At 50.3% G+C, this 55,116-nt stretch carries 58 protein-coding genes, 9 tRNA genes, 1 pseudogene, 1 riboswitch and 1 other annotated feature (1 of these 70 only partly in view); of the genes and pseudogenes, 42 read left to right on the top strand and 26 right to left on the bottom strand.

What is annotated here, in order from left to right:
• Positions 1-65 precede the first annotated feature (65 nt).
• The 9 genes from DSM465_RS0102355 (at position 66) to DSM465_RS0102395 (ending at position 906) form a co-directional block, all read left to right on the top strand.
• Positions 66-141 (top strand) — tRNA-Phe (locus DSM465_RS0102355).
• A gap of 37 nt (positions 142-178) precedes the next feature.
• Positions 179-254 (top strand) — tRNA-Thr (locus DSM465_RS0102360).
• Positions 255-260: 6 nt separating this feature from the next.
• Positions 261-345: transfer RNA gene (locus DSM465_RS0102365), tRNA-Tyr, on the top strand.
• Positions 346-351: 6 nt separating this feature from the next.
• Positions 352-425 (top strand) — tRNA-Trp (locus tag DSM465_RS0102370).
• A 17-nt stretch (positions 426-442) separates the two neighbouring features.
• A tRNA-His gene (locus DSM465_RS0102375) sits at positions 443-515 on the top strand.
• A gap of 16 nt (positions 516-531) precedes the next feature.
• Positions 532-606 (top strand) — tRNA-Gln (locus tag DSM465_RS0102380).
• Positions 607-611: 5 nt separating this feature from the next.
• Positions 612-683: transfer RNA gene (locus DSM465_RS0102385), tRNA-Gly, on the top strand.
• A gap of 9 nt (positions 684-692) precedes the next feature.
• Positions 693-766, top strand: a tRNA-Cys gene (locus DSM465_RS0102390).
• A 56-nt stretch (positions 767-822) separates the two neighbouring features.
• Positions 823-906 (top strand) — tRNA-Leu (locus tag DSM465_RS0102395).
• A 182-nt stretch (positions 907-1,088) separates the two neighbouring features.
• Here DSM465_RS0102395 and DSM465_RS0102400 read toward each other — a convergent pair.
• The 3 genes from DSM465_RS0102400 to DSM465_RS0102410 all read right to left on the bottom strand — a co-directional run bounded on the left by DSM465_RS0102400 (position 1,089) and on the right by DSM465_RS0102410 (position 2,900).
• Complete coding sequence (locus DSM465_RS0102400; RefSeq protein WP_008881006.1) at positions 1,089-1,508, bottom strand: GNAT family N-acetyltransferase; 420 nt, start codon at positions 1,506-1,508, stop codon at positions 1,089-1,091.
• 308 nt (positions 1,509-1,816) lie between these two features.
• Positions 1,817-2,239 (bottom strand): metallothiol transferase FosB, encoded by a 423-nt coding sequence (fosB, locus tag DSM465_RS0102405; RefSeq protein ID WP_008881005.1) that lies wholly within the window; start codon positions 2,237-2,239, stop codon positions 1,817-1,819.
• 157 nt (positions 2,240-2,396) lie between these two features.
• Entirely contained in the window at positions 2,397-2,900 is a 504-nt protein-coding gene (locus tag DSM465_RS0102410; protein ID WP_029760538.1) for a DinB family protein, read from the bottom strand.
• Between the two features lie 192 nt (positions 2,901-3,092).
• Here DSM465_RS0102410 and DSM465_RS18115 point away from each other — a divergent pair.
• Both DSM465_RS18115 and tsaA read left to right on the top strand, forming a co-directional pair.
• Positions 3,093-3,547 (top strand): annotated as a pseudogene (locus DSM465_RS18115) (carboxymuconolactone decarboxylase family protein).
• A gap of 91 nt (positions 3,548-3,638) precedes the next feature.
• Positions 3,639-4,109, top strand: a complete 471-nt coding sequence (gene tsaA, locus DSM465_RS0102420; protein ID WP_008881002.1) for a tRNA (N6-threonylcarbamoyladenosine(37)-N6)-methyltransferase TrmO — start codon at positions 3,639-3,641, stop codon at positions 4,107-4,109.
• A gap of 131 nt (positions 4,110-4,240) precedes the next feature.
• Here the strand turns inward: tsaA and DSM465_RS0102425 are convergent, their stop codons facing one another.
• From DSM465_RS0102425 to DSM465_RS0102435, 3 genes are all read right to left on the bottom strand, one after another.
• Positions 4,241-4,603 carry a hypothetical protein gene (locus DSM465_RS0102425; protein WP_008881001.1) on the bottom strand — a complete coding sequence of 121 codons (363 nt, stop codon included), beginning with the start codon at positions 4,601-4,603 and terminating at the stop codon, positions 4,241-4,243.
• 100 nt (positions 4,604-4,703) lie between these two features.
• A complete protein-coding gene (locus DSM465_RS0102430; RefSeq protein ID WP_029760539.1) occupies positions 4,704-4,976 on the bottom strand; it encodes a DUF3986 family protein in 273 nt (90 codons plus the stop codon).
• Positions 4,977-5,217: 241 nt separating this feature from the next.
• Positions 5,218-5,688, bottom strand: a complete 471-nt coding sequence (locus DSM465_RS0102435) for a GNAT family N-acetyltransferase (RefSeq protein WP_008880998.1) — start codon at positions 5,686-5,688, stop codon at positions 5,218-5,220.
• 1,413 nt (positions 5,689-7,101) lie between these two features.
• Between DSM465_RS0102435 and DSM465_RS0102450 the strand changes: the two genes are divergently transcribed.
• Both DSM465_RS0102450 and DSM465_RS0102455 read left to right on the top strand, forming a co-directional pair.
• Entirely contained in the window at positions 7,102-7,380 is a 279-nt protein-coding gene (locus tag DSM465_RS0102450; RefSeq protein ID WP_008880996.1) for a SunI/YnzG family protein, read from the top strand.
• 275 nt (positions 7,381-7,655) lie between these two features.
• Positions 7,656-8,183 carry a GNAT family N-acetyltransferase gene (locus DSM465_RS0102455; protein WP_051358511.1) on the top strand — a complete coding sequence of 176 codons (528 nt, stop codon included), beginning with the start codon at positions 7,656-7,658 and terminating at the stop codon, positions 8,181-8,183.
• A 243-nt stretch (positions 8,184-8,426) separates the two neighbouring features.
• Here DSM465_RS0102455 and DSM465_RS0102460 read toward each other — a convergent pair whose 3' ends face one another.
• Positions 8,427-9,329, bottom strand: a complete 903-nt coding sequence (locus tag DSM465_RS0102460) for a class I SAM-dependent methyltransferase (RefSeq protein WP_029760542.1) — start codon at positions 9,327-9,329, stop codon at positions 8,427-8,429.
• Positions 9,326-9,952 (bottom strand): TetR/AcrR family transcriptional regulator, encoded by a 627-nt coding sequence (locus DSM465_RS0102465; protein WP_029760543.1) that lies wholly within the window; start codon positions 9,950-9,952, stop codon positions 9,326-9,328. Before DSM465_RS0102465 ends, DSM465_RS0102460 begins: the two co-directional genes overlap by 4 nt.
• Positions 9,953-10,279: 327 nt before the next feature.
• Between DSM465_RS0102465 and DSM465_RS0102470 the strand changes: the two genes are divergently transcribed.
• The gene (locus tag DSM465_RS0102470; RefSeq protein ID WP_008880991.1) at positions 10,280-10,834 is read left to right on the top strand and encodes a GNAT family N-acetyltransferase; all 555 of its coding nucleotides are present in this window, start codon (positions 10,280-10,282) and stop codon (positions 10,832-10,834) included.
• A gap of 392 nt (positions 10,835-11,226) precedes the next feature.
• Positions 11,227-11,856, top strand: a complete 630-nt coding sequence (locus DSM465_RS0102475; protein WP_029760545.1) for a LysE family translocator — start codon at positions 11,227-11,229, stop codon at positions 11,854-11,856.
• Positions 11,857-11,898: 42 nt separating this feature from the next.
• On the opposite strand, the gene DSM465_RS0102480 is transcribed toward DSM465_RS0102475, so the two are convergent.
• A complete protein-coding gene (locus DSM465_RS0102480) occupies positions 11,899-12,525 on the bottom strand; it encodes a LysE family translocator (RefSeq protein WP_029760546.1) in 627 nt (208 codons plus the stop codon).
• Positions 12,526-12,697: 172 nt separating this feature from the next.
• Between DSM465_RS0102480 and DSM465_RS0102485 the strand changes: the two genes are divergently transcribed.
• Complete coding sequence (locus DSM465_RS0102485; RefSeq protein WP_008880987.1) at positions 12,698-13,345, top strand: LytTR family DNA-binding domain-containing protein; 648 nt, start codon at positions 12,698-12,700, stop codon at positions 13,343-13,345.
• 315 nt (positions 13,346-13,660) lie between these two features.
• Positions 13,661-15,181, top strand: a complete 1,521-nt coding sequence (locus DSM465_RS0102495) for an acetyl-CoA hydrolase/transferase family protein (protein WP_008880986.1) — start codon at positions 13,661-13,663, stop codon at positions 15,179-15,181.
• A 226-nt stretch (positions 15,182-15,407) separates the two neighbouring features.
• Here the strand turns inward: DSM465_RS0102495 and DSM465_RS0102500 are convergent, their stop codons facing one another.
• Positions 15,408-16,361 (bottom strand): cation diffusion facilitator family transporter, encoded by a 954-nt coding sequence (locus tag DSM465_RS0102500; RefSeq protein ID WP_011888030.1) that lies wholly within the window; start codon positions 16,359-16,361, stop codon positions 15,408-15,410.
• 168 nt (positions 16,362-16,529) lie between these two features.
• On the opposite strand from DSM465_RS0102500, the gene glgB reads away from it, so the two are divergent.
• Genes glgB through DSM465_RS0102525 form a run of 5 tightly spaced genes read left to right on the top strand, consistent with a single transcriptional unit; the run spans position 16,530 to position 24,485 of the window.
• Positions 16,530-18,530 carry a 1,4-alpha-glucan branching enzyme gene (gene glgB / locus DSM465_RS0102505; protein WP_029760547.1) on the top strand — a complete coding sequence of 667 codons (2,001 nt, stop codon included), beginning with the start codon at positions 16,530-16,532 and terminating at the stop codon, positions 18,528-18,530.
• A complete protein-coding gene (locus DSM465_RS0102510) occupies positions 18,451-19,614 on the top strand; it encodes a glucose-1-phosphate adenylyltransferase (protein ID WP_029760548.1) in 1,164 nt (387 codons plus the stop codon). Before glgB ends, DSM465_RS0102510 begins: the two co-directional genes overlap by 80 nt.
• The gene (locus DSM465_RS0102515) at positions 19,614-20,645 is read left to right on the top strand and encodes a GlgC family sugar phosphate nucleotidyltransferase (RefSeq protein WP_008880982.1); all 1,032 of its coding nucleotides are present in this window, start codon (positions 19,614-19,616) and stop codon (positions 20,643-20,645) included. The genes DSM465_RS0102510 and DSM465_RS0102515 overlap by 1 nt, the downstream gene beginning before the upstream one ends.
• Positions 20,642-22,099 (top strand): glycogen synthase GlgA, encoded by a 1,458-nt coding sequence (gene glgA / locus DSM465_RS0102520; protein ID WP_029760549.1) that lies wholly within the window; start codon positions 20,642-20,644, stop codon positions 22,097-22,099. Before DSM465_RS0102515 ends, glgA begins: the two co-directional genes overlap by 4 nt.
• A complete protein-coding gene (locus DSM465_RS0102525; protein ID WP_008880980.1) occupies positions 22,086-24,485 on the top strand; it encodes a glycogen/starch/alpha-glucan phosphorylase in 2,400 nt (799 codons plus the stop codon). Before glgA ends, DSM465_RS0102525 begins: the two co-directional genes overlap by 14 nt.
• Positions 24,486-24,619: 134 nt before the next feature.
• Here DSM465_RS0102525 and DSM465_RS0102530 read toward each other — a convergent pair whose 3' ends face one another.
• From DSM465_RS0102530 to DSM465_RS0102540, 3 genes are all read right to left on the bottom strand, one after another.
• Positions 24,620-25,414 (bottom strand): TIGR00266 family protein, encoded by a 795-nt coding sequence (locus DSM465_RS0102530; protein ID WP_029760550.1) that lies wholly within the window; start codon positions 25,412-25,414, stop codon positions 24,620-24,622.
• A 145-nt stretch (positions 25,415-25,559) separates the two neighbouring features.
• On the bottom strand, positions 25,560-26,324 hold the full coding sequence (locus DSM465_RS0102535; RefSeq protein WP_029760551.1) for a yteA family sporulation protein: 765 nt from the start codon (positions 26,322-26,324) through the stop codon (positions 25,560-25,562).
• 85 nt (positions 26,325-26,409) lie between these two features.
• Positions 26,410-27,339: a 1,4-dihydroxy-2-naphthoate polyprenyltransferase gene (locus DSM465_RS0102540; protein ID WP_011888025.1), complete on the bottom strand. Its 930-nt coding sequence runs from the start codon at positions 27,337-27,339 to the stop codon at positions 26,410-26,412.
• 170 nt (positions 27,340-27,509) lie between these two features.
• Between DSM465_RS0102540 and DSM465_RS0102545 the strand changes: the two genes are divergently transcribed.
• The 5 genes from DSM465_RS0102545 (at position 27,510) to DSM465_RS0102565 (ending at position 33,931) form a co-directional block, all read left to right on the top strand.
• Positions 27,510-28,886, top strand: a complete 1,377-nt coding sequence (locus DSM465_RS0102545) for an isochorismate synthase (RefSeq protein WP_029760552.1) — start codon at positions 27,510-27,512, stop codon at positions 28,884-28,886.
• Positions 28,879-30,639 (top strand): 2-succinyl-5-enolpyruvyl-6-hydroxy-3-cyclohexene-1-carboxylic-acid synthase, encoded by a 1,761-nt coding sequence (gene menD, locus DSM465_RS0102550; RefSeq protein WP_029760554.1) that lies wholly within the window; start codon positions 28,879-28,881, stop codon positions 30,637-30,639. Before DSM465_RS0102545 ends, menD begins: the two co-directional genes overlap by 8 nt.
• Positions 30,630-31,430 (top strand): 2-succinyl-6-hydroxy-2,4-cyclohexadiene-1-carboxylate synthase, encoded by an 801-nt coding sequence (menH, locus tag DSM465_RS0102555; protein ID WP_029760555.1) that lies wholly within the window; start codon positions 30,630-30,632, stop codon positions 31,428-31,430. The genes menD and menH overlap by 10 nt, the downstream gene beginning before the upstream one ends.
• Positions 31,431-31,435: 5 nt before the next feature.
• Entirely contained in the window at positions 31,436-32,254 is an 819-nt protein-coding gene (gene menB, locus DSM465_RS0102560; protein ID WP_008880973.1) for a 1,4-dihydroxy-2-naphthoyl-CoA synthase, read from the top strand.
• A gap of 195 nt (positions 32,255-32,449) precedes the next feature.
• Positions 32,450-33,931 carry an o-succinylbenzoate--CoA ligase gene (locus DSM465_RS0102565; protein WP_029760556.1) on the top strand — a complete coding sequence of 494 codons (1,482 nt, stop codon included), beginning with the start codon at positions 32,450-32,452 and terminating at the stop codon, positions 33,929-33,931.
• Between the two features lie 31 nt (positions 33,932-33,962).
• Here the strand turns inward: DSM465_RS0102565 and DSM465_RS0102570 are convergent, their stop codons facing one another.
• On the bottom strand, positions 33,963-34,163 hold the full coding sequence (locus tag DSM465_RS0102570; RefSeq protein ID WP_008880971.1) for a hypothetical protein: 201 nt from the start codon (positions 34,161-34,163) through the stop codon (positions 33,963-33,965).
• Positions 34,164-34,229: 66 nt separating this feature from the next.
• A complete protein-coding gene (locus DSM465_RS18710; RefSeq protein ID WP_008880970.1) occupies positions 34,230-34,391 on the bottom strand; it encodes a DUF1540 domain-containing protein in 162 nt (53 codons plus the stop codon).
• Positions 34,392-34,607: 216 nt separating this feature from the next.
• Here DSM465_RS18710 and DSM465_RS0102580 point away from each other — a divergent pair, with 216 nt between their 5' ends.
• Positions 34,608-34,898: a DUF2325 domain-containing protein gene (locus tag DSM465_RS0102580; RefSeq protein WP_008880969.1), complete on the top strand. Its 291-nt coding sequence runs from the start codon at positions 34,608-34,610 to the stop codon at positions 34,896-34,898.
• 18 nt (positions 34,899-34,916) lie between these two features.
• Positions 34,917-35,420, top strand: a complete 504-nt coding sequence (locus DSM465_RS0102585) for a hypothetical protein (protein WP_029760557.1) — start codon at positions 34,917-34,919, stop codon at positions 35,418-35,420.
• A gap of 146 nt (positions 35,421-35,566) precedes the next feature.
• On the opposite strand, the gene DSM465_RS0102590 is transcribed toward DSM465_RS0102585, so the two are convergent.
• The 3 genes from DSM465_RS0102590 to yidD all read right to left on the bottom strand — a co-directional run bounded on the left by DSM465_RS0102590 (position 35,567) and on the right by yidD (position 38,384).
• A complete protein-coding gene (locus DSM465_RS0102590; protein ID WP_230459200.1) occupies positions 35,567-36,922 on the bottom strand; it encodes a trypsin-like peptidase domain-containing protein in 1,356 nt (451 codons plus the stop codon).
• A 137-nt stretch (positions 36,923-37,059) separates the two neighbouring features.
• Positions 37,060-38,034, bottom strand: a complete 975-nt coding sequence (locus DSM465_RS0102595; RefSeq protein WP_011888020.1) for a metal ABC transporter substrate-binding protein — start codon at positions 38,032-38,034, stop codon at positions 37,060-37,062.
• A gap of 110 nt (positions 38,035-38,144) precedes the next feature.
• Entirely contained in the window at positions 38,145-38,384 is a 240-nt protein-coding gene (yidD, locus tag DSM465_RS0102600; RefSeq protein ID WP_029760559.1) for a membrane protein insertion efficiency factor YidD, read from the bottom strand.
• Positions 38,385-38,578: 194 nt separating this feature from the next.
• Here yidD and DSM465_RS0102605 point away from each other — a divergent pair, with 194 nt between their 5' ends.
• On the top strand, positions 38,579-39,055 hold the full coding sequence (locus DSM465_RS0102605) for an S-ribosylhomocysteine lyase (RefSeq protein ID WP_008880964.1): 477 nt from the start codon (positions 38,579-38,581) through the stop codon (positions 39,053-39,055).
• A gap of 24 nt (positions 39,056-39,079) precedes the next feature.
• Here DSM465_RS0102605 and ytzI read toward each other — a convergent pair whose 3' ends face one another.
• Positions 39,080-39,238 (bottom strand): YtzI protein, encoded by a 159-nt coding sequence (gene ytzI, locus DSM465_RS0102610; protein ID WP_223812898.1) that lies wholly within the window; start codon positions 39,236-39,238, stop codon positions 39,080-39,082.
• 151 nt (positions 39,239-39,389) lie between these two features.
• On the opposite strand from ytzI, the gene DSM465_RS0102615 reads away from it, so the two are divergent.
• The 4 genes from DSM465_RS0102615 (at position 39,390) to ytkD (ending at position 41,486) form a co-directional block, all read left to right on the top strand.
• On the top strand, positions 39,390-39,830 hold the full coding sequence (locus DSM465_RS0102615) for a Dps family protein (protein WP_008880962.1): 441 nt from the start codon (positions 39,390-39,392) through the stop codon (positions 39,828-39,830).
• Between the two features lie 142 nt (positions 39,831-39,972).
• Entirely contained in the window at positions 39,973-40,368 is a 396-nt protein-coding gene (locus tag DSM465_RS0102620; RefSeq protein WP_008880961.1) for a phage holin family protein, read from the top strand.
• 253 nt (positions 40,369-40,621) lie between these two features.
• Complete coding sequence (locus tag DSM465_RS0102625; RefSeq protein ID WP_008880960.1) at positions 40,622-40,960, top strand: hypothetical protein; 339 nt, start codon at positions 40,622-40,624, stop codon at positions 40,958-40,960.
• A 58-nt stretch (positions 40,961-41,018) separates the two neighbouring features.
• The gene (ytkD, locus tag DSM465_RS0102630; RefSeq protein WP_029760561.1) at positions 41,019-41,486 is read left to right on the top strand and encodes an RNA deprotection pyrophosphohydrolase; all 468 of its coding nucleotides are present in this window, start codon (positions 41,019-41,021) and stop codon (positions 41,484-41,486) included.
• Between the two features lie 52 nt (positions 41,487-41,538).
• Here ytkD and DSM465_RS0102635 read toward each other — a convergent pair whose 3' ends face one another.
• The 3 genes from DSM465_RS0102635 to DSM465_RS0102645 are packed head-to-tail and all read right to left on the bottom strand — an operon-like array spanning position 41,539 to position 44,176.
• Positions 41,539-42,348: an ABC transporter permease gene (locus DSM465_RS0102635; protein WP_008880958.1), complete on the bottom strand. Its 810-nt coding sequence runs from the start codon at positions 42,346-42,348 to the stop codon at positions 41,539-41,541.
• Positions 42,335-43,153, bottom strand: coding sequence for an ABC transporter ATP-binding protein (locus tag DSM465_RS0102640; protein ID WP_029760562.1), 819 nt, complete (start codon positions 43,151-43,153; stop codon positions 42,335-42,337). Before DSM465_RS0102640 ends, DSM465_RS0102635 begins: the two co-directional genes overlap by 14 nt.
• Before the next feature lie 18 nt (positions 43,154-43,171).
• Complete coding sequence (locus DSM465_RS0102645) at positions 43,172-44,176, bottom strand: ABC transporter substrate-binding protein (protein ID WP_029760563.1); 1,005 nt, start codon at positions 44,174-44,176, stop codon at positions 43,172-43,174.
• Positions 44,177-44,394: 218 nt separating this feature from the next.
• Here DSM465_RS0102645 and DSM465_RS0102650 point away from each other — a divergent pair, with 218 nt between their 5' ends.
• Positions 44,395-45,183, top strand: a complete 789-nt coding sequence (locus tag DSM465_RS0102650) for an alpha/beta hydrolase family protein (RefSeq protein ID WP_029760565.1) — start codon at positions 44,395-44,397, stop codon at positions 45,181-45,183.
• Between the two features lie 148 nt (positions 45,184-45,331).
• The gene (locus DSM465_RS0102655) at positions 45,332-45,574 is read left to right on the top strand and encodes a DUF2584 domain-containing protein (protein WP_008880954.1); all 243 of its coding nucleotides are present in this window, start codon (positions 45,332-45,334) and stop codon (positions 45,572-45,574) included.
• A gap of 198 nt (positions 45,575-45,772) precedes the next feature.
• Here DSM465_RS0102655 and pckA read toward each other — a convergent pair whose 3' ends face one another.
• Complete coding sequence (pckA, locus tag DSM465_RS0102660; RefSeq protein ID WP_029760566.1) at positions 45,773-47,359, bottom strand: phosphoenolpyruvate carboxykinase (ATP); 1,587 nt, start codon at positions 47,357-47,359, stop codon at positions 45,773-45,775.
• A gap of 186 nt (positions 47,360-47,545) precedes the next feature.
• A riboswitch (SAM riboswitch) is annotated at positions 47,546-47,661 on the top strand.
• Positions 47,662-47,779: 118 nt separating this feature from the next.
• Between pckA and metK the strand changes: the two genes are divergently transcribed.
• Complete coding sequence (gene metK / locus DSM465_RS0102665) at positions 47,780-48,994, top strand: methionine adenosyltransferase (protein ID WP_029760567.1); 1,215 nt, start codon at positions 47,780-47,782, stop codon at positions 48,992-48,994.
• Between the two features lie 120 nt (positions 48,995-49,114).
• Here metK and DSM465_RS0102670 read toward each other — a convergent pair whose 3' ends face one another.
• A complete protein-coding gene (locus DSM465_RS0102670) occupies positions 49,115-49,636 on the bottom strand; it encodes a gamma carbonic anhydrase (RefSeq protein WP_008880951.1) in 522 nt (173 codons plus the stop codon).
• Positions 49,637-49,808: 172 nt separating this feature from the next.
• Here DSM465_RS0102670 and DSM465_RS0102675 point away from each other — a divergent pair, with 172 nt between their 5' ends.
• Entirely contained in the window at positions 49,809-50,891 is a 1,083-nt protein-coding gene (locus DSM465_RS0102675; protein ID WP_029760568.1) for a tetraprenyl-beta-curcumene synthase family protein, read from the top strand.
• Between the two features lie 52 nt (positions 50,892-50,943).
• Here the strand turns inward: DSM465_RS0102675 and DSM465_RS0102680 are convergent, their stop codons facing one another.
• On the bottom strand, positions 50,944-51,516 hold the full coding sequence (locus tag DSM465_RS0102680; protein ID WP_029760569.1) for a tRNA (mnm(5)s(2)U34)-methyltransferase: 573 nt from the start codon (positions 51,514-51,516) through the stop codon (positions 50,944-50,946).
• Positions 51,513-52,472 carry a TIGR01212 family radical SAM protein gene (locus tag DSM465_RS0102685; protein WP_029760571.1) on the bottom strand — a complete coding sequence of 320 codons (960 nt, stop codon included), beginning with the start codon at positions 52,470-52,472 and terminating at the stop codon, positions 51,513-51,515. The genes DSM465_RS0102680 and DSM465_RS0102685 overlap by 4 nt, the downstream gene beginning before the upstream one ends.
• A gap of 158 nt (positions 52,473-52,630) precedes the next feature.
• Here DSM465_RS0102685 and DSM465_RS0102690 point away from each other — a divergent pair, with 158 nt between their 5' ends.
• The 4 genes from DSM465_RS0102690 to leuS all read left to right on the top strand — a co-directional run.
• Positions 52,631-52,894 carry a YtzC family protein gene (locus DSM465_RS0102690; protein ID WP_011888007.1) on the top strand — a complete coding sequence of 88 codons (264 nt, stop codon included), beginning with the start codon at positions 52,631-52,633 and terminating at the stop codon, positions 52,892-52,894.
• A 129-nt stretch (positions 52,895-53,023) separates the two neighbouring features.
• The gene (locus DSM465_RS0102700) at positions 53,024-53,188 is read left to right on the top strand and encodes a hypothetical protein (protein ID WP_029760575.1); all 165 of its coding nucleotides are present in this window, start codon (positions 53,024-53,026) and stop codon (positions 53,186-53,188) included.
• Between the two features lie 115 nt (positions 53,189-53,303).
• The gene (locus DSM465_RS0102705) at positions 53,304-54,503 is read left to right on the top strand and encodes an MDR family MFS transporter (protein WP_029760577.1); all 1,200 of its coding nucleotides are present in this window, start codon (positions 53,304-53,306) and stop codon (positions 54,501-54,503) included.
• A 79-nt stretch (positions 54,504-54,582) separates the two neighbouring features.
• Positions 54,583-54,807: a binding site (T-box leader), on the top strand.
• 74 nt (positions 54,808-54,881) lie between these two features.
• Positions 54,882-55,116 carry the beginning of a leucine--tRNA ligase gene (gene leuS / locus DSM465_RS0102710; RefSeq protein WP_008880943.1) on the top strand. Its footprint extends 2,183 nt past the window's final position, so the window shows 235 of its 2,418 coding nt (coding positions 1-235); its start codon is at positions 54,882-54,884; its stop codon lies off the right edge, out of view.

A 55,116-nucleotide genomic window follows, 5' to 3' on the forward strand; every position in this document is an offset into this window, starting at 1 on the left:
TCGCGGGTTCGAGTCCCGTCGGGACCGCCATCATTTCAAAGCTATGAAATAAAAAAATTACATAGGGCTCGGTAGCTCAGTCGGTAGAGCAAAGGACTGAAAATCCTTGTGTCGGCGGTTCGATTCCGTCCCGAGCCACCACTAAATAAATAGAATATAATCATCTTATGATTTATATGCCGACTTAGCTCAATTGGTAGAGCAACTGAATCGTAATCAGTAGGTTGCGGGTTCAAGTCCTGCAGTCGGCACCATTCCGTGGAGGGGTAGCGAAGTGGCTAAACGCGGCGGACTGTAAATCCGCTCCCTTTGGGTTCGGCGGTTCGAATCCGTCCCCCTCCACCATAATGAAGGGGCATAGTTTAATGGTAGAACAGAGGTCTCCAAAACCTCCGGTGTGGGTTCGATTCCTACTGCCCCTGCCATTCTGACGATCATTATGGCGGCTATGGCGAAGTGGTTAACGCACCAGATTGTGGCTCTGGCATGCGTGGGTTCGATTCCCACTAGTCGCCCTTTTGCCTTCAGTGTTGGGGTATAGCCAAGCGGTAAGGCAACGGACTTTGACTCCGTGATGCGTTGGTTCGAATCCAGCTACCCCAGCCAATCATGCGGAAGTAGTTCAGTGGTAGAACACCACCTTGCCAAGGTGGGGGTCGCGGGTTCGAGTCCCGTCTTCCGCTCTCGATCGAGGCGGCATAGCCAAGTGGTAAGGCAGAGGTCTGCAAAACCTTTACCCCCGGTTCGAATCCGGGTGCCGCCTCCACTTAATAAAAAAGTGTTGACAAGCTAATAATGATATGATATAATGTTAAATGTCGCGCCGATGTGGCGGAACTGGCAGACGCGCACGACTCAAAATCGTGTGGGATTTCTCCCGTGTGGGTTCGACTCCCACCATCGGCATCGAAAAAACAAGGACAAGGGATTTCACTTTTGTGAAATCCCTTGTTTTTTATTTACCGAATACGATTTGAGAAAAGAACATCGTGTTCGGTGAGGTGAAATGGCAGAAAAAGAGCAAGAGAGGGAAAAGAGGAGAGCGAATTCATGACGAGTGATTGCTATGATAACACAGAAATGATTTCTTACTCTAAATACTCGTCACTTAGCTCGGGATTTAAATATCTTGCCATTCCTGTTTTCACCCGTTTTAATCCAAGTTTTCGATAAAATTCTTCATTTCCAGTGGTTGAGATTAAATGTACACAAGAAACATGACTGAGCTGATCCAATAAAAACTCCATGATTTTTTTTGCTATCCCTTGCTTTTGAAAATCTCGATGGACCACAACATCATAGATTGCTGCATTAAAAACCCCATCTGAAATCGCTCTTCCAAATCCAATAATCCGACCATTGATAGTAGCCAATGCGATCACATTACTTGCTTCAAAAACTTGCTTAATGATCTTGGTTGTATGCTTTGTCCAACCGACAGAACTATACACTTCTCTCATTTCATTAAGATTGGCATGAGAAAAATCACTATGTATTTTGATGTCCATCCTATCCTCCTACTGAGTCGTTACATTAGTAAACTACTTTTATCTATTCTGCAAGTGATTCAACCATCCTTTTTTGAACATTCCCGTCTGTTCATCAAACGAGAAAATCAACAGCATCTCAGCTTCAATGATACAATCATTTTGTTTCTCTACGGCTGCGTGGTTTCATTATCGAGGGGCATCCCTATATATGGGTTTGACTCTCACGATCGACATCGAAAGTAGAGGAAAGCCTTGATGATGAACGCATTGTCGATTTTTTCTAGGAATTCATTTCATAAAAATAAAGACGTAATTTCAATGTTCTTTTAATCAAAAAATTGCATATGGTGCATTTCACTTTTGTAATAAGATAATCGGTCATTTAGCGTGCCTGTATGAAATTCGAATTTATGTCCATCCGGATCTGTAAAATAAACGGAACGTTTGTCTCTTTCATCCCTTTCTCTACCTGGAAGAATATTGACGCCCAACTCTTTCAATTTTTCCACGACATGATCAAAGTCTTCTTCCTTTACAGAGAAAGCGATATGGGTGTATGAATGCTGGATGTCGTTGCGTGGAATATCTTGTTGAACATTTAAAGCTAACCAGATTCCGTTTAAGTCAAAGTAAGCCAAATTTCTCCCTTTGACTAATAGCTTTGCTCCGAACACGTTTTGATAAAAATGAATGGATTTCTCTAGATCAGATACAGAGAACGTCAAATGATTAATCCCTCCGATTCGCAATCGTCCTACCTCCCGTCTTAATAGTTTTTCTTCGTACTTTTTATGATTACGCTAAACGATGGAACATTTTCCTGCCTGTGGGAACGATAAAATGAAGGGAAACCCAATCAGGGTTTCCCTTTTCTTTTCAACGAATGCACCCGTTAGACCATGATGATTAAAGCGGTGGATTGTCCACACCGAAATGAACCCAATCTTCTTTGGATGGACCATAAACTCCAAAAGGTTTGAGTCCCGCTTGACGCATAAGAACAGTCACTTGGCCACGATGATGAATGATGTGCTTGATTAGCCCCATTAAGATTTGAGCATTGGTTTCTTGCCTTCCGAATGCATTTTGCACTTCCTTCAACGATTCGTCTGTCCATTGTTGTTCAATGACTTTGGCCGCATAGGAACTTACCTTTTGAAAGGTTTCTGCTATTTCTTTGGCTGAAGTTGGAACGTTTTCTGCATTTTCTACTTTATCGATCTTCAACCCGAAATGGGCTAAATATTCCGGGATGTTTGTTGTAAAATGCCACACAATCCTTCCTAACGTACGACCTTCTGGGTAAACTTTTTGGTTTAACGCTTCATCGGTCAAACCATCCAAAACCTTTTGAGTTAGGCTTGCTTCCCAATTCCATTCCCTAATGAAATCTGCGACTGTGACATACATATACAATACCTCCAAACCATGGATCATGTATTTCCTCATAGCAATACTTGTTTTTTATCTGTATGGGAGCGGTTGTCGATTGACTTGAACGAGTCACAAAACACTTTACTTTTGTAGCCTTATTGGGTATTTGTTTTATAATGGATTGTAACAAATTTACTCTTCATTAATACTACAAGAAGGGATGAGCAAATGGCAAGAATTCATGCATCCACTTTCGGGAATACACCGTTTCAGAAGCGTTTAGGACATAACAAAGAAGTGATGGAGGGGTGGGCACATTTAGGAGAAGTATGGGAAAAAGACGGGCTGCTATCAGCCGAATGAAAAGAACATTAGCGCAAGGGAATGGTTGTGAATATTGCAAAGCCAAAGGAAAAACCTGAACCTCATTCATTTAATGAAAAAATCGCTGTTGCCGTAGGATTTGTGGAGGTCTTTTTAAAACAGATATCCCGGATTCTGCTTTTGACCTATTGAGGGAATCCTTTTCCGAAGGAGAAATCAGTGAGCTTTGCGCGTTTATTATCTTTACGACGGCTCAACAGTATTTTGGTGCCATAATGAAGTTAGAAGCGCCGGAAACAGGGAATGAAATCGCACTTTCTATCCAACGATCTGGAAAATCAATCTTTTTCATATCTTGACCTTTACGTGGGAGAGAGAGCCTGCGGACGCTCACTCTGCGATTTATGGTTGGCTACAAGCAGGTGAATAGTGAAACGAGGAGGGGAAATGATGCAATATACCATTACGCCAATCGCATTTGTGAGAAACAACCGCAAAGATGTCGAAGATGATTATTGGGGGAATGTGATTTCAATCATTGAATTAGTAGATGAAATCGATGATTCCGCTTTACAAGGGATCAGTGAGTTTTCGCATTTAGATATTATTTTTTATTTTGACCGAGTGACAGATGACACCATTCACTATGGAGCAAGGCATCCAAGAAATCGTAAAGAATATCCGAAGGTCGGAATTTTTGCTCAAAGGGGCAAACATCGACCGAATAAATTAGGGTTAACAACGGTTGAATTGTTAGAACATCAAGGGCGGACATTGAAAGTAAGAGGATTAGATGCCATAGATGGTACGCCGATTATTGATATTAAACCGGTTATGAAGGAGTTCTTACCTAAAGGCGAAGTAAGGCAGCCTGCTTGGTCGGTCTCATTAATGGAACGATACTGGGATTCCTGTGATTGAATGAACGACGTACTTGATTTCAGTTGATTATGGCGTAAACATAACGGGATGCTATCATAAATAAGCTTTCCTTCCATCTTGTTTATGTCACACACCCAATTCGGGAACAATAAAAAAATTGAAAAACCGTCTTATGTAAGACGGTTCTCCAAAGATTCGATGGCCAGTTTTAACGCCATTAAGCGACGCTCATTTAATGTTTTTTGCGAACTTCCTTCCTTTGCTTTGGCTATTTGTGTTTCGATCGGCGGAATGAGACCTTGTAGAACATCTTTAGAAGTCAATATGATTTCTTCGTCATAGCAAAACTCTTCCCCATACCAAGTATTTTTTAGGCTTTCTAAACCAATTTTGACTGCGTTTCGTCTTTTTTCCACAAGAGCGGTGTTTGCACCTTTTTCTGTCATGCTTTGAAAAGCATTGGAAAGCTTATGAAAAGTGGACTCTAAGGATTGAATGGACAATTCTTGGATTTCTTGGCTAACCGTCTTCATGTACAGACCTCACTTTTCGTTTTGAATCATGCAACAGTGATATTGAGTCATACAGTTCGAATTTGGTCCAATCACCATTCAACCAAATGGCAACATGATCTTATATGATATTATTTGCTTTTAACCATTCTTCCAGCAGCTTACTTCCGACGTCATAAGATAACTCATCTGTTTCGACTGTGAAAATTTTGTAACCATATTTTTCATGGAGATCATACTGATCTAATATTCTTTTCACGACTGTAGTATCCTGTTCATGATCGAGAAAAACTACCCATTGATTTGTATGCTCAAGTTTATAGGCAACTGCTTCTACATCAACATTGTTCTCATAATATCCTAAATGAAGATGCTGATTGGGATCAAATTTCACGTTGATTCACTCCTTAGTATTGATGACCATATGAAGCCATGTTTTTTATGTTAGGAGCTACTTGAGCATGTCTATAGAGGCAATTGGATGCGGCTTTTACCAAGCATTGGAGCGACTGCTGGCGCCCGAAACAACGCCGCTTCCGCGTTCATGTAGGGGGAAGCGGTGTTCGGTCTTTCCACACCTTGGTGTGACGAGCACAAGCTCGCTTCCGGCAGTCGTCTATAATGTTTGGTTACATTCAAATGAATAATTCCATTTCACTGTTTTTAAAGGTAAATCCCATTTTTGTATATAACGGCTTCCCATCTTCCGTGGCATGCAGCCAAATTCGTTTGACTCCGATTGTTTTACATTCCTCAATGCAACGTTCCAACAGCGTTCTGGCCAATCCTTTTCTCCGATACGGAGGGATCGTATACACGTTCAGTATATACGCTTCGAGTCCTTTTAGATTTTGCAAAGAAGGGGGCCGTTTGAATAAGACGATGCCACTGACACTGACTATGCGATGATTGGATAAAGCGACAAAGGAAATAAATTCATGGTTTGAAAGGGCTTCTTCTAAATATTGTTTTGTTGCGGTTGTGACAAGCGTTTCCTCTTGTTCCGACTGTATTTTTCCTAACTCCTTAAGAAATTCCAAGCGCAATCGAGTCAGATCTTCGATGTCTTGAATGGTGGCTTGGCGAATTTCAAACGGCACATTCACGTCGAGCACTCCTTTCGTTTTGCGCCAGATGGTCAAAGACTTGTGTTGACGCCAGCGTTTCTGTTTCTTTCGTTCAATAGGAAAGATGATAGAAACCTAGGTGTGGCACGAATCTGGGACCCGAGCTTGCATGGAAAGACTCTCATTCAATCAATTCCTTCTCTTTTCGACAGCAGCCTTTTGAATCCCTGCCTTGGAGGGACATTGCATCATCCTTTGAGGAGGCTAGTGACAATCGCTGCTTCTTGGTACGATTGATTTTGGAGAAGTTCAACCATTAAGGTTTATCTATTAGAAGAATGCTTTTTCAATCATCACCCTTTAGGGGAAAGATGAGATCAAGGAGGAGTTACATGAAGTTTTTTCACGATATGAATGAGGACAACGAGTATTCGGCAAGCCTTGTTTGCTACACCATATTCAACATCATCACTTTGGGAAAGATAAGGTTTTTGCGCACGAAAGTAGCGGAACAGAAAAGAAAGTTACAAGAAGCCAAAAGACTTCGTTAAAATTTTAAGATGTATGATTCGGGACCGGATCTTTTCATCATCAACGGTGATGCAGACACCGTTGATCATAGCCTGTCAGGAGCATTTGGGGAAACCGGTCCTTCTTTCCGCTCAATTGATTCCATGGTGCAGGAGCTTTGTCAGTACGTGATAAGGCCATCCACGTTGGCGGGAGGGGTAGAAGAAACGGAAAAATCGAGACAAATGCAGGCTGTTGGTGCAGCCAAACAGTGCGGTTGAAACGTTCGGCTAACAGGTGATTAGGAAACTTTTACAAAAGTATATGTTACATCCTGTTGAAATAAGTTGAAAACGAACAAATAGTAAGAAAAAAATGAAACCATATGATGGATAAAACGTATATAATAATGAAGGAATGGTTTCTAAAATATTCAAATAGGAGTGTTGACATTGAATCATAAAACTGCGGGTTTGGTTTTCGTGACAGTTGGTTTCATTTTCTTGATGCTATCATTAACTCTTACGTTGCCTACCCCTATATGGAGTGTATTGCTTGGTATAAGTATTATCTCAAACATGACAGGAACGGCAATTTTGGTGCGTTTTATAAAACAATCTCAGCGTGTATGAATCTTATTCGCTACCTTGTTTTTTAACTGCAAATCGGGATTTATTTGACAAGCACGTAGGCAGTTCTGTGGGAATTGTTTTGTGAGATTTAGAGGAACGAAAATAGATGAATGATCACTTTGTACATAAAGAAGGAGACGTTTTCAACGCTTAGTGAGAGGCATTATCAACTTCTTTATGTAAGAAAGAGGGTTCATTGGATCATGTGGTGGAAATAAATTAATCATTGTACTGAAACAAAAGCTTATTCCACCCATGAGGGATTCGCTCAATAAATAGATAACAGTAACAGAAGACAGGGAGAAATGTGATGTCAGGGATAAAAGTAGAAAAATTAAATGATAAGTTAGTGATTAGTTGGTTGCTATCAAAAATAGAAGTACCCATTTCTGATATTGTAAAAGTAACATTTGACGATACTTATGGCGGGGAGGAGAAAACAGCTATTCGAATTGGCACACCATATGGAGCAACGGATAGACTGGTCATTTTAACACATTCCAACACCTATATTTTATTTACGACAGATGCCATCTCCATTAAAAATAAAATCTTCTCATTTATAAACGAACAACTCCAACAGAAATAAAACTCCATTTCATGATAAGGGGGAGGGATTGAGTTTTAAGAAATCGTTGAAAACGATGAGATAAATGAAACAATTAAATGCATGTAGATCGTGCAAAAATGCCCTAGGGTTATTTAAATGATTCAAGTAGCGGAAGCATTACTTCAAGAAGCAGGGAGTAATGCTTTTTTTTTGTTGAAGTAGAAAGCGGTTTAGTGGGAAAACTCCCCTATATTTTTGCAAGAAAGCCGCTATTTATCATGTGCCAATATGGAAACGGAAAAGGGGCGGCCAACATGGAGCTAGAACCAGTGCGAACACCTGATGGAAAAGAAGAGGTTGTCATTCGTCTAGCTGATCCAGATGAGGCTCATCTCATCCATCAGATCACGATGGCTGCGTTCGCCGAATATGAACATGATCGTGTTCCCTCTGCAGCTTTGAACGAAACCGTCGAGTTCATTAGAGAGCGATTAGAGGACGGGGATGAACAGGCTCTTCTTTGTATTCAGAGCGGCCGGCCGATTGGAACGGTGCGGTTTCAAATGGATGAACATTCGCTTTCGTTTTTCCGTCTTGCCGCCTGTCCCAAGGAGCAGGGGAAAGGGAGAGCCAAAGCCATGTTAGCCTTTCTTGAAAGGTATGCAAAAGAAAACGGGAAGAAGGAAATATGGTGCAACGTCCGGCGGTCGGTCGCACGCAATATCCGGCTGTATCAATCGGTAGGGTATGCCCTCGTTCAAGAACAAACGGTTATCAGCGCTAATGGAGTGCCGATAAAGGTCGTGATGATGAAAAAAGAGATAACGGGCGTGGAAGCATGAGAGGAAGAGATGTGTTCCGTTGAGGCGGGAATTGGGGGGACAACGGTTGTTCATCGGTCGAACCGTCTTCTAAAGCGAAAGAAAGGGCGGGGATGCATTCGTTGTTCGCCCATATCGTTCCACATCGAAAAATAGCGAAAGTGAATGGAATGGACGGTGCAGGAGATGGCGACCGAAGCCTCCGTTATTTGAATGGATGAGGCCGGGAAGGCGTCTAGCGCTTCCCGGCCGATGAAGGAGCGGTTATTTGCGCACGGCGTGGAGGTAATGAGTATGTTCAAACGCCGTTAGGTCATCATTGCGATTGGAGAAAAATTGTGTTTGGATTTGTTGTGGCGATACGTGTTCGAAAATCAGGAGATGGTCGTACTGCAGCTGTTGTTCCAATTCCTTGATTGAATACGCCGCTTTCATCGGCTCACCGCTTTGTTGGGCAAGAGCAAGCGTGTTTTGCACCCGCTTGACGGGGGAGGTAAACAGCTGCTCATCCGCAAAATCAAACACGATGGAGCTGCCTTCTGTCATCAATGGAGCGAGTTGGTGCAAAAGGCGATAGAAGTGCTCTTTTTCCAGATAATACGAGACGCCAAGCAGACTGAATACGGTTTTTTCACTTGGGCGAAAGCCGGCTGCGAGCAATCGGGGGGCTACGTCATCTTTGGTAAAATCAGCGGCGACCAGTTGCAAGCAGTTCGGCATCTTCCAGTTGGCCATGTGGATGCGTTCGCGCTTGAATTGCTGCGTGTTGGGGTGGTCGACTTCGAATATCGTCAGGCCGCTGTTTGGATGGCGGAAGGCGAACGTATCCAGCCCTGCTCCTAAAATGACATATTGCGTCGCGCCAAGTCGCTTTTCGTGGTGGATGATCCGTTCGATATAGGCAGCGCGAGCGATTGGAGTCGGAGCGAGCTGCGTTTGGACGATCCATTTCACTTTCTCTTCGTCCGATGAGAACGCATCAAGCCGCTCGGGGGCAAAAAATCCCAAGCCGTTGGCGAGAAAGGTTTGGATTTGTTTGTATTCTTCGTCTGTGATCAGCTGTCTGGCCATATCGTCACGAAAAATGACAGGCGTGTCGTGTTCCGTATGATAGGCGCGGACGAAACAGGACATCAATGCGGTCATGCTCGGTTCATTTGGTTTCATCGCAATGGCTCCTTTGCGAGACTATTGAAAATCATCTTCTGGCCGTAGGCGAAAAACTGCTCTTTCGTCTTGCTGAGTGTCGGCAGCAAAAACGCTCCTTTTGTTTCGACAAGGTCAAACAGCGCATGTAGTTGTGCAGAAAACACGTACACGGTCATCATGACGTCCGCCGTTTCGCGGACAACGCCTTCTGCGATGCCTTGCTCAATCCAGCGGGCGAGGGCGTCATTGATGGCCGTTCCTAAAGAGAAAATGGTTTCCATGGTTGGCGTTACTGTCTCAAGCGCTTTCGGTTGAAACTGATGGACGGCGCGCGCCGAAACGGGACAATGTTCGTAGTAAGCGCGCATCGCTTTACAAATGTGTTCGTACTTAGCCAAAAACGGCTGCTCGGCTTGCACGATGTCGGTTAGGCGATCACGCAACTGTTCGAGACCATTCGCGACGATGTAGTACAAAATCTCCTCCTTTGTGTCAAAGTAGCGGTACACCGTGCGGCGGCTGTATCCCGACGCTGCGCAAATGTCGCTGATTGACGTGCCGTCAAACCCGCGTTCGAGAAACAACCGCTCAGCGGCTTGGGCAATCGTTTGTTTGTGCACAGCAGCAATATGTTCTTTCATAGTGGATACCCCTAGTATCAAAAGTATACTATGAGTATACTTTTTGTTTTTCTGTTCGTCAAGTGGTTGCTTTATTGACAAACGGGCCATCCAAACAATGGCGGATGATGAAAGGATTAGGGTGGTGGTTCGTAGAGCATACCGAAAATGGATGTTTCGACTTTCATCCGGCGAATCACTAAGAATATATCGGGGCTTTTGGTGAAGGTACAAGGGTTTGACGGCAATACACGAACCATGAGAAAGAAGAGATTTTCTTTTGCGTGCAGGATATGGCCCTCGTGCTTACGAATCTATACGGATGAACATCAAGCAAGGAGGATAGCCATGGGGAGCATTCAACCAAGGCGGTTGATGACGGCAAGCGGCCGGCCGATTGTCGTACGGACGGCATCACCTGAGGATGCCGAGCGTGTCGTTGCGTTTGTGAAGGCGGTGGCGGCGGAAGCGCCGTATTTGCTGACGACGGAGGCAGAAGTGGTGACTACGAGCGAGCGGCAAAAACAATGGCTGCAACAAATTATGGATGATCCGGGAAAGTTGGCGATTGTCGCCGAGCATGACGGGGAAATAATCGGGCTTTTAGATTTTCATAACGGCCATAAGCAGCGAACCAGACACCAAGGGTCCTTCGGCATGAGCGTGAAAAGCGATTTTCGGGGCCAAGGGGTCGGCAAGGCGCTACTTGCGGCGCTTCTTGATTGGGCAACGGAACATCCGTTCATTGAGAAAGTGTGCCTCGAGGTTGTGGCTGACAATACGAATGCGCTTCGCTTGTATCAAACGTTTGGGTTTGTCGAAGAAGGGGTGAAGAAAAACGCCGTCAAAATCGATGACAACACGTACTGGGATTTGATCGTGATGGCCCGCTTTGTCAAATAGGTTTGGCGGGGAGTGTGTTGAAGTGGATGGGTGTCCACTTCATTTTTTTCTATTTCGAAAATATCGCTTTTTTTGATTGACGATGAAAGGCAGATCTTTTACTGTAATTTTGAAAGGACAGTGAAAGAAAGCTGTTTTTGTTGAGCGAGCGGTCATGGCAGGAAAAAAAGATTTTCGCTTTGGGAAGGAATGCTGTCCAACCGGGCGCTCTCCATCACCGGCTTTTTCGAAGGCCGGTGGAAATCGGGGGATCTTGGAATCATGGGTTTTGGAAAACAACCCGCTTTTGTCACTGTATCGGTGGTGAAGCTACCAACCTTTTGTGACATTGCACGAAAACGGTGCTGCGGTCCGTGGACGACCGTTTGCTAGCTTGGTCAGGGGGGAGACGTGTGTTAGGCATTACAAGCTATGGGATGTATTTGCTGGCGTCGATTTTGATGCATGCCACTCCGGGAGTGGATACGATGTATATTATGGGGCGCAGTGTGGCGCAAGGGAGAAAAGCGGGCGTGTATTCGGTGTTGGGCATTTCGACAGGAGTGTTCGTTCATACGCTGCTTGCTGCGTTTGGCTTAGCCGTGATTTTGCAGCAGTCGGTTGTCTTATTTACGGCTGTGAAAATCGCTGGTGCGGCGTATTTGGTGTATCTTGGCATCAAAATGATGCGGCAGCCGGCGCCGCCAGCGCTGGAGTCTGAGGAATTGGCGCCGACGAAGCTGAAAAAGATTTATTGGCAAGGCGTGACGACCAATGTGATGAATCCGAAAGTGGCGTTGTTTTTCCTTTCCTTTTTGCCGCAATTCATTCAAACGGATCAGCCATACGGCCCGCTTCCGTTTTTGTTGCTTGGTTTGTCGTTCGTTGTGACGAGCACGATGTGGGGGCTTGGCGTCGTCTATGTTGCTGCGCTAGCAACGAAACGGGTGCGCCAAAACGCCAAAATGGCGCTTCTCATCAATCGATTGACGGGGATTGTGTTTGTTGGGCTTGGTGTGAAGCTGTTGCAGACGAAAGCATGATGAGCGGGCTTGCCAAAACAGCCCGCTCGCTTTGTTTGCCCCCTACGACCGCTCGCTGAAGGCGATTTGGATGCCGATGACGGCAAAGAGGACGCCTTTTAGCCAATGGATCCGCCGAGCGATTCGTTCGTTCGACAACAGCCAATGGCGCAGTTTTTCCGCACCGATGCTCACTAAGGTGAAGACAACGAGCGCTTGAGCGAGAAAGATGACGCCTAACACCAGCATTTGCCGCGGGATTTGGCCCGCTGACGGATGGACGAATTGTGGCAATAGCGCCAAAAAGAAGAGGGACACTTTCGGATTGAGCACGTTCATAAAAATGCCTTTTTTGTACAGTGACATCAAGGCTAGCCGCTCTTGACGCTCGAGCGCCAAGCCGGCGTCTTTTTCGTTGAACGCTTGCCATGCCAAGTAAAGCAAATAAGCGGCGCCTGCGTATTTGACGATGGCAAACGCCAAGGCCGATTGGTAAATGACGGCCGAGACGCCGAGCACCGCCGCACTAATATGGACGACAAGCCCTGTACAAAGCCCGAGCGCGGTGGCGATACCCGCGTTTTTGCCTTGAGATAGGCTTTGGGCGATGACGAATAAAATATCTGGGCCTGGGGCGAGCGTCAGCACAACAGCGACACTTAAAAACGATAAAGCTGTATCCATTTCCATCGAACACACCTCTTTGGTTGTTGATCATGACGATGATTCCTAAGGTTCGCCATGCTCCCGTTGAATTCCTTTTTTCTCGCTAAAAATGGATTCATTTCCCTTCCTGTTTGACAAACACACTAGGCTCGCTTGAAAATAAAGGTGTGGCCATGGTTTGCGAGAGGTGAGGCGTATGGATTCGCGGCTTGTTTCAGCCATCAGCCAAGTGGTGAACGAATTGTTTCCCGTTGAAGCATCGCTTGCCATTTCGGATGACCGGCGGTACATTTACTACCAGCCGAGCAGACAAATTGATTTGAAAATCCGTCCAGGGGATGAAATTAAGCCGGATTCGGTGACATACAAAGCGTTGGTAATCCGCCGGAAGATTGAGGAACAAAAGGATAGCCGGGTGTTTGGCGTTCCGTATTTCGGCGTGTCGGTTCCGATTTTAGAAGACGGCGTGCCAAAAGGGTGTGTGACCGCTGTCTGGCCGAAAAGGCCGCTTCTAGCGACATCGTATTTGACTGTACGGACGATGGATCGGTGGATTCCGATTCCGTTTGAAGCGGTTGTGTATTTGGAGGCGCAAAACCGAAAGACATTTGTGAAAGCGATGCATGCCGAAGGGTATCATAAATACAATTTGACCGAATTGGAGTTTTCGCTTCCCGGCCATCGGTTTGTCCGCTGTCATCGGTCGTATATTGTCAATGTCGATTCTATCGCGGAAATTCACCCGGATTCACACTCCACGTTTTTGCTTGTGATGAAAGATGGCTCCAAAGTGCCTGTCAGCCAAACGTATGCGAGCCATTTTCGAAGATTGCTCGGCTTTTGATGAAACCGCCGATACGGGCGGCTATTTTTTTGGTAACGAGACAGGTTGTCAAAGATCGCTGCGTCGTGGCCATGTTGATTCTCGAAACCTTCAAACATCCTCATGTCTAGATGAGAGAAAGGTTTTTTGTCATTAAACCGCCATCGTTTTAGGCGCAAATTGAGCAAGGCGCTCGTCACCATAGAATGAATTTTTCTGTGTTATGTAGGAAAAATGCTGCTTGAATGCAAAAGAAAGCCCTTTTACTCCCATTCGAATGATTTTCCCCTTGCCGGTCGCTATAATGAGAGAAAAAAGAAAAAGGGGGAAGTCGCTGTGGAGCAACGCATTTTCGAACGGATCGGCCATCGAGCGTTGAGGGAGAGGATTGTGACAGCGGAAACAGCGGCCTCGTGGATTCATGACGGCATGACGCTTGGATTAAGCGGTTTTACCCGTGCAGGTGATGCCAAAGCGGTGCCGATGGCACTCATAGAGAAAGCGAAGCAGCAGCCGCTGAAAGTTGACGTCTATACAGGGGCTTCGCTCGGTTCGGATATTGATAAGCTGATGGCGGAAGCGGGGATTATTCAGAAACGGTTACCGTTTCAAGCTGACGCGACGATGCGCCGGAAAATCAATGAAAGGGAGCTGCTGTTTGTTGACCAGCATTTGTCGCATACGGCGGAGCTGGTCCGTTCGGATGTATTGAAACCAATTGATTACGCGATTGTGGAGGCGGTTTCGATCACCGAAGACGGAATGATCATCCCAACGACTTCTGTCGGCAATTCGTCCGTTTTTGTTAACAAAGCAAGAAGAGTGATCATTGAATTAAACATGGCTCAGCCGAAAGCGCTGTATGGGTTTCATGACATTTATGAAGTTGGCAAGCAAGGAGAGCGCGCCCCGATTCCGCTGACCAAAGTGGATGAACGGATTGGAACGATTGGCATTCCGGTAGACATCGCCAAAATCGCCGGCATTGTCATTACGAGCCAAACGGATTCGCCATCAACCATTGTACCGCCTGATCAGGAAACGGCGGCGATCGCCAATCATTTAATCGATTTTCTTCGCGCCGAAGTGGCAGCGGGACGGTTGTCGGAGCGGTTGGCACCGATTCAAGCGGGAATCGGTTCGGTCGCGAATGCGGTTCTTTACGGCTTATTAGATTCTGAATTTTATGACTTGGAAGTGTATTCCGAAGTATTGCAGGACGCCATGTTCGATTTGATTGATGCAGGGAAGGTACGGTTCGCTTCCGGTTGTTCGATGACGTTGTCAGAAAGCAAGATGGAACAAGTGTATACAAATTTGGAAGCGTATCAAGGAAAACTCGTTTTGCGACCGCAAGAGATTTCAAACCACCCGGAAATCATCCGTCGTCTCGGTCTCATTTCGATCAATACGGCACTTGAAGCCGACATTTACGGAAATGTCAACTCGACGCACGTCCGCGGCACCCAGATGATGAACGGGATCGGCGGCTCGGGTGACTTTGCGCGCCATGCGCGTCTGACGATTTTTGTTACGAAATCAAGTGCTAAGCAAGGGGCGATTTCGAGCATCGTTCCGTTCGTATCGCATGTGGACCATACCGAGCATGATGTCGACGTAATTATCACCGAGTACGGATACGCCGACTTGCGCGGGCTGGCTCCTGTGGAACGCGCTCCGTTGATCATTGAACGTTGCGCCCATCCGGACTACCGCCAGCCGCTGCGCGATTACTTCAACGAAGCGCTTAAGCGCGGCGGCCATACGCCGCACGTCTTGGAAAAAGCGCTCTCGTGGCATATTCGTTATGAGCAATACGGAACGATGCGGGAAGAACAATATGAGCTGCAACGGTAAAACCGTACAAGGTAAACGAAGGAGGGCTTTTTCATCTGCTTTGCCTTGTGTGAGATCGAAAGAGCAACGGCTGATCCAAAGGAGGATCCTGAGCTTCAAGAGCAAGAAGAGATTATCTAATGGAAATGTTGTACTTGTGTATAAATGATGAAAAGGATGCCCCATTTCCTTTGAGACACCCTCCTTACGTTTTTGACCGCCCGTGCCAGTTTGATATGGGCGGTCTTTATGGTTGTGACGCCTTTCTTTTCTCTAAAAACGCTTTGCCATAGCTGCCGTGGTCATGAAGTATGGCGTGTTCCACTTGAATGGTGGCGTGCTCGATGCCGTATTTTTCCTTCAGCATTTCATTCACCGCCAAAATGACACAAAGCGGCTGGATGTGCTCATTGACAAACACATGGGCCGACAGCGAATAATGGTCGGTCGAGATGGCCCATAAATGCATGTCATGCACGTCTTCGACCCCTTCGATGTTCCGTATATCGGCGCGGATTTGTTCGAGGTCGAATTCATCCGGCACGGCTTCCATCAGAATGAGATACGATTCGCGCATAATTTTCGCCCCGCCGGTGAAAATGATGGCGGCGATCACGAGACTGATGATCGGGTCGAAAATCGTCCAACCGGTGAAATAAATGAGCAGCGCTGAGATGATGACGCCGATGGAGCTGATTAAGTCGCCGATAAAGTGCCAAAGGGCGCTTTGGACGTTTAAATTATCTTCTTCTTTTGTGCTCCGGCTTAAGACGATGGTCAACGTTAAGTTGACGATAAGACCGATCGCGGCAATGCCGAGCATGAGGCGAAACTGGATCGGTTCTGGATGAAGAAACCGCTCAATGCCTTCCCATAAAATCCACACCGCAATGACTGCCAACGTCAATCCATTTAAAAACGATGCAATGATTTCAAACCGCAAAAACCCGAACGTAAAGCGGCGGTTTGGCGGGCGTGTCGCCATGTAAAGGGCGACCATGCTCAGGCCGAGCGCTAAGACATCGGAAGCCATATGGGCCGAATCGGACAACAAAGCGAGCGAGTTCGAGAGCACCCCACCGATGATTTCAACAACCGTGAAAAAGACGGTGAGCACGAGTGTAATCCAAAGCGCCTTTTTCGACTGGGTTTGTGTTTTCACGTGTGGAAGATGATGAAAATCGTATGCTCCAGGAGACATAATACACCTCTTTTTTATAATAATTATTAATTTATATCTATTATAATATAAAAAGTGCTAGGTGTGCAAAAAAATTATCGACAAATCCCACAATTTTTGATGGATTTTGTCAAAAAATATAGATAATTTTTTCGAGGAATGCAGCGGTGAAGTGGCGAATAAGGAATAATGTGTGGCCATCATCTTGCTTTGGAAAGGATGCGATACGGTTTGATTGCGGCGAATCCGACGGATTTGGAAGTGTATTTGTTTCATGAAGGCAGCTTGTATAAAAGTTACGAGCTGTTTGGCGCCCATGTGATTAATGAGGGCGGGAAGGTCGGCACCCGTTTTTGTGTTTGGGCGCCGCACGCGCGCGAGGTGCGTCTTGTCGGCAGTTTCAACGATTGGGACGGGACGGATTTTCGCCTTGAGAAAGTGAATGATGAAGGGGTATGGACGATTGTTGTCGCCGAAAACTTGGAAGGGCATTTATATAAGTATGAGATTGTTACGCCGGACGGACAGGTGCTGTTCAAAGCCGACCCGTACGCTTTTTACTCCGAATTGCGTCCTCATACCGCCTCGATTGTCTACGATCTGAAAGGATACCAGTGGAACGATCAATCTTGGAAGCGGAAGAAGCGACGAAAACGGATTTATGATCAGCCCATGGTGATTTATGAACTCCATTTCGGTTCGTGGAAGAAAAAAGATGGGCGTTTTTATACGTACCGTGAGATGGCCGATGAACTGATCCCGTATGTGCTCGATCATGGGTTTACGCACATTGAGCTGCTTCCTCTTGTCGAGCATCCGCTCGACCGCTCGTGGGGCTATCAAGGAACAGGGTATTATGCGGTAACGAGTCGCTATGGTACGCCACACGACTTCATGTACTTCGTCGACCGTTGCCATCAGGCGGGAATCGGGGTCATTATGGACTGGGTGCCGGGGCATTTTTGCAAGGACGCCCATGGGTTATATATGTTTGATGGCGCCCCGACGTATGAATACGCGAATGAAAAAGACCGAGAAAATTACGTTTGGGGGACGGCCAATTTTGATTTAGGCAAGCCGGAAGTGCGCAGTTTTCTCATCTCGAACGCATTGTTTTGGCTCGAGTATTACCATATCGACGGGTTCCGGGTCGATGCGGTTGCCAATATGCTTTATTGGCCGAACAATGACAGGCTGTACGAGAACCCGTATGCGGTCGAGTTTTTGCGCAAGTTAAACGAAGCGGTGTTTGCCTATGATCCGAATGTGCTGATGATTGCGGAAGATTCGACTGACTGGCCGAAGGTGACCGCGCCGACGTATGAAGGCGGACTCGGCTTTAATTATAAATGGAACATGGGCTGGATGAACGACATGCTGAAGTACATGGAAACACCGCCGTATGAGCGGAGGCATGTGCATAACCAAGTAACGTTCTCCCTCCTTTATGCGTATTCGGAAAATTTCATTTTGCCGTTTTCCCACGATGAAGTCGTGCATGGCAAAAAATCGCTGCTCAATAAAATGCCAGGGTCGTATGAAGAGAAGTTCACCCAGCTGCGCCTCTTGTACGGCTACATGATGGCTCATCCGGGGAAAAAGCTGTTGTTTATGGGCAATGAATTTGCTCAGTTTGATGAATGGAAGTTTGAGGATGAACTCGATTGGGTGCTGTTTGATTTTGAGCTGCACCGGAAGATGAACGATTACATGAAAGAGTTAATCGCCTGCTATAAACGGTATAAGCCGTTTTACGAATTGGATCATGACCCGCAAGGATTTGAATGGATTGACGTTCACAACGCTGAACAAAGCATTTTCTCATTCATCCGCCGCGGGAAAAAAGAAGATGATGTGCTTGTTATTGTTTGCAATTTCACAAATCAGGCGTATGACGACTACAAAGTTGGAGTGCCGTTGCTCGTACCGTATCGGGAAGTGCTGAATAGCGATGCGGTCACGTTTGGTGGATCGGGGCATGTCAATGGGAAACGGCTTTCCGCCTTCAATGAGCCGTTTCATGGTAAACCATACCACGTGCGCATGACGATTCCGCCATTTGGCATTTCCATTTTACGGCCAGTGCAAAAACGAGGGGAGAGAAAGCGAAATGAAAAAGAAATGCATCGCCATGTTATTGGCCGGCGGGCAAGGAAGTCGGCTTCGCTCGCTGACGACAAACATCGCTAAACCGGCCGTGCCATTCGGCGGGAAGTACCGGATCATTGATTTTACATTAAGCAATTGCACGAATTCCGGCATTGATACGGTCGGAGTGCTGACTCAATATCAGCCACTCCTCCTTCACTCGTACATCGGCATTGGAAGCGCGTGGGATTTGGACCGGCGAAATGGTGGTGTCACCGTTCTTCCGCCGTATTCCGTCTCTTCCGGTGTGAAATGGTATGAAGGCACCGCAAACGCGGTTTATCAAAATATCAATTACATCGAACAATATAATCCGGATTACGTGCTCGTATTGTCTGGCGACCATATTTACAAGATGGATTATCAGCACATGCTCGACTATCATATCGCCAAACAGGCGGATGTGACGATTTCGGTCATTGAGGTGCCATGGGAAGAAGCGAGCCGGTTTGGGATTATGAATACGAACGAAGAGATGGAAATTGTTGAGTTTGCCGAAAAACCGGCTGAACCGAAAAGCAATTTGGCATCGATGGGCATTTATATTTTCAACTGGCCGCTGTTGAAGCAATATTTGCAAATCGACAACGTAAATCCGCATTCTTCACACGATTTTGGCAAGGATGTCATCCCGATGTTGCTTCGGGAGAAAAAGCGGCTGTTTGCGTATCCGTTTGAAGGATACTGGAAAGATGTCGGTACGGTGAAAAGTTTATGGGAAGCGAACATGGACTTGCTTGATGAGAACAATGAGCTCGACTTGTTCGACCGTTCATGGCGCATTTATTCCGTCAATCCGAATCAGCCGCCGCAATATATTTCTCCGGAAGCGGAAGTGAGTGACTCACTCGTCAATGAAGGATGCGTCGTCGAAGGAACGGTGGAGCGTTCAGTACTGTTCCAAGGCGTTCGTATCGGTAAAGGGGCGGTCGTGAAAGAGTCGGTCATTATGCCCGGAGCGGCAGTCAGCGAAGGAGCGTATGTCGAACGGGCGATTGTTACTCCTGATTCGATCATCCCGCCGCATTCGTCGGTTTGCCCGGAAGATGCTGACGATGTCGTGTTGGTGACCGCCGAATGGCTTAAGCAATCGAATGAGGAAACAGCTAGGAAGGATGAAGCATAATGAACAACAAGATGTTAGGCGTCATTGACGCGACAACGTATATTGAGGCGTTGGAGCCGCTCATCGAGCAGCGTTCGATCGCCGCAGTACCATTTGCCGGGCGGTACCGGCTCATTGACTTCGTGCTCTCAAGCATGGTCAATTCCGGCATTGAAAGTGTCGCTATTTTTCCGAAATATCAGTATCGCTCTCTCATGGACCATTTAGGGTCAGGGAAGAACTGGGATTTAAACCGAAAACGGGACGGGCTGTTTTTCTTCCCGTCGCCGGATTTGCTGTTTTCTGGCGAGCGCCGGGTCGGAGCGTTTGCTCATTTTGAGCAGCATATTGACTATTTTTTGCGGAGCCGGCAAAAATATGCGGTCATTGCGAACGGCTATACGGTATGTAACATCGATTTTGACGCCGTCTTGAAGCGTCATATCGAAAATGGCTGCGATGTGACCGAAATCCGCCATCGAGGTCGGTCGCTGGAAATGTATTTGCTTGAAACGTCGCTGTTGCTTGACTTAATCGCCGACTACAAAAACCACGGTTACTATAGCATTGTCGATGTCATCCGCGATTACCATCGTTCGTTGTCGATTTGCGAGTATGAATATAGCGGGTATGCGGCGGTCATTGACTCGGTGGAACAGTATTTTCGCTCAAGCATGGAGCTGCTCGACCGAGACGTCTGGGAACAACTCTTTCTCCCGTCGCATCCGATTTATACGAAAGTCAAGGACGAGCCGCCGACGAAATATGGACGGGAGGGGAACGTGAAGCGTTCGATGATCGCCAACGGCTGCGTCATTGAGGGAACGGTGGAGAACAGCGTCTTGTTCCGCTCCGTCAAAATTGGCAAGGGAGCGGTTGTGCGCAATAGCATTATTATGCAAAAATGCCAAATCGGTGACGGTTGTGTCCTTGATGGCGTCATTATTGATAAAGATGCCAAGGTTGAACCAGGTGTCGTCCTCAAAGGAACGAAAGAACAACCGTTTATCGTCCGCAAAGGAACGGTGCAAGGGGAGGTTATCAGCCGATGAAGGTCCTATTTGCCGTTTCCGAATGTGCACCGTTTGCCAAATCAGGGGGATTGGCTGACGTCGCCGGCGCACTGCCGAAAGAGCTGCGCCGGCTCGGCATTGATGCCCGCGTGATGTTGCCGAAATATGAAACGATCGCCCCTGAATGGAAAAAGAAAATGAAAAAAGTCGCCGAGCTCATCGTGCCGGTTGGGTGGCGGCGCCAATATTGCGGCGTGGAGGAGCTTCGGCATGACGGAGTCATCTATTACTTTATCGACAACGAATATTATTTTAAGCGGCCGCAGCTGTACGGCCATTATGATGATGGCGAGCGGTTCGCCTATTTTTGTCGGGCGGTGCTCGAAGTGTTGCCGGAAATTCAGTTCCAGCCCGATGTAATTCACTGCCATGACTGGCATACAGGCATGGTGCCGTTTTTGCTTCGGGAACAATACCGGCATGAGCTGTTTTATGTCGACATGCGCACCGTCTTTACGATTCATAACTTGCAGTTTCAAGGGCTGTTTCCGCGCGGCATTTTAGAAGACTTATTGAATTTGGATGGTCGCTATTTCACTGTGGATCATCTTGAGTTTTATGGCTGCGTCAGCTTTATGAAAGGGGCGCTCGTTGCTTCCGATTTGATTACAACAGTGAGCCCGACGTATAAAGAGGAGATTCAAACCGCCTATTACGGCGAGCGGTTAGACGGTTTGCTGCGGGCGCGGCGGGATGATCTGCTCGGCATTTTAAACGGCATTGACGATGAGTTTTACAATCCAGAAGCGGATCCGTTTTTGACGGCGACGTATAGCGTACATACGCGGGAAAGAAAACAACTCAACAAGCGTGCCTTGCAGCGGCAGTTCGGCTTGCCGGAGCGGGACGATGTACCGCTTATCGCGATGGTCACGAGAATGACGGCGCAAAAAGGGCTTGATTTAGTAACATGCGTCTTTCATGAGATGATGAGTGAAGATATGCAGCTTGTCGTACTCGGCACGGGCGACTGGCGGTTTGAACAATTTTTCTCGCAAATGGCTGCGGCGTATCCGGGCAAAGTCGGCGTGTACATCGGCTTCCATGAACCGCTCGCCCACCAAATTTACGCCGGTGCCGATTTGTTTTTAATGCCGTCGTTATTTGAACCGTGCGGGCTGAGCCAAATGATCGCGCTCCGGTATGGAACGATCCCGATCGTCCGGGAAACTGGGGGATTAAACGATACGGTGCAATCATACAATGAGATAACAAAAGAAGGAAATGGGTTCAGCTTTACCAATTTTAACGCTCATGACATGCTGTATACGATCCGCCGGGCGCTGTCATTTTACCGCCAACCATCCGTTTGGGAGCAGTTGACGGAACGGGCGATGCGCGGTGATTACAGTTGGCGTCGGTCGGCAAACCAATATAAACAAGCCTATGAACAGCTGATCAAAAAGGAGGAGCACACGCTTGTTCACGGATAAAGAAACGTTTAAACAGGCGTTTTTGATACGGCTTGAAACGTTGTGCGGCAAACAGTTCGAGGAGTCGACGACGCGCGACCATTATTATGTGCTTGGTCATATGGTACGTGAACATATTAGCCGCCATTGGATCGCCACGAATGAGCGCAATCGGGCGCAAAAGCGGAAGCAAGTGTATTATTTGTCGATCGAGTTTTTATTGGGCCGGTTGCTCGGCAGCAACTTATTAAACCTTGGTGTCCGTCAGGTCGTTGAAGAGGGGCTTCGCGATCTCGGCATTCGTCTTGAAGATGTCGAGGAGAGCGAGGCGGATGCCGGGCTTGGCAACGGCGGACTCGGGCGGCTCGCCGCCTGTTTTCTCGATTCGCTGGCGACGTTGAATTTGCCGGGCCATGGCCATGGCATCCGCTATAAACACGGGCTGTTTGACCAAAAGATCGTCGATGGCTATCAAGTCGAGCTGCCTGAGCAATGGCTGCGCCACGGAAACGTTTGGGAAATACGAAAAGAGGAGCTGGCTGTCGAGGTCAATTTTTGGGGGAAGGTTGAGGTGTCCGAACAAAACGGGTGCCTCGTCTTCCGCCATATCGACAGCGAAAAAGTGATGGCGGTGCCATACGACATGCCCGTGATCGGCTACGGGACGAACACGGTCAATACGCTGCGGCTTTGGAACGCGGAGCCGGCGAAAACGTTCCCGCTTCATAAGGATGTCATGCAATACAAGCGGGAGACAGAAGCCATTTCCGAATTTTTATACCCGGATGATGCGCATGACGAAGGGAAAATTTTGCGCTTGAAGCAGCAATATTTTCTCGTGGCCGCCAGCCTTGGCAGCATCGTGCGCGCCCATCGCCTTCAGCACGGGAACCTACACCAGCTTCATGAATATGTCGCCATTCATGTAAACGACACTCATCCGGTGTTGGCGATTCCGGAACTAATGCGCATTTTGCTCGATGAGGAAGGCATGAGTTGGGAAGAAGCGTGGCACATTACGACCCATACGATCGCTTACACAAACCATACGACGTTATCCGAAGCGCTTGAGAAATGGCCGATTCATTTATTTCAGCCGCTCTTGCCGCGCATTTATATGATCGTCGAGGAAATTAACGAACGATTTTGCCGTGAGCTATGGGAACGCTACCCCGGCGATTGGGGGCGGATTGAACAAATGGCTATTATCGCCCATGGCGTGGTGAAAATGGCGCATTTGGCCATCGCCGGCAGCCATAGCGTCAACGGAGTGGCGAAGCTGCATACAGAAATTTTGAAACAGCGGGAAATGCGCTTGTTTTACGAATGGGCGCCGCACAAGTTTAACAATAAAACGAACGGGGTGACGCATCGACGTTGGCTGTTAAAAGCGAACCCCGAGCTGTCGGCGTTGATTACCGACACGATCGGTTCGCGCTGGATTCACGAGCCGGAAACACTGATCGAGCTGAAACCGCATGCCTCCGATCCGGCGTTCCAGCAGGCGCTTTCGGCCGTTAAGCAGCAGCGCAAAGGCAAGCTCGCTGCCCGCATTTATGAAAAGACCGGGATCCGTGTTGATGAGTCGTCCATCTTTGATGTGCAAGTGAAGCGGCTGCACGCCTACAAACGACAGCTGTTGAATGTACTGCACATTATGTATCTATACAATCGTCTAAAAGAAGACCCGCACTTCTCGATTTACCCACGCACGTTCATCTTCGGAGCGAAAGCGTCGCCTGGCTACTATTACGCCAAGCGAATCATTAAGCTGATTCATTCGGTTGCCGATAAGGTGAACAATGACAAACAGACGAACGAGCAGCTCAAAGTCATCTTTTTAGAAAACTATCGCGTGTCGCTTGCGGAGGAAATTTTCCCGGCTGCTGATGTGAGCGAACAAATTTCAACCGCGAGCAAAGAGGCGTCCGGGACGGGCAACATGAAATTTATGATGAACGGGGCGCTCACGCTCGGCACGCTCGATGGAGCGAACGTCGAAATCGCCGAAGCGGTCGGAAAAGAAAATATGTTTTTGTTCGGGCTGACCGCCGAAGAAGTGCTGAACTACTACGAACACGGCGGTTACCGGGCGCATGAATATTACCACCACGACAAACGGATTAAACAAGTGGTCGATCAACTTGTGAACGGCTTTTTCCCTGATGTTGCTGATTACTTTGAGCCGATTTACGACTCCTTGCTGACGCAAAACGACGAATATTTCGTTCTGCGCGACTTTGCCGCTTATACCGAAGCGCATGAGCGGGTGGAGGCCGCTTACCGCGACCCGGCACGCTGGTGGTATATGAGCGCGGTCAACATCGCGCACTCCGGCTACTTTGCAAGCGACCGGACGATCGCCGAGTACGCCGTCGATATTTGGGGCATTTCACCATCGATGTGAGGCAAAAGCAAAATCAAGGGCGGTTGCGCACCAGCCAAGAGGTTTGGTGAATCACGGTTGCTGACCTTGATTGGGCGGCAACGGCATGAACAGAAAAGGGACGTTCTGAACCAAGCAGAACGTCCCTTTTCGTGTTAGTCGTCTCCATCAAACCAATCGCCAATGCCGCCTAAGATGCTGCCTTCGCCGACCGACCGCCCACCCGAGCTGGGAGCGGCGGCGATCACACGGTCAGCGAGCCGGCTGAATGGGAGCGATTGCACCCAGACGACTCCCGGTCCGGTCAATGTCGCAAAAAACAGTCCTTCGCCACCAAAAAAGGCCGTCTTAATGTTGCCGACATATTCAATGTCGTAATTGACTTCCTTTGTCATAGCGACAAGGCAGCCGGTATCGATGCGCAGCTTTTCTCCCGGTTGCAGCTCGCGGCGGTGAATCATTCCGCCGGCGTGCAAAAAGGCGAGACCGTCTCCTTCCAGCTTTTGCATAATGAATCCTTCACCGCCGAAAAAGCCGGTGCCGAGCTTGCGCTGAAATTCAATGCCAACAGAGACGCCTTTGGCCGCGCATAAAAATGAGTCTTTTTGACAGATCAGCTTCCCACCGAGTTCCTGCAAGTTGACCGGGATGATTTTTCCTGGATACGGAGCGGCGAAGGCGACGCGGCGCTTGCCGGTTCCTTGATTGGTGAACACCGTCATAAACAAACTTTCCCCGGTGAGCAGCCGTTTGCCGGCGCCAACGAGGCGACCGAGCAGCCCTTTTCCGCTCGAGGAACCGTCGCCGAATACCGTTTCCATGACGATGCCGTCCTCCATCATCATCATGCCGCCCGCTTCCGCAATGACGCTTTCGCGCGGGTCAAGCTCGATTTCGACAAACTGCATGTCATCGCCGTACAACTGGTAATCAATTTCGTGTGCGTTCATCATTTCTCCTCCATCATCTTCATCAACGTTCCATTATGTACTACGAAAAACACGCCTTTTCTGTTTCAAAAAAGACCATCACACGGATGGTCTTTTTCTTAGCATAGTGGCGTCCATCGTTCCGGCGGCCATCGCCCCTCTTCGTCTAGCGGCGATGCGTGTCTTTGGATGTATACGGGTCTTTTTCATAGGCCGGCAAATCGCCGATATTGGACATGATGCCTTCATCATCCAGTACGTTTTCGAGCCGTTCATGTTCTCGGGTCGGGTACACGTTAACGTTTCTCCCGTACAAATCGACAGCGGCGAAATTTTCCAAGTCTTCGACATAGCCGACGTTCTCTTCCGACTCGGCGTACACTTCGCTGTAATGATCGACGTTTTTGCCAAGGTCGGACGGGGTGTCGGACGTACCGTAACGGGCGAACTCCTGCCATGCGTCCTCAGCATCGTAAGCGACCGACTCATCGCGGTCATCAAAATCAAATTTGCCAAACGGCGGCATAAGCACCCCTTCCTCGAGCGGCCGTTTTTGTGAGACGGTCTGGTCGGGGCTATGTTGCCGGCAATAAAGAGTTGTCGGCAGCGCCTCAAGCCGTTCGTACGGAATCGGCTGCCCGCAGACGCGGCACGTCCCGTATGTGCCGTCATCGATAGCCTCGAGTGCCTGTTCAATCTCACGAAGTTCGCGCTCAGTATGTTCGTCTAAAGCGAGGTCTTTTTCCCGTTCATACAGTTCGGTCGCCTCGTCAGCCGGATGATTGTCGTAGCTCGCCAGCTCGCCGACGGCATCGTGGGCATGGCTGCGCACGATGCCGAAATGGTCGTTTTGCTTCAGCCGGTCTTCAATGTCCCGCTTCATCTCAAGCAGCGTTGAGCGGAAGGCGGCAAGTTGTTCGCTCGTCAACATCGGTTGCAACCCCTTCCTTCACAATAGCGTCTATATGGTGTAGTATGGGCGAAAATCAAAAAAAAACACGGTCATTCTGACCGTGTCACAGCCAATGGTTGACGAGCAAGCCGATAGCGAGCAAAAAGCCAAACTGCGTATTCGTTTGGGCGGTCGCTTTCATTGCCGGCATCATCTCGATCGGTTTCGTTTTACCGATAAAGCCGCGCGCCGCTGCCACCGCTTTTGGCACACTCAATAAAGCAAGCAATGTCCAAAACGGTACGACGCTGAACAGAACAAGCGCCACAACCCAAAGAAACGCGGCGGCGAACATCATCGCAAGCACGCGGATTGCCCAATCGCGCCCGACTAAAATGGCAAGCGTTTTTCTCCCTTTTTCGCGGTCGCCGTCTAGGTCGCGGATGTTGTTGGCGAGCAAGATGGCCCCGACTAAAATGGCGACAGGAACGGCCACCAATATAGCCTTCGCACTGACATCACCGGTTTGGATAAAAAATGAAATTAAAATGATGACAAATCCCATAAAAAACCCGGCCGCCAGTTCGCCAAACGGTGTATAGGCAATCGGAACAGGTCCACCGGTATAAAAGTAGCCCGCCGCCATACAAATGGTTCCGATGACCGCAAGCCACCAGCTGCTTTGCGCGCAAATGTAAACGCCAATGAGCATGGCCGCTCCACAGCAGGCGAACGCCAGTGTTAACACGGTTTTCGGTTTGAGGCCATCGCGGACGATGGCGCCACCGATGCCAACAGATTCCGGCGAATCGAGCCCGCGCTTATAATCGTAATATTCGTTAAACATGTTGGTTGCGGCTTGAATGAGCAGTGAAGCGACCAGCATAGCAGCAAAGAGCGAAAAGCGAACCCCCGTCTCGCCAAGCGCCAGCACCGTGCCGACACATACCGGTACGAACGCCGCTGTCAGCGTATGCGGCCGCGTCAGCCGCCAAAAGACGCGCCAGTCGCGGCGGGCAGGCGGTTGGTGATCAATATGTGTTGATGGTTGCATACTGATTTCCCCTTAATGTTTCGTGAAAATATCGTTTCATTTACGTTCAAAATAAGTGTAGGAAAACGTTTCAGGTGTGTCAACCCTTTCCGATAGATAAATGATTTCCTATTATATATAATGAAAGTAGGGGATGGAGAAGGAATCTAACGAAAGAAAGCGTGAGGGTCGTGGCAATTGTATCTCAACATAAAATCCAACAACAACTGCACGAGTTGGCGGCAAATGCCGCACGGCCGTTTGTGAGCTGGACGGAACCGTTGGAAGACATCGATCCGGTTTCTTTTTTTATGCAAGGGCCATCCTGCGGGTTTCGCGAGCGATTTTTTTGGTCTGACCGAAGTGGCAGCACCATCTTTGTCGGCCTTGGCTCGGCTTATACGATCGAAACAGAGGAAACAGACGGACGGTTTCATTATGTCGAACAGCAGCGCCAACGATGGGTTGAACAAATCGAGCGGCACGGTGAAGCGGATATGCCGCCGCTATTGTTTGGCGGGTTTGCTTTTGACCCGCATCAACCGCGCACATCCGTATGGCGCGGTTTTCCGGCCGGAAAACTCATCGCGCCGACGGTGCTTCTCTCGGTTAAAAACGGACGGACGCTGCTGACGGTCACGCTGCCAACTGACGGCGTAGAGCGGGATATGGAGCGAATCGGGCGGCTGTTTAGACGGATCGAGGAGCCGCAGCCGGTTTCGGCAACGCTTCCAGCGCTCGTCTCAGATGAAGAGGAGGAAAAAGAGCGGTGGCTCGCGGCGGTCCGTCAAGCGATTGCTTCCATTCGTGTCGGAAGGTTGGATAAAGTCGTGCTCGCTCGTTCGCGGCGGTTGGCGTTCACCGGGACGATTGACGCCGCCGCTGTGCTGGCGCGGCTTCGTGAACAGCAGCCGTTTGCTTACCTTTTTGCGTTTGAACAAGATGGCCGCTGTTTTATTGGCGCCTCGCCTGAGCAGCTCGTTCAAAAAGACGGAGAGATGTGCCAATCGGTGTGCTTGGCGGGATCCGTGCGCCGCGGAAGCAGCCCTGGAGAAGATGAACAGCTTGGCGCCTGGCTGCAGGCTGATTCGAAAAACCGTGAGGAACATCAATTCGTTGTGCACATGATCCGCCGCGTGTTTTCTTCCGTTTGCGAGACGGTGGAGATGCCGACAGCACCGCAGCTTCTGAAGCTGCCGCATATCCAACATTTGTGCACGCCAGTTGTCGGCCGCGGCTGCCAGGAGCCATCCGTGTTGCGTCTTGTGGAAATGATGCACCCAACGCCGGCGCTCGGCGGAACGCCACGCGAACGAGCGATGGAAGCGATCCGTTCTCTTGAACCGCTTGACCGCGGGTGGTACGCCGCTCCGATCGGCTGGGTGGATGCTGATGGCAACGGGGAATGGGCAGTTGCCATTCGCTCCGGCTTGCTTGACGTCGATAAAGCCATGCTGTTTGCCGGCTGCGGCATCGTCGCCCATTCAGATCCAACGAGCGAGTACGAAGAGACGAACGTCAAAATGGCTCCGATGTTATCGGCCTTAGGAGTGATGAGCAATGACTAACGCGTTGTCATGGTATGTGGCCGCTTTTGTTGACGGGCTTGTGCAAGCCGGGGTGACAGAAGCCGTCATCAGCCCTGGTTCGCGCTCGACACCGCTTGCGATGGCGATGGCGGCGCATAGCGGTCTCCACTTTTCCATGCACATTGATGAACGATCGGCTGCGTTTTTTGCCCTCGGCATGGCGAAAGCGAAACAGCGGCCGGTCGCTTTAGTGTGCACGTCAGGGACCGCGGCGGCCAACTATTTGCCGGCCATTGTTGAGGCGTACTATTCGCGCGTGCCGCTTGTCGTGCTGACGGCTGACCGGCCGCATGAACTGCGCGATGTCGGGGCCCCGCAAGCGATCGACCAACTGCATTTATACGGCCGCTATGCGAAATGGTTTGTCGATCTGGCGTTGCCGGAAGAAACGGATCCTATGCTGAGCTATGCGCGGACGATGGCGGCAAGGGCCGCCGCCATCGCAGCGGGGACGCCGGCCGGGCCAGTGCATGTCAACGTTCCGCTCCGCGAGCCGCTTGTCCCGACCATCGACGAGGCCGTTTGGGAGAAGGTGCGTACGGTTGCGGAAACGCCGCAAATCATGAGCGGCCGTGCGACGCTGCCAGCAGAGCACGTGGCGGCGCTCTATGAGCAGTTGGCGGCGGCGAAACGCGGGCTCATTGTTTGTGGAGCGCTTGATCAGCCCGGCTTCGCTGAAGCGGTCACAGAGCTGGCACGGACGCTTGACTTTCCGATTCTTGCTGACCCGCTTTCCCAACTGCGCGCTGGTGCGCATGACAAAACGTATGTCATCGATAGCTATGATGCCATTTTAAAAGACGAGGCGGTCGCTTCGAGGCTTGTGCCGGATGTCGTGCTCCGGTTCGGCGCCATGCCGGTATCCAAGCCGCTGTTTTTATGGTTGAAGCAACACCGTTCCATCCGCCAAATTGTCGTCGATGACGGCGGCTGGCGCGATCCGACGTTGGAAGCGGCGTGCTTCGTCCGCAGCAATGAAACGGTTCTTTGCCGCCAGCTGCTTGACATCGCTAGACCGAAGCAAAAGGAGAGCGCGTGGTCGACGACATGGCGGGAGATGAACGACATTGCCCGCACCGTGTTGCGGCAGCATTTGCCGGCAGACGAATGGTTTGAAGGAAAAGTGTTCACTGAGCTCGCTGAGTTGTTGCCGGCCGGAGCCACCCTTTTTGTCGGCAACAGCATGCCGATTCGCGACGCCGATACGTTTCTCTTTGCCACGGACAAGCCGCTTCGCGTTCTCGCCAACCGCGGTGCTAACGGCATTGACGGTGTCGTTTCAAGCGCGTTGGGCGCCAGCCTTGACGCATCGCCGCTTGTGCTTGTCATTGGCGATTTGTCGTTTTACCATGATTTAAACGGTCTGCTGGCGGCCAAAATGCATGGACTGCAGGCGACGATTGTGTTGATGAACAATAACGGCGGCGGCATTTTTTCTTTTTTGCCGCAAGCGCGCCATGAAGGGCCGTTTGAAACATTGTTTGGCACGCCGACCGATTTGACGTTTGCTCATGCGGTCGAGATGTATGGCGGCCGTTATGCAGTGCCGCACACATGGGGCGAGTTTCGCCACCATGTCGCCGAATCGCTCAACACAGGTGGGTTAAGTGTCATCGAAGTGCGCACGTCGCGCACAGAAAATGTCCAAATGCATCGATTTTTGTGGGAACGTGTTTCCCAGGAAATCGCCAAATTTCTCGAACAAAAAGGAACGGAAGAACCATGGAATTGAATGGAATCCGTTACCATGTAGAACAATATGGGGAAGGGGAGCCGTTATTGCTGTTGCACGGGTTTACCGGCAGTGCGGATACGTGGCGGCCACTCCTTCGTTCCTGGGGAGACTTCCGTCTCATTGCCGTCGATCTGATAGGGCACGGGCGGACGGAGGCGCCAAAGAGCGTTGAGCGGTATCAAATGAAACAGGCAGCGGCCGACTTGGCGGCACTTCTTGATGCACTTCGTATCGAAAAAGCAAACGTGCTTGGTTATTCGATGGGCGGGCGGCTTGCTTTAAGCTTTGCTATATGGTATCCGCACCGCCTCCGCCGTTTAGTGCTCGAAAGCAGCTCGCCCGGGTTGAAGACGGAAGCGGAGCGGCGCGCGCGGCAAGAAGACGATGAGGCGCTCGCGCAAATGATTGAACGAAACGGCGTGCGTGCATTTGTCGATTATTGGGAACAGCTCCCGCTGTTTGCGACCCAAAAGAAACTCCCGAAGCCCGTGCAGGATGCCATTCGCCGTGAGCGGCTTCGCCATACGGAGCGAGGACTCGCCAACAGTTTGCGCGGAATGGGAACGGGCGTGCAGCCGTCATGGTGGGATCGGCTTGGGGAGGTCAAAGTACCTGTGTTGCTTCTTTGCGGGGAGTACGATGAGAAATTTTGCCGCATCGCTGCCGACATGCATGAACGACTCCCAAACAGCGAACTCGTCTGCGTCCAAAAGGTCGGACATGCAATTCATGTGGAACAACCCGGCATTTTTGCTAAAATAGTAAGTGAATTGATTAAAAGGGGGTAGTATGAATGCCGTTTGAATGGGTAAAAGAACACGATTATGAAGATATTATTTACGAAACGTACAACGGCATCGCTAAAATTACGATCAATCGTCCGGAAGTACATAATGCGTTTCGTCCGAAAACAGTTAACGAGCTGATTGATGCATTCACGCGGGCGCGTGATGATTCGAACATCGGCGTCATTATTTTGACCGGCGCGGGCGGCAAAGCGTTTTGCTCCGGCGGCGACCAAAAAGTGCGCGGCCACGGGGGCTATGTCGGCGAGGACGAAATCCCACGCTTGAATGTGCTCGATTTGCAGCGGCTCATTCGCGTCATCCCGAAACCGGTCATCGCGATGGTTGCCGGGTATGCAATCGGCGGCGGTCATGTGCTTCATATCGTCTGCGACTTAACGATCGCAGCGGACAATGCCATTTTCGGTCAAACCGGGCCGAAAGTCGGCAGCTTTGATGGCGGTTACGGCGCCGGTTATTTGGCGCGCATCGTCGGCCATAAAAAAGCGCGCGAAATTTGGTATTTGTGCCGCCAGTACAACGCCCAAGAAGCGCTCGAGATGGGGCTCGTCAACAAAGTCGTGCCGCTTGAACAGCTCGAGGAAGAAACGGTCAAATGGGCGCAAGAAATTTTGGAGAAAAGTCCGACGGCGATTCGCTTCTTAAAAGCGGCGTTTAATGCCGATTCCGATGGCTTAGCCGGCATTCAGCAGCTCGCTGGCGATGCGACGCTTCTCTTCTATACGACGGAAGAAGCAAAAGAAGGAATGAGAGCGTTTAAGGAAAAACGGAAACCGGACTTCGGCCAGTTCCCTCGTTTTCCGTGATCATGTGTGCGCCTTGAGCCGACATTGTCACGGTTGGATGGGGGCCAATCTGCGCATGAATCATTTCCGTGAACATGCGCACGCTTGGCTCGATTGAGGGCAAAAGGTTGCCCACCGGTCTTTTCCGTGAGAACGAAAAAGCAGCTTGATGCGGCATCAAGCTGCTTTTTTGCGACCGAAGGGAGGAAAAACGAAATGACGACCATGCCGAACTGGCTGAAGCAGCGGGCGTTTTTGACTCCGGAGCGGACGGCCATCAGTGATGGGGAGCGGACGAAAACGTTCGCCGATCTGTATGAAGCCGCCGCAAGCTGGGCGCGCCGCCTCGCCGGAGCGGGAATCAAAGAAGGCGACATTGTCGCCTTGCTTATGAAAAATAGCATCGAGATGATTGAAATCGTCCATGCGTTGTTTTTCCTCGGCGCCCGCGCTTTGCTGCAAAACGTGCGCCTGACCCCTTATGAACTTGGTTGGCAGCTCGATGACAGCGGGGCGCGTTTTGTCATTGCGGATGATGGTTTCGCCGACCGCTTCGGCGGTGACGAGCGGGTCATTACCGTCAGCGCGCTCGCCGGGCTTGCAGAAGCGGACGTCCCGCTCAAAGAAACGTACCATTTGGACGAGACAGCGACGATCATGTACACATCGGGGACAACCGGCACCCCGAAAGGCGTGCTGCAAACATACGGTAACCACTGGTGGAGCGCCGTCGGTTCCGTTCTCAATTTAGGTTTGCATGAGCGCGACTGCTGGCTGGCGGCGGTGCCGCTGTTTCATATTAGTGGGCTGTCGATCGCGATGCGCAGCGTCATTTACGGGATGCCGATGCATTTGCAAACGTCGTTTGATGCCAAGGCGGCTAACGCCTTGATCATGGACGGCAAGGTCACTGTCATGTCGGTTGTGGCCGCGATGCTGCAGCGGATGGTGGCGGAATTAGGGGAAGAGCGCTACCCAGATACGTTCCGCTGTATGCTGTTAGGCGGCGGACCGGCGCCGAAGCCGCTGCTTGAAGTGTGCAAAGAAAAAGGCATTCCAGTGTACCAAACGTACGGGATGACCGAAACGGCGTCGCAAATTGTTACGCTGGCCCCCGAATACAGCTTGACAAAGCTCGGTTCAGCGGGCAAGCCGCTTTTTCCCGCCGAGTTGCGCATCGTGCGCGATGGAAAGCCGGCGGCGCCGTATGAAGCTGGGGAAATCGTTGTGAAAGGGCCGAACGTAACGAAAGGGTATTTGCACCGACCGGAGGCGACCGAACAGGCGATCCGCGACGGTTGGTTTTATACGGGAGATATCGGTTACGTCGATGAAGAGGGATTTTTGTACGTGCTCGACCGCCGCTCTGACCTCATCATCTCCGGTGGCGAAAATGTGTATCCGGCCGAAATTGAAGCTGTGCTCCTTGCTCATCCGGATGTCGAAGAAGCCGGGGTGACCGGCATGGAAGATGAAACGTGGGGACAAGTGCCGTATGCGTTTGTGAAATTGAAGCAAGGAGCGGCGGCCGATGAGGATGAACTGAAGCAATTTTGCCGCGGCCGATTAGCCAAATATAAAGTGCCAGCGCGCATTTATTTCGTTCATGCGCTGCCGCGCAATGCGGCACAAAAACTGCTGCGCCGCGAGCTGAAAACACTCATTCCAGAAGCAGAAAAGCGAGCGTCCCAGCTATAAGCGGGGCGCTCGCTTTATTCATCAGCTTCTGTTAAAAATCATCGTCCTCCAGTCCAAGCTCAGCTGCTCGATAGGCGACAAGCCGCTTAATATCGGGCGGCAACTGTTCCAACGAACCGAACTCGTACTGCCATAAATTTGTGAAGGAATCGATGCAAATCGGATACGCTTCCGGATGGCTCCGCTTCATTTCCCTTTTGAACGCTTTAATGAGGCTGGCGCGCTTGTCCATCGTTATCCCCCTCTAACTATGTAAGCGCCGCCCGGTCAGCCGGGCAGCGCTTGACTCATCTGCCAGTTATGCTTCGTCAGAAGGAACAAACGTTTTGCAGTCTGTTTCCGTCACATCGGACGCTGCTTTCCCTGTATGGCTGACGACGTAAATCGCCTCAGCGCTGCAGCGGTTTCCTTCTGCCCAGTAATGACAGTTGCGTACTTCGCAAAGAACGTCTTTTGCCATTCGTCGTCCCCCTTATCATGATGAAATCGGCTACAACAATAGTTTGCCGGTTCAAGCGGAATTTATGAATGGAAGGATCATCTGCTGCGGATCCGGTGTAAAAAGTGGGAAGTTTTTTAACTGACGATAAATGAAAATATTTATCATTATCATTGACATAGAAAATCATTCTCAATTAAAATAAAAATCAAGAAGGTGATAAGGGAGGGTGACACGATGGCCTCTTTACTTGTTGTGGGTGCAGATCATTTAGGCAATATTACCGATAAATTAGTGAATTCTGGTTTCCGGGAAATCATTCATGTCAATGGCCGAAAAGTGAATATGGTCAAGCGCGATATTCCGGAGCATGTGGATGCTGTATTAGTTATGATCGATTACATTAACCATAACTTAGCCAAAAAAGTGAAAGAGAAAGCAAAAAGCAAAGACAAGCCCATTTATTTTGTCAAGCGTTCGTGGAGTTCGATTTATACTGTGCTGGAGCAGCTGGAGAAACATGCTTAAACATGGGAGGCAGCAGTGATGGCATTGACACATCAAAAGACACAAGGCGCTTGGGTTTATGCCGTTCACCGATTTCTCCACCGCGTGGTCGAGGCGTATTGTGAAACGACTCCTTCCTTGCGGTCGCCATTTCAGCTATTGAAGCTCATTGAAATGCATCGCCCGCTCCTTTCTTTGTCTCTCTTTCCGTCTCCATTACATTACGGCCTCGTGCTCGCCAAAGTGACCGATCATTTGTTGCAGTTTTTTGGTTCGGCGGACGAGACAGAATGCAAGCCACTGTTGCTTGTTGACGGCGGGAATGAGGGGGAGGCGGAAGATTGGAACGGTACAAACTTGTGTATCGTTTACCGTGACCGCGTGCGCGTATTGTTATGGTGCGAGGAAGAGGGGGAAATTCGGAACTACAAGGAAAGACTGCCGTCTTTATGTCGAGAAGCGGTCGGATTTTGTCCGCACGAGCTTGAATGTTGCTTTTTATGGACAGGCGGGCGCCGCATTGAATGGATGTCTACCGGATAAAAACGGCATGTCTTCGAACGGTGTGAAAGCTCGACATGCCGTTTCATGTTGAAAGAAAAGGACGTTCGGACATTCTCTATGTTGTCCTTGCGAGGGTATAGTCATAAATGTCCCATTTTTATCATAATATTTATGGCAAGGTGTCGCTATGGACTCTCCTTTTTCTTGCTGTCGTCGGTTTGTTGTTGCTGTTGTTGCAAGGCCAACAGCACGTCTTGGAGATCGACTTTGCCGTCACCGTTCAGATCGGCGGAGGCTACCGGTGGGCCGTCGGCTGAAGCCGCTTTGGTTTGCTGTTTTGGCTTACAGGCGAAGGTGAACACAAGCAGTCCGATGATGAGAAGCAGAGCGACGCCATCGAAAATAAGGAAGGCGGTTTTGTAGGTTGACCAAAGAATTTTGCTTTGCCCGCTTTTTTGCTGGCTGTCGGTAATGAACCGTTTAATTTCCGAATGGCCGGGATAGAGGCGTTCGACCGCTTCGAATTTGGCCAAGGCATCCTTATAGTAACCGCCCCAATACAGCGTCAATCCTTCGCGGAAGAGGGTATCAATGCTTCCTTGCCCTTGGTCGGCTCCAGCCTGCTTGACAAACTCTTTCACGGTATTGACCGGAACGACAAAATTGAATCCTTGCACTTCTTGGCCATTGACAGTGTCGCCGCGGAAGGTGAGCAAGCCGATCATTTCCCCGCGTTTGTTAATGACGGGTCCTCCGCTGTTGCCATGGGTGGCAGCGGCGTCAATCTGGATGACCGGACTCCCTTGTTCTGTCTTTTTCGAAGTGGCGGAAACATGGCCGGCGTTCATGGAAGAGACTAAGGAGGAGTCGGGAGAAAGGTAGTTGGATTCAGCAGCGGCGGGATAGCCGATCACCCAAATGTCATCTTGATTTTGGACGTTGTCCGAATCGCCAAGCGGCAGCGTCGGCAAATGTTTCCCTTCGACTTTTAAAACCGCAACGTCTTTCCCTTGATTGACTGGGGCTCCGTAGCTTTTTACTTCCCCGTCAAGCACATCCCCTCCAGGTAAAATCACTTTCAGACCGCGGGTGACGTTTGTATACAACGTATACTCAATCATATAATCATAAGCGATGTCAAAATCGACGCCAAAATATTCGGCCACTCCAGCTACTAATTGTTCAAAGGCCGCATGGGCGATGTCTTTTTCTTCTGCCTTCGAATACTCAACGACATGGGCGTTCGTGACAATATAGCCGTTTGAGCTAATGATGGCCCCTGAGCCGGATGCGCCAATCATCGTTCGGTAATCAAGCTGGTGGAGGTACGCGTCGACATCCGGATCATTGTTGACAAATTTCCATTCCACGATCGCATAATCGACGATACGGACGACGGCTGGCTTTGTATACTCAGCCAGCTTTTGCGCTTGTGAGACGTGGGACGTGTCGGGTTTGATGTTCATTAGAAAGAAGGAAGCGGCGATGCATACGGCGAAAATGACGCTGATTGGGAGCGTCATCATCGCTCGTTTGCGCACATGTTTCACCTTATTTGTCAGAAAATTTAAAAACAACAATGGTATATTATATTCGCCATCCGTCTTTTGGAGCACACCGAAAAAAATAAAGGAAAGAGTGAGAAAAAAGCCCCGCCTTGACGGCGGGGCAGGGAAGGTTAACGGAGAGCCTGTTCGATCGTTTCGATATTTTGTTCCATCAAGTTGAAGTAATCACGGTTTTGTTTCCTGTCTTCGTCGGTCAATGTTTCTAGGTTGTGCAAATAGAGCGCTTTGGCGTCGATTTCATGCTGGATCATTTCTGCTGTTTTCGCTGGGATGTTGCGTTCAAAAAGAACGTAGCGAATGTGATGACGTTTCGCCCAATCGATGAGCGCAACCAATTGTTTTTGCGACGGTTCGTTTGTCGGCGTCAGGCCGGACACGCTGCGCTGGCGGAGGCCGTAGCGCTCTTCCCAATAACCGTAGGCCGCATGGGCGACGAGAATATCTTTGTTCGGCGCCGATTGGACGGTTTGCTGGAAGGTTTGGTCAAGCACTTCCAGTTTTTCTTTCAAGGCGTTAAAGTTTGCCGTAAACGTTTCTTTTTGCTCCGGTTTGAGTTCAATGAGCAAATCGCGAATCTGTTCGGCCATCTTGACGGAACGGATTGGGTCAAGCCAAACGTGCGGATCTTTATCACCGTGGTGCTCGTGTTCGTCTCCATTGCCTTTTGGAGCGGCATGTTCATCATCTTCTCCATGTTCTTCGTGAGACGATTCAAGTAAATCGATGCTGTCGGCAGCAGCAAGAAAGCGAACCGGTTCATTTTTTAACGCTTCCTTTAGCTTTTCGGCGAACGGTTCCATTCCTTGGCCGATATAAATGAAGGCATCCGCATCGGCAACTTGTTGGATCGTTTTGGTTGTCGGTTCGAACGTATGCGCTTCGGCTCCGGGCGGATAAATGCTGTTGACTTCAACGACATCGCCGCCGATTTTTTTCGTGAAATCTTCGAGCGGGTAGACCGTTGTGTATATCGTTAACGTATCTTTTTTAGTTTCTGACCCGTTCTTGTCTTGTTCGTTTTGGCAGCCGTATAGCAAGCCGAATAAAGCGAGAAATAAGCATAATATCCATGATCTCGTTCTCATGATAAGCTCCTTCCCTTGAAAAAGCGATATGTCCTTCGCTATTATATCGTAATGATTCCGATTTGAAAACTATTTGTCCCCGTTTAGGGGGAAGCACGTCGCTCTGTTCGTTATGGTTTGGTCTTTTTTTGTGGTTTTTCGGGTACGGGGTCAAATCCGCCGGGGTGGAACGGGTGGCATTTCAAAATTCGCTTCACCGTCAGCCATCCCCCTTTGATGGCACCAAACCGCGTCACCGCTTCTATCCCGTAGTGGGAGCAAGTCGGGTAAAAGCGACATGTCGGGGGCTTGAGCGGGGAAAGAAATCGTTGGTAAAAGCGGATGAGCATAATCAGCAACTTGGCCACCATCACCATTCCTTTCCGTCCTTTTCGCTATTTCTACAATAGGACAAATCGCCTTTCCATTCAAGGGAAATGGTCTGTTGTGAGCAGCCGGTGTTTCGCCCCCAGCGCATCCGTCGGCCTAGAAGACAAAAAAGATGCGGGACGCCCCTCGTTTTGGTTATGATAAAAAAGAGAATATACGATTAGGGGGAATTCATATGCCTTCACCAGTCGAAAGCTTTGAATTGGATCACTGCGCCGTGAAAGCGCCGTACGTGCGGCATTGCGGCGTTCACAAAATCGGAAGCGACGGTGTCGTCAATAAGTTCGATATTCGTTTTTGCCAGCCGAACAAAGAAGCGATGGATCCGGCGGCCATTCATACGTTGGAGCACTTGTTGGCGTATACGCTGCGCAAACATGTGACCAAGTATGATCACTTTGACATTATCGACATTTCGCCAATGGGTTGCCAAACGGGATTTTACCTTGTCGTGAGCGGTTCGCCGACCGTTGACGAAATCATCGATTTGCTTGAGGAGACGATGAAAGACGCCTTGAATGCGACGGAAGTGCCGGCTGCGACCGAGCGGCAATGCGGCCAAGCGAAGCTGCATGACTTAGAGGCGGCGAAAGAGCTGATGCGCTTTTGGCTGTCGCAAGAGAAAAGCGAACTGAAAAAAGTGTTTGGCTGATCAATAAGGCCGGTCCGAACGCCGCTACTGCGGCTGTTTCGGGCCGGCCTGTTGTTTGTCGTCCTGTTCCTCAGGAAGCGGATCTACCGTATGTTTGTATCCGTACGCTTTTGAGGTGGTGACGACGGCTAACGTAAGAATGATGACGACAATGATGAGACAAATCACTAACGTCCAATACATGATGATGCCTACCTTTTTTCTTTTCATTATACCATATGTAAGCACGCGCGCATTCATATTTCTCCTGGAATCGGGCAAGCTATTCATCGGCAAGGTTCGGCTGTTTCAATAGCGGACAAGTTGGGTAAATCAACCATGGGGAGGAATGAATATGGCAAACCAATTAACGGACATTGTCAACAAGCAAATCGCGAACTGGACCGTTTTGTACGTGAAGTTGCACAATTACCATTGGTATGTCACCGGTCCGCAGTTTTTTACGCTGCATGAGAAGTTTGAAGAGCTTTACAATGAAGCAGCCGGCCATATTGACGCGCTCGCCGAGCGGCTGTTGGCGCTGGGTGGCAAGCCGGTGGCGACGATGAAAGGCGCGCTAGAGCAAGCGTCGGTCAAGGAAGCGACCGGGACGGAAACCGCCGAGCAAATGGTCGCTTCGATTGTCGGCGACTTTGAAACGATGATCGGTGAACTGAAGGAAGGAATGCAAGTGGCGGATGAAGTCGGCGATGAAACGACAGGGGATATGCTGCTTGGCATTCACCGGAGCTTGGAGAAACACGTCTGGATGCTGAAATCGTTTTTGGGACGGTAAAGGGAAAGGCTGCCCGTCAATCTCATGGGCGGCCTTCGGTTTTTGTCGAAAAAAGGCGTTGTTTAGGGAAACCGCCGCGTCTTGCTTTTTCCCCTTGGCATAGAATAGGGTACGCGTATCCTATGTTCAAGGGGAGAGAGCCGTGAACAAGCCAATTCCGATGATCGGTGTTCCGCTGTTCGGTTCGCTTGTGTCGGTATTTGTCGGCAGCGTGGACTCATTCGTCGTCATTTTGCTTGCATTAGTGATTGTCGATTACATTACTGGCATTGTCGCTAGTGCGATGGAAGGCAAGCTGTCAAGCCAGGTCGGGTTTCGCGGCATCGTTCGCAAGTTGTTGATTTTTGTGCTCACGGCAGCGGCGCATTTAGTCGATTTGGCCATCGGCTGGAACATGCACTTGATTCGCGACGCGATCGTATTTTTCTATATTGCCAATGAATTTATTTCGATCGTGGAAAACGCCGGGCGGGCCGGTGTTCCGATTCCCGCCGTGCTGCGAAAAGCGATCGAGTTGTTGAAAGATGAGATGAAATGATTTCCCCTGATGACGAGTTCATCGGGGGTTTTTGTTTACAATGAATCGTTCTTATTGCTAGATGAATCCGAAGGCTCAATCATCAACCTTCAAGAAAAGCGTTGCATCGGCAGTGTTCCGGTTATGCCGCATTGGAACGCAGTCCTTGTTGCTTGAACACCCGAGCGGATTTGTTCGCTGATTTTCGCAAAATCCGCATATTTTTCCCGGATGACCCCACACTAAACAAAAAGAGCAGAAGGAGTGGACGAGTGTGGCAGAAGAACGGAAAAAGACGTATTACATCTCGATAGCGCACGGGGAAATTTCGCAGCTGAAAACGGCGTCGCCATGGGATTTCCAAATTGAAGCAACCGACCGAGAAATCGCGGAGCTGCGCGAGTATTTCGATCAAAATTACTCGACCGACTGGCAAGCGTTTTGGCGCGCCCATGTGCCATATGTCCAATATCATTACGATCGGGAAAACGATGCGTATGACGAGACGATGATGAAAATTTACGAAATGATTTATCGGCTTGGCAATGACGAAACGAAGGCGCAGATCCGATCGCTTGGCATCCTTCCTGATGACAGAGAAACAAACGAGTAAAAAGCCGCGAATGGGGCGGCTTTTTTTGTATAATGGGGAGAGGAAAGGAGCGAGTCCGATGTATGAGTTTCGCGATTATTACGGGCATCGCGTCCGGCTGGCGTTTGCGGATCATCCGTTTTCCTTGACGCCTGGGCATGTGTGGGTCATTTGCCGCTATCAAGGTCAGTGGTTGTTGACGGATCACCCGCGCCGCGGTCTCGAATTTCCCGGCGGCAAAGTTGAAGACGGGGAAACGGCCGAAGAAGCTGCCGCTCGCGAGGTCATGGAAGAAACCGGCGGGGTGGTTGGCCGTCTTTCCTATGTCGGCCAATATGAGGTGGAGCCGGATATTGTGAAAAACATTTATTTCGCCGACATTGCGGCGCTTTCCGAGCGGGACTCCTATTGGGAGACGAACGGCCCCGTGCTGCTTTCGGCACTGCCGGATCATATCCGCACGGATGCGCGCTTTAGTTATCTCATGAAAGACGATGTGCTTCCGTTGGCGTTGGCGGAAGTCAAACAGCGCGGGTGGATCGGCTAATATTCGGCGGCAAAACGAAAAGAGACGTTCATCGATCGTTCGCGAACGTCTCTTAGCGGCGGTTGCTCCATTTCTTTTCGATCATAGCGACAAGTTGATACATCAATGTCGACAGCACCGCGACAATGAGCAGGCTCATCAAGACGAGTGTAAAATTGAACACTTGGAAGCCGTAAATGATTAAATAGCCGAGCCCTTGTTTGGAAACGAGAAATTCGCCGGTGATGACGCCGACCCAGGCGAGGCCGACGTTCACTTTCAACGTTGAAATGATCGCCGGAAACGACGCTGGCAGCACGGCTTCTTTGAAACATTGGTAGCGGGTGGCGCCAAACGTTCGCAACACTTTCAAATAGTTCGGGTCGACTTCTTGAAACGAGGCGTACACCACAATTGTCGTAATAATGATCGCAATAACGACACCCATCGCGATGATCGACGTAAATCCCGGTCCAAGGGCGACAATCAAAATCGGCCCGAGTGCGACTTTGGGCATGGCGTTAAAGACGACCAAATAGGGATCAAGCGTTTTGGCGAGGCGTGGAAACCACCAAAGCAACGCGCCGATGAGCGCACCGCCGACCGTGCCGATGATAAACCCGAGCATCGTTTCAAACAAGGTGGCCCACGTATGTGTTAAGAGAGAGTAGTCGCCGATTTTTTCAATAAACAATTTGCCAATGGCCGATGGAGAGCTAAACAGCAGCGGATCGACCCAGCGAAAGTGACTTGCCGCTTCCCAGACAGCGAAAAAGGCAATAAGGAGCGCAACTTGCCAAACGCGAATCACCCGCCGTTCTTTGCGGAGCGCGGCGAGGTATTCATGGTGCAATGAGCGGATGCGTTCATTAGACGGATTCAAGGGCCTCCATCTCCTTCCAAATGGATTGAAATAGCGGAGAAAACGTCGGATGCTGGCGAGCGGCGAACGGCGGACAGTGACGCAGCTCATCCGGAATGATAAACGTCCGCACTAGGCGGCCCGGGCGTCGCGAAAACAGGAAAATGCGGTCGCTCATGGCGATGGCTTCTTCAATATCATGGGTGACGAGCACCGCGGTTTTTTCGTATTGCTTTAACGTTTTCCAGACGAGTTCTTCTAATTTTAGCTTCGTCTGTTGGTCAAGAGCGGAAAACGGTTCGTCAAGCAACAAGAGCTTCGGGTCGGTTGCCAATGTGCGCACGAGCGCCGCGCGCTGGCGCATGCCGCCGGACAACTGGCTCGGGTAATACGATTCCACGCCGTCAAGGCCGATCTCCGCAAGCAATGCGAGCGCCCGCTCTTTCGTTTCCGCTGTCAACGTTCCTGTGATTTTGAGACCGAGTAAGATGTTTTCTTCAATCGTTTTCCATGGAAACAAGTAGTCTTGCTGAAGCATATACCCGACAGCGCCGCGGGTTGACAGATCGGATCCGGCCGCCCGGCGCGCTGCTTTGGCGCTTGTTTCCTGCGCCCAAAGCGGTTCGCCTTCGATGAACACCTTCCCTTCCGTCGGTTGAATCAGCCCGGCGATAATGGAAAGAAGGGTCGTTTTCCCACAGCCGCTTGGGCCGAGAAAGGAGACAAACTCTCCTTTCTCGACCGACAGCGACACCTCAGCGAGCGCGGTGACGGCGGTTGTTTTCGTAAAATACGTGTGCGAGAGACGGTCGATGACAAGAAACATCCGGTTCACCCGCTTTCGTTAGTCGTTCATGGCTTTTTTGGCAAACGACGAATCAACGAGTGTGTCGAGGTCGATTCGTTTTGGCAGCTCGCCGGCTTCATCCATGATGTTTTGCAAGTTGTTCCATTCTTCCTCATCTAAAATCGGATCGGTCGCGTAAGAGCCTTGACTTTTGTATCGATCGACGACTGTTTCGATAATGTCCAATTCCGTGTCCTCAAAGTATGGTTGAATGACTTTGGCAATTTCTTTGGTGCTGTGTGATTCGACCCATTGTTGCGCTTTGTAGATGGCGCGCGTAAATTTTTCGATGATGTCTTTGTTCTTGTTCATATAGCTTTGTTTTGCCATGTACGTCGTGTACGGAACGCGCCCCGATTCGGTGCCAAAGGAAGCGATAATGTAGCCTTTTCCTTCTTGCTCAAAAATGCTAGCAGTCGGTTCAAACAGTTGGACGAAATCGCCGGTGCCGCTCGCAAAGGCGTTGGCGATATTAGCAAAATCGACGTTTTGAATCAGCTTCAAGTCTTGATGCGGGTCAATGCCGTGTTGTTTCAGCACAAATTCGCCAACCATCTGCGGCATGCCGCCTTTGCGCTGGCCGAGGAACGTGCTTCCTTTCAACATCTCCCAAGTAAAGTTGTCGATTTTTTTCCGGGAAACGAGAAACGTTCCATCTGTTTGCGTCAGCTGGGCGAAGTTGATGACCGGATCATTCGTCCCTTGCGCATACACATAAATCGACGTTTCCGAACCGACAAGGGCGATGTCCGCGCCACCAGACAGCAGCGTCGTCATCGTTTTGTCACCGCCCCACGTCGTCGTCAGCTCGACATCGAGCCCTTCTTCTTCAAAAAATCCTTTCGCTAAGGCGACGTACTGCGGCGCATAAAAAATCGAACGCGTCACTTCAGCGAGACGGACTTTTGTCAGCGTTTTTTCTTTTTGATCGGCGTCGTTGCCGCAGGCAGTGAGCGGCAAGAGGAGAAGAAGTGAACATAACCATACAGCCCATTTTTTCATGTGACCTACCCCCTTTTCGTCCACACGTGGTGAACATTCGCTTCACCTTATCGTATGCACAGGCGAAAAATGTGTGAATGCCTAGAAAAAATGGGCGAAACGACGGGAACGGTCTATAGGCAATGGTTTTCCCTTCATTCAGGCATGCAACATGCCTTTGTTTTCACGAAAAAAAGAGGGGAGACATTCATTCAGCTGGCGGAAAGGAGAGATCCACCATGGACGGGGACATCATCGACCAATACCGGTTTCCGTCGCCGCATCCGGACATCGACGTCTTTTTTGTCACCTATATGGCGCAAGGACTGAAAGTGAAAGGATTTTTGGCCGTGCCGAAACAAAACGACGTGTATGACGGGTTTTTGTATTTGCGCGGCGGGATCAAAAACGTCGGACAAGTGCGGGTGCCACGCCTCATCCAATTCGCTTCCCATGGATTTGTCGTCTTCGCCCCGCTTTACCGCGGCAACGGAGGCGGGGAAGGGAACGAAGATTTTGTCGGTGAAGACCGTTATGATGCGCTTGCCGGATTTGAGCTCCTGCGCCGCCATCCGCTTGTTCACCCGGGGCGTGTGCACGTGTTCGGTTTCTCCCGCGGCGGGGCGATGGCGCTTCATACCGCTTTGTTGGCCGAGCGGGTCTGTTCGGTCGCGGTCTGGGGAGGGGTGACCGATTTGGAGCTGACGTATTGGGAGCGGTTGGACTTGCGGCGGATGATGAAGCGCGTCATCGGCGGGACACCGAACAAATACCCGGAACGCTACCGTCACCGTACGCCGCTTTATAACCTAGAGCGCCTCAAAGCGCCTGTGCTCATCATCCATGGCGAGCGAGATACAAACGTATCGATTGAGCATGCGTGGCGGCTGGAGCGGCGGCTCAAGCAGCTCGACCGACCGGTCACCGCTTGGTACTTCCCTGAGTTCAATCACTATTTCCCGCCGCAAGATAATCGAAAGACGGTGCAACGGCTCACCGAATGGATGAAACAACAGCCGACGGTATGATACGATAGGATGGGAAGGATGTTGAGGAAACCGCTCATAAGAAGCCTCGGGAGCTTGCCAACATCACCATTGGCAGAAAACGATGATGTTGGGAGGACGGCTTCGTGGGCTATAAACGAATCGATCAGGTGCAAGGAGGTCGGAAACGATGGGCATGCCGATGGAGCTGCAGACGCTCATTGTCACAAAAGGAAAAGAACAGCGCGTTCAAGGCAATTTGTTTGTGCTCGAAAAAGAAGGCTACCGCTTATACCCGCTTGACGTGCCGCTTGAAGTGCGCCGGACGCTGCAAAGCGAAGCGAGCGGCATCGCGGTCGTAAGAAAGCTCGAATGGGAAGATAACAAGACAACGGTTACGTATGAGCTCGTCAGCTTGTATTCCACCAATTGAACACGAAGCGTCGGGCAAATGAGCGCGGAATTGGTCCATCAGGCAGGGGCGCAAACCGAAGGACGGTTTGCGCCTTGCCATAGATAAGAGGAAAAAAGGCCCTGCTTGTCAAAGAGAAAGAGAATCACGGAGACCGAAATAGAGGAAAGAACAGAAAAAACGGCCGGACAGGATGTTCCCTGTCCGGCCGGGTGTTTGTTAAACGAGCGGTCCACCGAGTTTTTCAATGGACGGATCGATGTGAGCGAATTTTTGGAAGTTAGCGCGGAATTTTTCCGCCAGTTCTTTCGCTTTTTGTTCGTACGCTTGTTTGTCTGCCCATGTGTTTTGCGGACGCAAGACGTCATCTGGCACGCCCGGGACGTGGGCAGGGATGGCAAGACCGAAAATCGGGTCTTGGACCGTTTCGACGTTGTCAAGCTCCCCTTCGACGGCGGCTTGTACCATCGCGCGGGTGTAGGCGAGCTTCATTCGGCTGCCGACGCCGTATGGTCCTCCTGTCCAACCAGTGTTGACCAAAAAGACACGGACGTTATGCTCAGCGATTTTTTGCCCGAGCATTTCGGCGTATTCGACGGCCGGGCGCGGCAAAAACGGCGCGCCAAAGCATGTCGAGAACGTCGCTTCCGGTTCAGTGACGCCGCGTTCGGTGCCGGCGAGTTTGCTTGTGTAGCCGCTTAAGAAATGGTACATCGCCTGTTCGCGCGTCAGCTTGCTGATCGGCGGCAAGACGCCAAACGCATCGGCCGTCAAGAACACGATGGTCGACGGATGGCCGGCAACGCTTGGGTCAACGATGTTTTTGATCGCCTGAAGCGGATAGGCCGCGCGCGTGTTTTCCGTCAATGTCCCGTCATCGTAATCCGGAACCCGTGTCGCATCATGGAGAATGACGTTTTCAAGCACGGCGCCAAAGCCGATGGCATCAAAAATTTGCGGCTCTTTCTCGCGCGATAAGTTGATGCATTTCGCATAGCAGCCGCCTTCGATGTTGAAAATGCCGCGGCTCGACCAGCCGTGTTCGTCATCGCCGATCAAGCGGCGTTTCGGGTCGGTCGAGAGCGTTGTTTTCCCGGTTCCCGACAGGCCGAAGAAGAGGGCGACGTCGCCTTCCTGACCGACGTTGGCCGAGCAGTGCATCGGCAAGATGCCTTGTTCCGGCAGCAAATAGTTCATGACCGAGAAGATCGATTTTTTCATTTCGCCCGCATATTCCGTTCCACCGATCAAGACGGTGCGCTGTTCGAACGAGATGATGATAAACGCTTCCGAACGCGTCCCGTCAACGGCCGGGTCTGCTTTAAAGTTCGGCGCGCAAATGACGGTGAATTGCGGTTCATGGTCGGCGAGTTCTTCCGTGCTTGGACGGATGAACAGCTGATGGACAAACAAGTTGTGCCAAGCGAATTCGTTCACCACTTGAATCGGCAGCCGCGCTTTCGGGTCAGCGCCGGCGAAGCCTTTAAAGACGAACAGTTCATCTTTTTTCATTAAATAATCGAGCACTTTATCATATAATTTTTGAAATGTCTCCGGTGCCATTGGTTGGTTGACCGTTCCCCAATCGATGTTCTGTTTCGTCGACGGTTCTTCAACGATGTATTTGTCTTTCGGTGACCGTCCGGTATATTTACCGGTCGTGACGGCGACAGCGCCAGTGTGCGTCAGCCGCCCTTCGTTTCGGTGCAGCACTTTTTCGACGAGCTCAGCAACGGACAACTGGTGATGTACGTACGGTTTTTGCAGCAGCAAAGAAAGCTTATTGGTCATTTTTGCGATCCCCATGTTCACAACCTGCCTTTTTTATTGGAATTCCTCTTGAAAATAGTATAACACATTTTTATTAATAGTCCATACTAATTGTGTAGGTTTTTTAAACTTAGTTTGGCCTATTTTTCAGATAATAAAAAATTTGTTTCTGCGGTTGACTTTGCTTATTTCATTACGATAAGATAAGTCATTGAACGGATACTCTTATCCCGAGCCGGTGGAGGGACAGGCCCGATGAAACCCAGCAACCGTCACAATTTTACAATATGTGAAAAGGTGCTAACCTGTGGCAAGGCGTGGTCCTTGAACGATAAGAGTGAAAGGAAGCAATACGATTGCAATGACCTTTCCTCACCGTGACAGGAAAGGTTTTTTTATATGAAGGGAAACGAGTTCCGTATCGCCACATTATGTCAAGAGGAGGAAATGAGCCGAATGTCAGCCAAACGCCGCTTGTTCACTTCAGAATCTGTAACAGAAGGGCATCCGGATAAAATTTGTGACCAAATTTCGGATGCCATTTTGGATGCCATTTTAGAAAAAGATCCGAATGCCCGTGTCGCTTGTGAAACGAGCGTCACAACAGGTCTCGTGCTTGTTAGCGGGGAAATTACGACCTCGACGTACGTCGATATTCCGCGCATCGTTCGCGATACGGTCCGCGAGATCGGCTATACGCGTGCGAAGTTCGGGTTTGACGCCGATACGTGCGCGGTGTTGACGGCCATTGACGAGCAGTCGCCGGATATCGCGATGGGGGTTGACCAGGCACTTGAGGCACGCGAAGGTCAGATGACTGACGAAGAAATTGAAGCGATCGGTGCCGGCGACCAAGGGCTCATGTTTGGATTTGCCTGCAATGAAACGGAAGAGCTTATGCCGCTCCCGATTTCGCTTGCCCATCGTCTGTCGCGCCGATTGGCCGAAGTGCGCAAAACGGATGTTTTGCCATACTTGCGTCCAGACGGCAAAACGCAAGTGACGATCGAATATGATGAAAACGGCAAACCGGTGCGCGTGGATACGATTGTCATTTCAACGCAGCATCATCCGGAAATTGAGCACGACCAAATCGAACGCGATATGAAAGAACACGTCATCAAGCCGATTGTTCCGGCGGAGTTGTTGGATGAGAACACGAAATATTTCATCAACCCGACCGGCCGCTTCGTCATCGGTGGTCCGCAAGGGGACGCTGGACTGACAGGACGGAAAATCATCGTTGACACGTACGGCGGTTACGCTCGCCATGGCGGTGGTGCATTCTCGGGGAAAGACCCGACGAAAGTTGACCGCTCGGCAGCATATGCGGCTCGCTATGTTGCGAAAAACATTGTTGCGGCCGGACTGGCCGACAAGTGCGAAGTGCAGCTTGCTTACGCCATCGGCGTCGCTCGTCCGGTATCGATTTCGATTGATACGTTTGGCACCGGCAAAGTGTCGGAAGACGTTTTAATTGAAGTTGTCCGCAACAACTTCGATCTTCGCCCGGCTGGCATCATCAAAATGCTGGATCTGCGTCGTCCGATTTATAAACAAACAGCGGCTTACGGCCATTTCGGGCGCACGGATGTCGACTTGCCGTGGGAGCGCACGGATAAAGCAGCGGTGCTGAAAGAGCAAGCGATGGCATTAGCGAAAAACGAATAAATGAAAAACGGAGGGGGACTGCACTAAGGTGAGTCTTCCTCCGTTTCTTTTTATAGACATCGAAATGAAGCGTGCTGTTGTTGGTTCTGTCCTTTTTAGCCGCTGTGAAAAGATGGCAGGTCAGCTTCTGTTTTGTTGGAGCGCCTTGTAATATTGCCCTTTTTCTACATATTCGCGGCGGATGCGTTCCATTTCGCGGAAATCGTCTTCCGTCAGCTCGCGGACGACTTTCGCCGGCCGGCCGAGGGCGAGCACGTTCGGCGGGATTTTTTTGCCGGGCGGCACTAAGCTGCCAGCGCCGATAAACGCTCCTTCGCCGATTTCCGCACGGTCAAGAATGATCGAGCCCATGCCGATGAGGGCGTGTTTCCGGACGATGGCGCTGTGCAAAATGACTTGATGGCCCACGGTCACGCCGTCTTCAATGATGAGCGGATTGTTTGGACTTTGATGCAAAATTGAGTTATCTTGAATATTGACCCGGTTGCCGATAATGGTCGGCGCCACGTCACCGCGAATGACGGTGTTAAACCAGATGCTCGTCTCCTCGCCGATCGTGACATCGCCGGTGATCGTCACATAATCGGCGATAAAGGCGGACGGGGCAATTTGCGGTGTTTTTCCTTTGTATGGATAAATCATCGCTTTCGTTCCTTTCTTTTGCGAAATCGTCAGCTCATTCTTATTTTACAAAGTTGTCTGCCGTTCGTAAACGGAATGAAATAGATGATGACCAAGGCGGTTTTCCACAGTTGTAGAGATGGAAATACTAGGAGATGAAAAAAGCACTGTTTTTGCGCCCGAGGTGAGCCCATTGAAAATCCCGACACATCCCATTGCGTTAATGAAAATGGTATATCGTGACGTGTTTCCCCTTGTCCATCGCGAGCTTTCCTATTGGCGGCAGCGGGCGGAGCGCATTCCTGACCCGGAGTTGCGCCGGCAAGCGTTAGCAAGCATCGCGTCGAAAACGTTCCATTGTGAAGGCGGCGCGATTTTGGCGCTTTTGGCTCGGGAGAAATTAGAAGCATGCATTCGCTTTATCGTCGCGTATCAGACGATTAGCGATTACTTAGATAACTTGTGCGACCGGAGCACATCGCTTGATCCGCTCGATTTTCGCGCCTTGCATGATTCAATGCCGGATGCGCTCACCATTGGGGCAGAGCCGTCCAACTATTACCGCTACCGCCGTGAGCAGGAAGACGGCGGCTATTTGCCGGATCTTGTGCGCACATGCCAAGAGGTGCTCGCGACAGTGCGACATTACGAAACGATCGTTCCGTTTTTGCATGAGCTTGCCGGATATTATTGCGACTTGCAAGTACATAAACATGTCGACACAAAAGAGCGCGTGCCGCGGCTGGAGAGATGGTTTGCCCAATACAAAGACAGCTTGCCGCCGATGGAATGGTATGAGTTTTCCGCCTGTTCCGGCTCGACGCTCGGCATTTTTTGCCTTGTGGCGTACGCCTTTGGCGAGTCGATGCCGCCGGAGATGGCAAAACAAGTGCGCGACGGTTATTTTCCGTACATTCAAGGGCTGCACATTTTGCTTGACTATTTGATCGATCAGGAAGAAGACCGCGAAGGCGGCGATTTGAACTTTTGCTTTTACTATCCGAATGAAACCGTGCTGCTGGAACGGCTTTGCCACTTTATTGAAGAAGCGGACCGCCATGTCGGCACGCTGCCGCATGGCAAGTTCCACCGCTTGATTCATCGCGGCTTGCTTGGTCTGTATTTGTCCGATGAGAAAGTGAAAAAACAGCGCGCCTTGCGCCGGCTGGCGCGTCAACTCGTCCGCGCCGGCGGGGCGGCATCGCAGTTTTTTTATTGGAACGGAAAAGCGTATCGCTTTTGGCAGGAGAAACAAAAACGGCTGTCTTTTTCATAAAGACAGCCGTTTATTGCTTGATGATGGATCGGCGAAAGGGAGACGTCTCCGCCTATCGCTTTTCGAGCGCGATAATAAACGGCGGATCGTTGCGCCGATTCAAGAATTCGTATTTGAGTACGTGGGTGTGTTGCTGGTCGAGGGAACGCACATAATCAAGCAACGCGTCACGTTCGATTTTTCCTTCCGGATGGCCGTGGTAAACGACAAGAACGATGACGCCGCCCGGCTTCATGATGGAAAGAAGCTGTTCGACCGCCTGAATCGTCGATTCCGGTTGGGTGACAATCTGTTTATCACCGCCCGGCAAATAGCCGAGGTTGAAAACGGCGCCGGCAATCCGTCCATACACATCGCTAGGAAGCGCTGTGAGCAGCTCGCTATGGCTTTGTTGGAATAACGTGACCCGGTCGTGCAGCCCGTGTTCAGAAAGGCGGGCTGTTGTCGCTGTGATGGCCTCCGGTTGAATGTCAAATCCGAACACATGTCCGCTATCGCCGACGAGTTCCGCAAGGTAGACGGTGTCATGGCCGTTGCCGACCGTTGCGTCGATGGCAAGATCGCCTTCTGTGACGGCACGTTCAAGCAAAAAGCGGGCAAACGGCAAAATGTTCATCAATGTCATCGGGCCGTCACCTCTTGTTTGTACCGTTTTCCTTGATAGCTGTTGCGCCGCTTGAGTTCGGCGTCAATGGCGTTTAACACTTCCCATTTGTTGGCGCTCCACATCGGACCAATGAGCAAGTCGATCGGCCCGTCGCCGGTGATGCGATGGACGACCATCTCCGGTGGCAGCACTTCAAGCTGGTCGCACACGAGATGGACGTATTCGTCAAACGTTAAAAACTTCACGAGCCCTTTTTCATATTGCTTCACCATCGGTGTCCCTTTTAATAAATGAAGCAAATGGATTTTGATGCCTTGCACGTCCATGGCGGCGACGGTTTTGGCTGTTTCCATCATCATGTCGTACGTCTCAAGTGGCAAGCCGTTAATGAGATGGACACAGACACGGATGCCGTGCCGGCGCAGTTTTTGTACGCCATCGACAAAACATTGGAAATCATGCGCCCGGTTGATCAGTTGCGCCGTCCGCTCGTGGATCGTTTGCAAACCGAGTTCGACCCATAAATACGTCCGTTCGTTCAATTCCGCTAAATAATCGACGACCTCATCCGGCAGGCAGTCGGGGCGCGTGGCGATGGACAGGCCGACGACTCCGTCAAGGCCGAGCACGGTTTCGTATTTTTCACGCAGCACCTCGACGGGGGCGTGTGTATTGGTGAACGCTTGAAAGTACGCCAAATATTTGCCGTCTTTCCACTTTTGGTGCATTTTTTCCTTAATCGTATGAAATTGCGTCACTAAATCATCGACCCGGTTGCCGGCAAAGTCGCCTGATCCGGCAGCGCTGCAAAATGTACACCCTCCGTACGCCACCGTCCCGTCGCGGTTCGGGCAATCAAAGCCGCCATCAAGCGCGACTTTAAACACTTTATGTCCGAACGTCTGGCGTAAATGATAGTTCCACGTATGATACCGTTTATGGTCGTTTGTATATGGAAACGGGTTTGCCTGCATGAATACCGCTTCCCTCCTTGCTTTGAAAAAATCCCACCATCCTTGCATTGTACCATGAATGGCGGCAAAAAGCGATCGCTGCCAATCATTGACGTGATACGGATGACGCCGGCGGCGCATAGTAAACATGAGGGAACATCATGAAAAGAGGTGAACGCATGGCAACAAGACAATCGGTCGAGGAGTTTTTGCAGCGGTGTGAAGATGTGATCCGCTTTGCGAAAGAGCAATATACAGAAGCGCAAAAACAAGAACATTATAATCTCATTGAATATACAAACGCCCAGCAAATGCTCGAGCAAACCGTCAACGATTTGGCGCACTTGGCGTTAAGCTGCAACGCCCAGCAGCGCGAGCAGCTGCATCGGATGCGGCTTCAGCTTGAGCAACTGCAAAACGAAATGATTTTGCTTGACCGCTAAAAGGCGGTGTCAATGAACGCCCTTGATGGGGAGGGGGAAGCGTTTCCGAAGTTGGGCGCCCCGTCCCCTGGCAAAGGGGAGAAGAGAAGGCAAAATGCGACACGAAAAAAGAAGGGAGGATGATGCGACATGAAGCGGCGTCTGAAACAAACGAACCCGGAACAGAAAACACGCAACAGTCAAAACAATAACGATCTCGAGCTGGGCCAAGATTTCGATCCGGTCAAACTGGCGAAAAAACAATACGAACAAACAGGCGGCCAGCCGGTTCGCTCCAAGCAGCGGAACGGATGAAGCATGGTGAACAACGAGGGGGCATCACGTCGCCCTCTTTTTTATTGCTTTTTTTTCCTTTCCCCTCTACAATTATTTTGGGAAACGAAATAAATCAAGCAAAGGATGATGACCGATGCCCCGCGCGCTTTGGTGGCTGCTTATCGGTATGGTGCTCAATGTGACAGGGGGGTCATTTTTATGGCCGCTCAATACGATTTATTTGCACGAACAGCTTGGCCAACCGCTGGCGGTGGCGGGAGCGGTGCTGATGCTCAACTCAGGGGGCAGCGTCATCGGCAGCTTAGTCGGCGGTGTTTTGTTTGATCGGATCGGCGGGTTTCGCGCCCTTCTTGTCGGGGCATGTTCGACGGTGGTCGCTTCGGCTGCTTTGAGCGTTTGGCACGGCTGGCCGCATTATGCGGTGTTTTTGGCGCTTCTTGGCATCGGCAGCGGCATCGTTTTTCCGGTGTCATCGGCGTATGCGGGGGCGATTTGGCCGGAAGGGGGACGGAGGGCGTTCAACGCTTTGTATGTCGCGCAAAACCTCGGTGTCGCCGTCGGTTCGGCGCTCGGCGGGTTTGTTGCTTCGTATTCTTTTTCGTTCGTTTTTTTCGCCAATCTGTTGTTGTATGTTGCGTTTTTGTTGATTGTCGTGGTCGGATTGCGGCGTATCCCGCTTTTGCCCCCGCCGAAAACAAAACGAGCTGCAAAAGTCAAAACATCGACATCCCGCGCCGTCGGATGGGCGCTCGCTCTCCTTTGCGTCGGCTATGGATTGTGTTGGATCGGCTATGTCCAATGGTCGACGACGATCGCCGTTTATATGCGAGAGTTTCATTTGTCAGTCCGGCAATATAGCTTGCTTTGGACGATCAACGGCGCGTTGATCGTCTTGGCGCAGCCGTTGCTGTCGCGGGTGATTCGACGCTTCATGCCGGGGATGAAACGGCAAATGGTGATCGGGTTTGCCATTTTCGCCGTTTCGTTTGCCATGCTGTTTGGCGCCGATTCGCTCGGTGAGTTTGTCGCCTCAATGGTGGTCATCACCATCGCTGAGATGGTTGTCTGGCCGGTGATTCCAACGGTCGTGAACGAACTGGCGCCACAAGGGAAGGCTGGATTTTATCAAGGAATCGTCAACGGCACGGCGATGGTCGGACGGATGATCGGACCGGTCATCGGCGGGTGGGTCGCTGATGAATTAGGAATGAAACCGCTCATCGGGCTGCTCGTTGCGTTTGCGTTGTTAGCGGTAGCCGCGTCGCTGTTGTACGACCGCTGGCTACCGAAGCCGGTCGGGAAGGCCGAGAAAAAAACGACGGCGACTGTATAGATTTCGGCTTGCAATTGATCGACAAATTTTTTAAAATAATAATTAAATTTGTTGTTTCGAACGCAAAGGAAGGATAAAGCGAATAACGGTGAAGAGGAGCAGTAACGGGCCTGGCGGACGGCAGAGAGTTGACGGTCGGTGCGAGTCAACCGAAGCCGGCTCGTGAACTCGCCTCGGAGTTGCAGGTGCGAGCGGTCGCGGCCTCGTAGCACTTGCCGTGAATCTGCGTTAAGGAGCAAAGCGGGTGCGCCATTGGCGCGCCAAAAAGGGTGGTACCGCGGGAATTGTGCCTCTCGTCCCTTTTCATTGGGATGGGAGGTTTTTTTATATATTTCCGTCAATGATGCAAAGTAGAAATCGATGAGGAGGAGTGCGACGATGAGTTTCAACCATCGCGAAATTGAGAAAAAGTGGCAGGATTATTGGGAACAGCATAAAACGTTCCGCACCCCGGATGAAAGCGATAAACCGAAGTTTTACGTGTTGGATATGTTTCCGTATCCGTCTGGCGCTGGCTTGCACGTCGGCCATCCGGAAGGGTATACGGCGACTGATATTTTGGCGCGCATGAAGCGGATGCAAGGGTACAATGTCCTTCACCCGATGGGGTGGG

The sequence above is a fragment of the Geobacillus thermodenitrificans subsp. thermodenitrificans DSM 465 genome, assembly GCF_000496575.1.
In the GTDB taxonomy this organism is placed as follows: domain Bacteria; phylum Bacillota; class Bacilli; order Bacillales; family Anoxybacillaceae; genus Geobacillus; species Geobacillus thermodenitrificans.

Excerpts from the sequence above, each read along its gene's own strand:
- DSM465_RS0102400 (WP_008881006.1), bottom strand. The coding sequence starts at position 1,508 with ATGGACATCAAAATACATAGTGATTTTTCTCATGCCAATCTTAATGAA.
- DSM465_RS0102410 (WP_029760538.1), bottom strand. The coding sequence starts at position 2,900 with ATGTATGTCACAGTCGCAGATTTCATTAGGGAATGGAATTGGGAAGCA.
- tsaA (WP_008881002.1), top strand. The coding sequence starts at position 3,639 with ATGCAATATACCATTACGCCAATCGCATTTGTGAGAAACAACCGCAAA.
- DSM465_RS0102425 (WP_008881001.1), bottom strand. The coding sequence starts at position 4,603 with ATGAAGACGGTTAGCCAAGAAATCCAAGAATTGTCCATTCAATCCTTA.
- DSM465_RS0102450 (WP_008880996.1), top strand. The coding sequence starts at position 7,102 with ATGTCAGGGATAAAAGTAGAAAAATTAAATGATAAGTTAGTGATTAGT.
- DSM465_RS0102455 (WP_051358511.1), top strand. The coding sequence starts at position 7,656 with ATGGAGCTAGAACCAGTGCGAACACCTGATGGAAAAGAAGAGGTTGTC.
- DSM465_RS0102460 (WP_029760542.1), bottom strand. The coding sequence starts at position 9,329 with ATGAAACCAAATGAACCGAGCATGACCGCATTGATGTCCTGTTTCGTC.
- DSM465_RS0102465 (WP_029760543.1), bottom strand. The coding sequence starts at position 9,952 with ATGAAAGAACATATTGCTGCTGTGCACAAACAAACGATTGCCCAAGCC.
- DSM465_RS0102470 (WP_008880991.1), top strand. The coding sequence starts at position 10,280 with ATGGGGAGCATTCAACCAAGGCGGTTGATGACGGCAAGCGGCCGGCCG.
- DSM465_RS0102480 (WP_029760546.1), bottom strand. The coding sequence starts at position 12,525 with ATGGAAATGGATACAGCTTTATCGTTTTTAAGTGTCGCTGTTGTGCTG.
- DSM465_RS0102485 (WP_008880987.1), top strand. The coding sequence starts at position 12,698 with ATGGATTCGCGGCTTGTTTCAGCCATCAGCCAAGTGGTGAACGAATTG.
- DSM465_RS0102500 (WP_011888030.1), bottom strand. The coding sequence starts at position 16,361 with ATGTCTCCTGGAGCATACGATTTTCATCATCTTCCACACGTGAAAACA.
- glgB (WP_029760547.1), top strand. The coding sequence starts at position 16,530 with ATGTGTGGCCATCATCTTGCTTTGGAAAGGATGCGATACGGTTTGATT.
- DSM465_RS0102510 (WP_029760548.1), top strand. The coding sequence starts at position 18,451 with ATGAAAAAGAAATGCATCGCCATGTTATTGGCCGGCGGGCAAGGAAGT.
- DSM465_RS0102515 (WP_008880982.1), top strand. The coding sequence starts at position 19,614 with ATGAACAACAAGATGTTAGGCGTCATTGACGCGACAACGTATATTGAG.
- glgA (WP_029760549.1), top strand. The coding sequence starts at position 20,642 with ATGAAGGTCCTATTTGCCGTTTCCGAATGTGCACCGTTTGCCAAATCA.
- DSM465_RS0102530 (WP_029760550.1), bottom strand. The coding sequence starts at position 25,414 with ATGAACGCACACGAAATTGATTACCAGTTGTACGGCGATGACATGCAG.
- DSM465_RS0102535 (WP_029760551.1), bottom strand. The coding sequence starts at position 26,324 with ATGTTGACGAGCGAACAACTTGCCGCCTTCCGCTCAACGCTGCTTGAG.
- DSM465_RS0102540 (WP_011888025.1), bottom strand. The coding sequence starts at position 27,339 with ATGCAACCATCAACACATATTGATCACCAACCGCCTGCCCGCCGCGAC.
- menD (WP_029760554.1), top strand. The coding sequence starts at position 28,879 with ATGACTAACGCGTTGTCATGGTATGTGGCCGCTTTTGTTGACGGGCTT.
- menH (WP_029760555.1), top strand. The coding sequence starts at position 30,630 with ATGGAATTGAATGGAATCCGTTACCATGTAGAACAATATGGGGAAGGG.
- menB (WP_008880973.1), top strand. The coding sequence starts at position 31,436 with ATGCCGTTTGAATGGGTAAAAGAACACGATTATGAAGATATTATTTAC.
- DSM465_RS0102565 (WP_029760556.1), top strand. The coding sequence starts at position 32,450 with ATGACGACCATGCCGAACTGGCTGAAGCAGCGGGCGTTTTTGACTCCG.
- DSM465_RS0102570 (WP_008880971.1), bottom strand. The coding sequence starts at position 34,163 with ATGGACAAGCGCGCCAGCCTCATTAAAGCGTTCAAAAGGGAAATGAAG.
- DSM465_RS18710 (WP_008880970.1), bottom strand. The coding sequence starts at position 34,391 with ATGGCAAAAGACGTTCTTTGCGAAGTACGCAACTGTCATTACTGGGCA.
- DSM465_RS0102580 (WP_008880969.1), top strand. The coding sequence starts at position 34,608 with ATGGCCTCTTTACTTGTTGTGGGTGCAGATCATTTAGGCAATATTACC.
- DSM465_RS0102585 (WP_029760557.1), top strand. The coding sequence starts at position 34,917 with ATGGCATTGACACATCAAAAGACACAAGGCGCTTGGGTTTATGCCGTT.
- DSM465_RS0102595 (WP_011888020.1), bottom strand. The coding sequence starts at position 38,034 with ATGAGAACGAGATCATGGATATTATGCTTATTTCTCGCTTTATTCGGC.
- yidD (WP_029760559.1), bottom strand. The coding sequence starts at position 38,384 with ATGGTGGCCAAGTTGCTGATTATGCTCATCCGCTTTTACCAACGATTT.
- DSM465_RS0102605 (WP_008880964.1), top strand. The coding sequence starts at position 38,579 with ATGCCTTCACCAGTCGAAAGCTTTGAATTGGATCACTGCGCCGTGAAA.
- ytzI (WP_223812898.1), bottom strand. The coding sequence starts at position 39,238 with ATGTATTGGACGTTAGTGATTTGTCTCATCATTGTCGTCATCATTCTT.
- DSM465_RS0102615 (WP_008880962.1), top strand. The coding sequence starts at position 39,390 with ATGGCAAACCAATTAACGGACATTGTCAACAAGCAAATCGCGAACTGG.
- ytkD (WP_029760561.1), top strand. The coding sequence starts at position 41,019 with ATGTATGAGTTTCGCGATTATTACGGGCATCGCGTCCGGCTGGCGTTT.
- DSM465_RS0102640 (WP_029760562.1), bottom strand. The coding sequence starts at position 43,153 with ATGTTTCTTGTCATCGACCGTCTCTCGCACACGTATTTTACGAAAACA.
- DSM465_RS0102645 (WP_029760563.1), bottom strand. The coding sequence starts at position 44,176 with ATGAAAAAATGGGCTGTATGGTTATGTTCACTTCTTCTCCTCTTGCCG.
- DSM465_RS0102650 (WP_029760565.1), top strand. The coding sequence starts at position 44,395 with ATGGACGGGGACATCATCGACCAATACCGGTTTCCGTCGCCGCATCCG.
- DSM465_RS0102655 (WP_008880954.1), top strand. The coding sequence starts at position 45,332 with ATGGGCATGCCGATGGAGCTGCAGACGCTCATTGTCACAAAAGGAAAA.
- pckA (WP_029760566.1), bottom strand. The coding sequence starts at position 47,359 with ATGGGGATCGCAAAAATGACCAATAAGCTTTCTTTGCTGCTGCAAAAA.
- metK (WP_029760567.1), top strand. The coding sequence starts at position 47,780 with ATGTCAGCCAAACGCCGCTTGTTCACTTCAGAATCTGTAACAGAAGGG.
- DSM465_RS0102670 (WP_008880951.1), bottom strand. The coding sequence starts at position 49,636 with ATGATTTATCCATACAAAGGAAAAACACCGCAAATTGCCCCGTCCGCC.
- DSM465_RS0102680 (WP_029760569.1), bottom strand. The coding sequence starts at position 51,516 with ATGACATTGATGAACATTTTGCCGTTTGCCCGCTTTTTGCTTGAACGT.
- DSM465_RS0102685 (WP_029760571.1), bottom strand. The coding sequence starts at position 52,472 with ATGCAGGCAAACCCGTTTCCATATACAAACGACCATAAACGGTATCAT.
- DSM465_RS0102690 (WP_011888007.1), top strand. The coding sequence starts at position 52,631 with ATGGCAACAAGACAATCGGTCGAGGAGTTTTTGCAGCGGTGTGAAGAT.
- DSM465_RS0102700 (WP_029760575.1), top strand. The coding sequence starts at position 53,024 with ATGAAGCGGCGTCTGAAACAAACGAACCCGGAACAGAAAACACGCAAC.
- DSM465_RS0102705 (WP_029760577.1), top strand. The coding sequence starts at position 53,304 with ATGCCCCGCGCGCTTTGGTGGCTGCTTATCGGTATGGTGCTCAATGTG.